The organism is Microcystis sp. M44BS1 (assembly GCF_020244875.1).
GTDB lineage: Bacteria > Cyanobacteriota > Cyanobacteriia > Cyanobacteriales > Microcystaceae > Microcystis > Microcystis panniformis.
Genome location: NZ_JADBVM010000126.1, coordinates 1 through 57671, shown reverse-complemented (window position 1 = coordinate 57671; position 57671 = coordinate 1). Strand labels below are relative to the sequence as shown.

General features: G+C 40.3%; 50 protein-coding genes and 2 pseudogenes (1 of these 52 running past the window's edge). 36 read left to right on the top strand and 16 right to left on the bottom strand.

Annotated elements, in window-relative coordinates; translation table 11 throughout:
* On the bottom strand, positions 1 to 215 hold the 5' portion of the coding sequence (locus tag IM515_RS10050; protein WP_287628747.1) for a globin family protein. 142 nt of this gene lie to the left of the window's left edge; only the first 215 of its 357 coding nucleotides appear in the window; the start codon lies at positions 213 to 215; its stop codon lies off the left edge, out of view.
* A gap of 299 nt (positions 216 to 514) precedes the next feature.
* On the opposite strand from IM515_RS10050, the gene rseP reads away from it, so the two are divergent.
* The 3 genes from rseP (at position 515) to IM515_RS10035 (ending at position 3081) form a co-directional block, all read left to right on the top strand.
* Entirely contained in the window at positions 515 to 1606 is a 1092-nt protein-coding gene (rseP, locus tag IM515_RS10045) for an RIP metalloprotease RseP (RefSeq protein WP_287628745.1), read from the top strand.
* Positions 1606 to 2262: an endonuclease III gene (nth, locus tag IM515_RS10040; RefSeq protein ID WP_287628743.1), complete on the top strand. Its 657-nt coding sequence runs from the start codon at positions 1606 to 1608 to the stop codon at positions 2260 to 2262. Before rseP ends, nth begins: the two co-directional genes overlap by 1 nt.
* 210 nt (positions 2263 to 2472) lie before the next feature.
* Positions 2473 to 3081 (top strand): rhomboid family intramembrane serine protease, encoded by a 609-nt coding sequence (locus tag IM515_RS10035; protein WP_043996908.1) that lies wholly within the window; start codon positions 2473 to 2475, stop codon positions 3079 to 3081.
* Here IM515_RS10035 and IM515_RS10030 read toward each other — a convergent pair.
* Complete coding sequence (locus IM515_RS10030; protein ID WP_147069971.1) at positions 3078 to 3404, bottom strand: antibiotic biosynthesis monooxygenase family protein; 327 nt, start codon at positions 3402 to 3404, stop codon at positions 3078 to 3080. The two genes, IM515_RS10035 and IM515_RS10030, sit on opposite strands and share 4 nt — an antisense overlap.
* 160 nt (positions 3405 to 3564) lie before the next feature.
* Between IM515_RS10030 and IM515_RS10025 the strand changes: the two genes are divergently transcribed.
* Complete coding sequence (locus IM515_RS10025; protein WP_190719432.1) at positions 3565 to 4107, top strand: NADPH-dependent FMN reductase; 543 nt, start codon at positions 3565 to 3567, stop codon at positions 4105 to 4107.
* Here IM515_RS10025 and folB read toward each other — a convergent pair.
* Both folB and IM515_RS10015 read right to left on the bottom strand, forming a co-directional pair.
* Positions 4094 to 4450, bottom strand: a complete 357-nt coding sequence (folB, locus tag IM515_RS10020; RefSeq protein ID WP_190719429.1) for a dihydroneopterin aldolase — start codon at positions 4448 to 4450, stop codon at positions 4094 to 4096. The two genes, IM515_RS10025 and folB, sit on opposite strands and share 14 nt — an antisense overlap.
* A gap of 131 nt (positions 4451 to 4581) precedes the next feature.
* Positions 4582 to 5565, bottom strand: coding sequence for a glycosyltransferase family 2 protein (locus IM515_RS10015; protein WP_287628739.1), 984 nt, complete (start codon positions 5563 to 5565; stop codon positions 4582 to 4584).
* Between the two features lie 272 nt (positions 5566 to 5837).
* On the opposite strand from IM515_RS10015, the gene IM515_RS10010 reads away from it, so the two are divergent.
* From IM515_RS10010 to IM515_RS09975, 8 genes are all read left to right on the top strand, one after another.
* Positions 5838 to 6758 carry a glycosyltransferase family 2 protein gene (locus tag IM515_RS10010; RefSeq protein ID WP_287628738.1) on the top strand — a complete coding sequence of 307 codons (921 nt, stop codon included), beginning with the start codon at positions 5838 to 5840 and terminating at the stop codon, positions 6756 to 6758.
* Between the two features lie 14 nt (positions 6759 to 6772).
* Positions 6773 to 7732: a GDP-mannose 4,6-dehydratase gene (locus IM515_RS10005; RefSeq protein WP_190719422.1), complete on the top strand. Its 960-nt coding sequence runs from the start codon at positions 6773 to 6775 to the stop codon at positions 7730 to 7732.
* 2 nt (positions 7733 to 7734) lie between these two features.
* Entirely contained in the window at positions 7735 to 8952 is a 1218-nt protein-coding gene (locus tag IM515_RS10000; RefSeq protein WP_287628737.1) for a glycosyltransferase family 4 protein, read from the top strand.
* Between the two features lie 29 nt (positions 8953 to 8981).
* Positions 8982 to 9959: a glycosyltransferase family 2 protein gene (locus IM515_RS09995; RefSeq protein ID WP_287628735.1), complete on the top strand. Its 978-nt coding sequence runs from the start codon at positions 8982 to 8984 to the stop codon at positions 9957 to 9959.
* A gap of 32 nt (positions 9960 to 9991) precedes the next feature.
* The gene (locus IM515_RS09990; protein ID WP_002770598.1) at positions 9992 to 10546 is read left to right on the top strand and encodes a phycobiliprotein lyase; all 555 of its coding nucleotides are present in this window, start codon (positions 9992 to 9994) and stop codon (positions 10544 to 10546) included.
* A gap of 84 nt (positions 10547 to 10630) precedes the next feature.
* A complete protein-coding gene (locus IM515_RS09985) occupies positions 10631 to 11023 on the top strand; it encodes a MerR family transcriptional regulator (protein WP_002797683.1) in 393 nt (130 codons plus the stop codon).
* A gap of 5 nt (positions 11024 to 11028) precedes the next feature.
* Positions 11029 to 12249, top strand: a complete 1221-nt coding sequence (locus tag IM515_RS09980) for a hypothetical protein (RefSeq protein ID WP_287628734.1) — start codon at positions 11029 to 11031, stop codon at positions 12247 to 12249.
* A complete protein-coding gene (locus tag IM515_RS09975) occupies positions 12246 to 13028 on the top strand; it encodes a hypothetical protein (RefSeq protein WP_287628733.1) in 783 nt (260 codons plus the stop codon). Before IM515_RS09980 ends, IM515_RS09975 begins: the two co-directional genes overlap by 4 nt.
* A 230-nt stretch (positions 13029 to 13258) precedes the next feature.
* On the opposite strand, the gene IM515_RS09970 is transcribed toward IM515_RS09975, so the two are convergent.
* Together IM515_RS09970 and IM515_RS09965 are read right to left on the bottom strand one after the other, a co-directional pair.
* Positions 13259 to 14674, bottom strand: a complete 1416-nt coding sequence (locus IM515_RS09970; RefSeq protein WP_287628732.1) for a mechanosensitive ion channel domain-containing protein — start codon at positions 14672 to 14674, stop codon at positions 13259 to 13261.
* Positions 14675 to 14683: 9 nt separating this feature from the next.
* The gene (locus tag IM515_RS09965; protein ID WP_287628731.1) at positions 14684 to 15334 is read right to left on the bottom strand and encodes a nitroreductase family protein; all 651 of its coding nucleotides are present in this window, start codon (positions 15332 to 15334) and stop codon (positions 14684 to 14686) included.
* Between the two features lie 461 nt (positions 15335 to 15795).
* On the opposite strand from IM515_RS09965, the gene IM515_RS09960 reads away from it, so the two are divergent.
* A complete protein-coding gene (locus tag IM515_RS09960) occupies positions 15796 to 17220 on the top strand; it encodes a PP2C family protein-serine/threonine phosphatase (protein WP_002770587.1) in 1425 nt (474 codons plus the stop codon).
* A 28-nt stretch (positions 17221 to 17248) separates the two neighbouring features.
* Here the strand turns inward: IM515_RS09960 and IM515_RS09955 are convergent, their stop codons facing one another.
* Positions 17249 to 18490 (bottom strand): AmpG family muropeptide MFS transporter, encoded by a 1242-nt coding sequence (locus IM515_RS09955; RefSeq protein ID WP_287628730.1) that lies wholly within the window; start codon positions 18488 to 18490, stop codon positions 17249 to 17251.
* A 307-nt stretch (positions 18491 to 18797) separates the two neighbouring features.
* Between IM515_RS09955 and IM515_RS09950 the strand changes: the two genes are divergently transcribed.
* On the top strand, positions 18798 to 19418 hold the full coding sequence (locus tag IM515_RS09950) for a GNAT family N-acetyltransferase (RefSeq protein WP_287628729.1): 621 nt from the start codon (positions 18798 to 18800) through the stop codon (positions 19416 to 19418).
* Here the strand turns inward: IM515_RS09950 and IM515_RS09945 are convergent.
* Positions 19389 to 19577: a hypothetical protein gene (locus IM515_RS09945; protein WP_287633172.1), complete on the bottom strand. Its 189-nt coding sequence runs from the start codon at positions 19575 to 19577 to the stop codon at positions 19389 to 19391. The two genes, IM515_RS09950 and IM515_RS09945, sit on opposite strands and share 30 nt — an antisense overlap.
* Positions 19510 to 19689 carry a hypothetical protein gene (locus IM515_RS09940; RefSeq protein WP_287628728.1) on the bottom strand — a complete coding sequence of 60 codons (180 nt, stop codon included), beginning with the start codon at positions 19687 to 19689 and terminating at the stop codon, positions 19510 to 19512. Before IM515_RS09940 ends, IM515_RS09945 begins: the two co-directional genes overlap by 68 nt.
* Positions 19690 to 19778: 89 nt before the next feature.
* On the opposite strand from IM515_RS09940, the gene IM515_RS09935 reads away from it, so the two are divergent.
* On the top strand, positions 19779 to 21191 hold the full coding sequence (locus IM515_RS09935) for an LCP family protein (RefSeq protein ID WP_287628727.1): 1413 nt from the start codon (positions 19779 to 19781) through the stop codon (positions 21189 to 21191).
* A 94-nt stretch (positions 21192 to 21285) separates the two neighbouring features.
* On the opposite strand, the gene IM515_RS09930 is transcribed toward IM515_RS09935, so the two are convergent.
* Positions 21286 to 21969 carry a Uma2 family endonuclease gene (locus IM515_RS09930; protein WP_287628726.1) on the bottom strand — a complete coding sequence of 228 codons (684 nt, stop codon included), beginning with the start codon at positions 21967 to 21969 and terminating at the stop codon, positions 21286 to 21288.
* A 155-nt stretch (positions 21970 to 22124) separates the two neighbouring features.
* Between IM515_RS09930 and IM515_RS09925 the strand changes: the two genes are divergently transcribed.
* Together IM515_RS09925 and IM515_RS09920 are read left to right on the top strand one after the other, a co-directional pair.
* Entirely contained in the window at positions 22125 to 22766 is a 642-nt protein-coding gene (locus tag IM515_RS09925; RefSeq protein ID WP_052275494.1) for a Uma2 family endonuclease, read from the top strand.
* A 138-nt stretch (positions 22767 to 22904) separates the two neighbouring features.
* Positions 22905 to 23408 carry a hydrogenase maturation protease gene (locus tag IM515_RS09920; protein WP_287628725.1) on the top strand — a complete coding sequence of 168 codons (504 nt, stop codon included), beginning with the start codon at positions 22905 to 22907 and terminating at the stop codon, positions 23406 to 23408.
* Here IM515_RS09920 and IM515_RS09915 read toward each other — a convergent pair.
* The 3 genes from IM515_RS09915 to IM515_RS09905 all read right to left on the bottom strand — a co-directional run bounded on the left by IM515_RS09915 (position 23335) and on the right by IM515_RS09905 (position 27647).
* Positions 23335 to 25017, bottom strand: coding sequence for a mechanosensitive ion channel family protein (locus tag IM515_RS09915; protein WP_287628724.1), 1683 nt, complete (start codon positions 25015 to 25017; stop codon positions 23335 to 23337). The genes IM515_RS09920 and IM515_RS09915 overlap by 74 nt on opposite strands.
* A gap of 3 nt (positions 25018 to 25020) precedes the next feature.
* Positions 25021 to 26118, bottom strand: coding sequence for a saccharopine dehydrogenase family protein (locus tag IM515_RS09910; protein ID WP_287628723.1), 1098 nt, complete (start codon positions 26116 to 26118; stop codon positions 25021 to 25023).
* Between the two features lie 89 nt (positions 26119 to 26207).
* Entirely contained in the window at positions 26208 to 27647 is a 1440-nt protein-coding gene (locus IM515_RS09905) for a sensor histidine kinase (RefSeq protein WP_287628722.1), read from the bottom strand.
* 735 nt (positions 27648 to 28382) lie between these two features.
* Between IM515_RS09905 and IM515_RS09900 the strand changes: the two genes are divergently transcribed.
* From IM515_RS09900 to IM515_RS09820, 17 genes and pseudogenes are all read left to right on the top strand, one after another.
* A complete protein-coding gene (locus IM515_RS09900) occupies positions 28383 to 29729 on the top strand; it encodes a glycoside hydrolase family 10-like protein (protein WP_287628721.1) in 1347 nt (448 codons plus the stop codon).
* A 403-nt stretch (positions 29730 to 30132) separates the two neighbouring features.
* Positions 30133 to 30891: an N-acetylmuramoyl-L-alanine amidase gene (locus tag IM515_RS09895; protein WP_287628720.1), complete on the top strand. Its 759-nt coding sequence runs from the start codon at positions 30133 to 30135 to the stop codon at positions 30889 to 30891.
* An 85-nt stretch (positions 30892 to 30976) separates the two neighbouring features.
* Positions 30977 to 32527 (top strand): glucosaminidase domain-containing protein, encoded by a 1551-nt coding sequence (locus IM515_RS09890; protein WP_287628719.1) that lies wholly within the window; start codon positions 30977 to 30979, stop codon positions 32525 to 32527.
* A gap of 49 nt (positions 32528 to 32576) precedes the next feature.
* On the top strand, positions 32577 to 33479 hold the full coding sequence (locus IM515_RS09885; protein ID WP_287628718.1) for an N-acetylmuramoyl-L-alanine amidase: 903 nt from the start codon (positions 32577 to 32579) through the stop codon (positions 33477 to 33479).
* A gap of 27 nt (positions 33480 to 33506) precedes the next feature.
* Positions 33507 to 34322, top strand: coding sequence for a LysM peptidoglycan-binding domain-containing protein (locus IM515_RS09880; RefSeq protein WP_287628717.1), 816 nt, complete (start codon positions 33507 to 33509; stop codon positions 34320 to 34322).
* A gap of 243 nt (positions 34323 to 34565) precedes the next feature.
* Entirely contained in the window at positions 34566 to 35372 is an 807-nt protein-coding gene (locus IM515_RS09875; protein WP_287697973.1) for a hypothetical protein, read from the top strand.
* Between the two features lie 9 nt (positions 35373 to 35381).
* Positions 35382 to 36539: a glycoside hydrolase family 75 protein gene (locus IM515_RS09870; RefSeq protein WP_193958656.1), complete on the top strand. Its 1158-nt coding sequence runs from the start codon at positions 35382 to 35384 to the stop codon at positions 36537 to 36539.
* Positions 36540 to 36651: 112 nt separating this feature from the next.
* Complete coding sequence (locus tag IM515_RS09865; protein ID WP_193958655.1) at positions 36652 to 37638, top strand: DUF3616 domain-containing protein; 987 nt, start codon at positions 36652 to 36654, stop codon at positions 37636 to 37638.
* 86 nt (positions 37639 to 37724) lie between these two features.
* Complete coding sequence (locus IM515_RS09860) at positions 37725 to 39212, top strand: hypothetical protein (protein ID WP_287628714.1); 1488 nt, start codon at positions 37725 to 37727, stop codon at positions 39210 to 39212.
* A 58-nt stretch (positions 39213 to 39270) separates the two neighbouring features.
* Complete coding sequence (locus IM515_RS09855; RefSeq protein ID WP_193958653.1) at positions 39271 to 40269, top strand: hypothetical protein; 999 nt, start codon at positions 39271 to 39273, stop codon at positions 40267 to 40269.
* A gap of 149 nt (positions 40270 to 40418) precedes the next feature.
* Positions 40419 to 41399 carry a DUF3616 domain-containing protein gene (locus IM515_RS09850; protein WP_287628713.1) on the top strand — a complete coding sequence of 327 codons (981 nt, stop codon included), beginning with the start codon at positions 40419 to 40421 and terminating at the stop codon, positions 41397 to 41399.
* A 402-nt stretch (positions 41400 to 41801) separates the two neighbouring features.
* The gene (locus tag IM515_RS09845) at positions 41802 to 44924 is read left to right on the top strand and encodes a DEAD/DEAH box helicase (RefSeq protein WP_287628712.1); all 3123 of its coding nucleotides are present in this window, start codon (positions 41802 to 41804) and stop codon (positions 44922 to 44924) included.
* Between the two features lie 13 nt (positions 44925 to 44937).
* Positions 44938 to 45777, top strand: a complete 840-nt coding sequence (locus IM515_RS09840; RefSeq protein WP_287628710.1) for an SWIM zinc finger family protein — start codon at positions 44938 to 44940, stop codon at positions 45775 to 45777.
* 225 nt (positions 45778 to 46002) lie between these two features.
* Entirely contained in the window at positions 46003 to 47274 is a 1272-nt protein-coding gene (locus IM515_RS09835; RefSeq protein WP_287628709.1) for an AAA family ATPase, read from the top strand.
* Entirely contained in the window at positions 47274 to 47699 is a 426-nt protein-coding gene (locus IM515_RS09830) for a hypothetical protein (protein WP_287628707.1), read from the top strand. The genes IM515_RS09835 and IM515_RS09830 overlap by 1 nt, the downstream gene beginning before the upstream one ends.
* A 24-nt stretch (positions 47700 to 47723) precedes the next feature.
* Positions 47724 to 47810: pseudogene (locus IM515_RS09825) on the top strand (SWIM zinc finger family protein); the annotation flags it as partial.
* Between the two features lie 174 nt (positions 47811 to 47984).
* Positions 47985 to 50009, top strand: coding sequence for a potassium channel family protein (locus IM515_RS09820; RefSeq protein ID WP_287628706.1), 2025 nt, complete (start codon positions 47985 to 47987; stop codon positions 50007 to 50009).
* A gap of 300 nt (positions 50010 to 50309) precedes the next feature.
* Here the strand turns inward: IM515_RS09820 and IM515_RS09815 are convergent, their stop codons facing one another.
* The gene (locus IM515_RS09815; RefSeq protein ID WP_287628705.1) at positions 50310 to 52094 is read right to left on the bottom strand and encodes a hypothetical protein; all 1785 of its coding nucleotides are present in this window, start codon (positions 52092 to 52094) and stop codon (positions 50310 to 50312) included.
* A gap of 550 nt (positions 52095 to 52644) precedes the next feature.
* On the opposite strand from IM515_RS09815, the gene groL reads away from it, so the two are divergent.
* Together groL and IM515_RS09805 are read left to right on the top strand one after the other, a co-directional pair.
* Positions 52645 to 54318 (top strand): chaperonin GroEL, encoded by a 1674-nt coding sequence (groL, locus tag IM515_RS09810; protein ID WP_287628704.1) that lies wholly within the window; start codon positions 52645 to 52647, stop codon positions 54316 to 54318.
* Positions 54319 to 54508: 190 nt separating this feature from the next.
* Positions 54509 to 56398, top strand: a complete 1890-nt coding sequence (locus IM515_RS09805; protein ID WP_287628703.1) for an ABC-F family ATP-binding cassette domain-containing protein — start codon at positions 54509 to 54511, stop codon at positions 56396 to 56398.
* 29 nt (positions 56399 to 56427) lie between these two features.
* On the opposite strand, the gene IM515_RS09800 is transcribed toward IM515_RS09805, so the two are convergent.
* Positions 56428 to 56898 (bottom strand): hypothetical protein, encoded by a 471-nt coding sequence (locus IM515_RS09800; RefSeq protein ID WP_287628702.1) that lies wholly within the window; start codon positions 56896 to 56898, stop codon positions 56428 to 56430.
* A gap of 267 nt (positions 56899 to 57165) precedes the next feature.
* A pseudogene (locus IM515_RS09795) lies at positions 57166 to 57671 on the bottom strand (hypothetical protein); the annotation flags it as partial.

The window sequence follows — 57671 nt, the reverse complement described above, 5'->3', positions numbered from 1 at the left end:
GTAGCATTATCCCGCAGTTTTCGAGCTTGTTGACTAGAAACAAGTAAATCAGGCTCTAAATTGACGATAGTATCTAAATCGCTATCACTGAGATAGCAAGTTTGCTCATCCGCTTGTTGCCAAATAGCGATCGCTGCTTGCTGATAGGGCCAATCAGCGAAACTGATGATTTTTGCTTTTGGGATTAATTGCTGGGCGCGCTCACTCAAAGGCATCGATCGCTCTCCTTCGGGTCAGATTAGGCAGTTAAGATCACTTTTAGCATAAGTAGCTGGTTATAATTAAATTAAAAATGGATTTTAGGTTCGATCCCCCCTGCCCCCCTTGATAAGGGGGGTGCCGATCCCCCCTTAGTCCCCCCTTAATCCCCCCTTAATAAGGGGGGCATCTGATAATTTTTAACGCCTACCTACTTAAATAATCGAAAAATTAGCGATAACTCAAGATTTTTTGCAATCTGTTGGGGAGGATCGCTTACAATAAACAAAAGCTAAGTCATTATATTTTGATCATCATGTCAGTTTTAATAGCGATCGGTGTACTTGCCCTATTAATTGTCGTTCACGAATTAGGTCATTTTGCCGCTGCTCGTTGGCAATCTATCCATGTTAATCGCTTCTCCATCGGTTTTGGTCCAGCTTTAGCTAAATATCAAGGCAAAGAAACAGAATACGCCCTCCGCGCCATTCCTTTAGGGGGTTACGTTGGTTTTCCTGATGACGATCCCGATAGTCAAATTCCCAATAACGATCCTGATTTATTACGCAATCGTCCTGTTTTTGATCGAGCTATCGTCATTAGTGCGGGAGTAATTGCTAATTTAATTTTTGCCTATTTTTTGCTTGTTACCCAAGTCGCTACGGTGGGTTTTTCCCAAATTAACTATCAAGAAGGGGTAATTATTCCTGAGGTTTTCACGGCTGAAAATTCTGTCGCTAAACAAGCGGGAATACAAGCAGGGGATATCGTTCTCGCTATCAATGATCAGCCCCTTGGTGCTTCTCAAAATGCCATTATTGACTTCCGTGACATTATTCAATCTTCCCCCGATCAACCCCTAAAATTAACCATCAAACGCCCGACAGAAACTCTCAATTTAATCGTTACTCCTGAATTGGGAAGTGATGGTCAGGGTAAAATTGGGGTTAGATTGGCTCCTAACGGTGAAGAAACTCGCCTGAAAGCCGATAATTTTGGGCAAGCTTTTAGCTTGGGTACGGGTGAATTTCAACGATTAACCCTATTAACCGTTCAAGGTTTTGGGCAGTTAGTTAGTAACTTTAAAGACAGTGTTCAACAGGTAGCAGGACCGGTTAAAATTGTCGAATACGGAGCAGCGATCGCTCGTAATGATGCGGGGAATCTTTTTCAATTTGCCGCCCTAATTAGTATTAACTTAGCGGTGATTAATATTCTGCCTTTACCTGCTCTTGATGGTGGTCAATTAGTATTTTTATTAATCGAGGCTTTGGTAGGTAAACCTCTCCCAACTAAACTGCAAGATAACATCATGCAAACAGGTCTAGTTTTACTCTTAGGATTGGGAGTTTTCTTAATCGTGCGCGACACGGCTAACCTAGCAGTTTTTCAGGATTTATTCCAGTGATGGCCTCTCGAAAAAAAACTGAAGTTCAACTGCGCGCCCTAGAGATTTTAAGCAACTTAAAGCAATTATATCCAGAGGCAACCTGTAGCTTAAATTATCAAACTCCCGTGCAGTTATTGGTGGCAGTTATTCTCTCGGCACAATGCACTGATGAGCGGGTAAATAAGGTGACTCCTGCTTTATTCGCTCGTTTTCCCGATGCCAAATCCTTAGCTTTTGCCGAGCGAGAGGAGTTAGAAACTTTCATTCGTTCCACGGGATTCTATCGCAATAAAGCTAAAAATATTCAGGGTGCTTGTCAAAAAATCCTCAAGGATTTTCAGGGGGAAGTACCCAAGACAATGGAGGAATTATTAACTTTACCCGGGGTAGCTAGAAAAACGGCTAATGTGGTACTCGCTCACGCTTACGGGATTATTGAGGGGGTGACAGTAGATACCCACGTTAAGCGCTTAAGTAATCGTTTGGGTTTAACTACTAATAACGATCCAGTGAAAATTGAACGGGATTTAATGGCTTTACTACCTCAACCAGATTGGGAAACTTTTTCTATTAGTATTATTTACCACGGCCGGGCGGTTTGTAAAGCGAGAAATCCCGCTTGTTTTTCCTGCCAATTAGCCTCTCTTTGTCCCACAGCAAACAGTAAACAGTAAACTGATAACTCACACCTGATAAGTAGGGAGGCACAATTATTTGTAGGATGGGTTAGCGGTAGCGTAACCCATGCAGGCGTTGGGTTTCATGCTTCAACCCAACCTACGTTTATCTTATATTTAATTCCACCCACCTACTTAACTGGTAACTGAATCACTGATAACTGATAACTGATAACTGATAACTGATAACTGATGTGGGGGGCTATAATGGGAAAAAATAGCTCATCCACCAATCTTATGAGTCAAGGATCACGGCAAGAAATAAAAACCCAAGCAATAATCCTCGCTACCTTTGTGGCGATTTTTTGGCTGTTAGAGATTTTAGATCAATTTGTTTTTCGGGGCAGTTTAGACTATTTCGGGATTATTCCCCATCAAGTCATCGGATTGCGGGGTATTCTGTTCGCACCTTTCCTACACGGGGACTTTCCCCATCTTATCGCTAATACGGTTCCTTTCCTGATTCTTGGTTGGTTGGTGATGTTACAGGAAACCAGTGACTTTTTTATTGTGACTGGGTTAACTATGCTGGTGGGGGGGTTAGGAGTCTGGTTATTTGCTACTCCCGGATCCATCCATATCGGGGCAAGTATCTTGATTTTTGGCTATTTAGGTTTTTTATTACTGCGGGGCTATTTCCAAAGAAATATTCCTTCTATACTCTTGTCAATTTTAGTCTTTTTACTCTACGGTGGCACAATTTGGGGCGTTTTGCCTTCCCGTCCGGGGATTTCTTGGCAAGGACATTTATTTGGTTTCCTAGGCGGGGTTTTAGCCGCCAAATTAATCGCCACCGAAAAGAAACATTATCCCTAAACGGGGGAACCTTCTATCTCGCTACATACTTCATAAAAATCGGTGACAGGCGGTTTCGCAAACAGAGGAGCCATGGATTTCAGCAATAATTCGTGGGCTTCGCTTTTATTTGCCTCCATATCATCGATTTTATCCCAGATGATCACGGCAATTCCTTCGTCGGTTCCGGGTTTTTGCAGCAGAAAGGCCCCCTGGAATCCCGTGGAATAGGTGGAAACGGCCTTTTCGTAGAGTTTTTGGGCTTCGGAAAAACACCCCGGTTTGAATTCACCAATAGCCACATAGGCGTATTTATGTTTGAGAAAATCGAGAAATTCTGGCATGGCAATCAGGGGAAATGGAATAAATCTTTCTTTCTACTCCCATTAAAACTTAGATCGATCGCCCCCTCCGCCCCATCGACATATTTTTTTAACTAAGCTTCCCCAATTGTCTCTTTTTTTGTTAGCTTATATGTAGTCGTTATGAGTTTGTATAAGTTCTATGATCAAAATTGTTGGTATTAATGGCAGTTTACGCCCCGGATCCTATAGTGCGATGGCGTTAGAAGTTGCTATCAGTCGAGTACAGGCGTTAGGAGTAGAAACAGAGATAATTGACCTGAGAAAACTCTCTTTACCCTTCTGTAACGGGGGAGATGACTATTCTGACTATCCCGATGTGGCCAAAATGCAGCAAACGGTTAAATCGGCAGCGGGATTAATTTTGGCGACACCGGAGTATCATGGCAGTGTCAGTGGTGTGATGAAGAATGCCCTAGATTTAATGAGTTTTGAGGAGTTATCGGGAAAGGTTGCTGGATTAATCAGTGTTTTAGGCGGCCAATCCAATAGTAACGCCCTAAATGACTTAAGAATCATTCTCCGTTGGGTTCACGCTTGGGTAATTCCGGAACAAATTGGTTTAGGACAAGCGTGGAAAGTCTTCAACGAAGAAGGAGAAATCCTTGACGAGAAGCTTTCCCAACGTTTTGACGCTTTTGCGCGAAGTTTAGTCGATCATACCCGTAAACTCAACGAGATCTAGTAATATCGATGGTGATTTTACCGGTGAAATGGGGAATTGGGGCGGCAGGTTTCGATAATTGTACTCTTACCTGTCGCACTCGATCGAGTTGTAGGATATCCTCAGCGATAACCGTGGCCAATTTTTCCACTAGGGCAAATTTGCTGGTTTCAATCTGGTGTTTGACAATTTCGATCGCCTGTCGATAATCTAGGGTATCTTCAATCGCGTCACTTTTGCCAGCAATGCTGATATCAAGTTCTAGGGATAAATCTACCTCAAACCATTGACCTAAAACCTGTTCTTCGGCCAGATATCCTGTGTAACCGTAGGCACGAATTCCTGTAACGTGAATAGTATCCATAGATAGTTAAATTTAAAAACTGGTGGCTTTTGCCACAAAGATGAAGTGTAACCTAATTTGGTATCGACGACCGACTTGCCAAAATGAAAACTTCCTACCCGACCATTAGGATAACTGCTATAAATTATAGTTTAGACGGCTCTTACCTGTTCGGCGTAATCTTTGGAGCGTAGTTGACGGAAACCTTGAAAAGCCAGTTGTCTCAAATTTAGAGGTAAATAGGAAAGCAGTAAACCCAGTCTAGCTCGTCGGGATTTTCCTAACAATTGCGAGGCTTTTTCTATTAAAACTCGCCCAGCTTCGGTTTCTCCCTTTTCAATTAATTTTATTCCCAAAGATTCCTGTAAAAAAGCCGCTTTTTTTACTCTTTCTTCTTCTAATTTTAGATCATTAAAGTGATAACTTTCTGTACAAAACAGTTTTGCTTGCAAAAAGTGAACCGCTTGTTTTAAGCTAGTTTGACCGCCATGGAAACGATATTCCATTAATAATTCTGGCAGAAAATAAGCTTGTTTTCCCGCTAAAGCTAAACGCACTAATAAATCAAAATCTTCACAACCATCCGCTGGAGAGCGCATATAATCCACATCGGCTAAAGATTGATAACGAAAAAGAGTCGAACCCACCTGTAAACTTTGATAGTAAAAAGTTTGTCTCTCTAAATCAGTAATAATCCCTTGTTGTAATCTGTCTTTGCCCCATTTTGCTGAATTTTCCTGGGTTGCTGAGGCAACTTTTTGTCCAAATTTATCAATAATCCAGTGATCGGTACAGACAAAATCAACCTTTTTTTCTTGATCTAAAATAGGGACAGTTTTCGCTAAAAATTCAGGAGTTAGTCCATCATCATCATCGAATTTAATAAAATATTCTCCCCGAGCAGCCGTAAAACCCGATCGCATATTTAAACTTCTGCCAATATTTTGCGGATGACGCCGATAAATTATTCTCGAATCCTGAAATGCTGCCACCACTTCTGGGGTATGATCAGAAGAACCATCATCACAAACAATTAACTCAAAATCTTCATAAGTCTGCCCCAAGACACTATTAATCGAATAGCTGAGATAATCGGCGCGGTTATAGGTGGGAATACAAACAGTTACTTTCGGCATAATATTTTCAGTGATCAGTTATCAGTAATCAGTTATCAGTGGAGAGTGTTATAGCAGTTATCTTCATGGTGAGATAGGAAGTTTTCCTTTTGGGGAGTCGGTCGTCGGTCGTCAATACCAAATTAGGTTATACTTCATCTTTACGAGAAACGCTATAAGTAAAAAGCAATCTCCTGTCTCCTGTCTCGGAGTATCCTGTCTCCTCAAGTATTTTTACATTTTTGCAAAGGAATGTTAAGTTTTAGGGTATTGAATGAGTAACCTTGATAGCCATGGCTCCTAAAATAGCAGGGATTATCTGTACCCACAACCGCGATCACTACCTAGCAGCAGCGATCGATAGTCTTTTAGCGCAAACCTGCCCAGATTGCGAGATTTTAGTGGTTGATAACGCATCTACCGATAAAACCCGTCAAGTGGCCGAGTCTCGTCTGGGAGATGGGCGGCTAAAATACGTTTACGAACCTATTTTAGGGCTATCTACCGCCAGAAATCGCGGGGCGAAGGAAACTAGAGCGCCGATTTTAGCCTATTTGGATGACGATGCGATCGCTAGTCCTCAATGGTTGCAAATTCTGTTAAATGCCTACGAAAATAACCAAAAACTGGCAGTAGCTGGGGGAAAAGTCACCTTAATTTGGCCGCAAGGCTACAGTCAACCCAATTGGTTATCCGATCAGTTAGCAGGGGGTTTAGGGGCTTTCGATTTGGGCGACAATGTGGTATATATCAGCCAAGCGGATTTAACTCCGCGAGGGGTTAATTACTCAATCCGGCGAGATTTCTTGGAGAAGATTGGCGGTTTTGACCCTAATTTGGGAAGAATTGGTAAAAAACTTCTTTCTAACGAGGAATTATACACTACAGAACTAGCACTCGCCCAGGGATGGCAAGTAGGCTATTTTCCCGCAGCATTGGTGGAACACAATGTTGCCCCGGAAAGAATCAATCGTCAATGGTTTATGCGTCGTAGTTGGTGGCAAGGCATCAGCGAACACTACCGGGAAGAAGTGGCAGGAAGGACGGGATTGGCTCAATTTAGGCGAGGAGGTGAGCGTTTGGTGAGAGGATTGGTTAAATATGTCAAATTTATCAATGATCCCGCTAAAAGCTTTGATAATCTTCTCTATGCCTACGGACAAATCGGTTATTTAAGCGAGGCCGCCAAGGCGATGTTAAACCCGCAAAAGTAAATTATTGTAAATAAATGAGTAAAAAAGCGTTAATTTGTGGTATATCGGGGCAGGATGGAGCCTACCTAGCCGAATTACTGTTAAAAGCCGGCTATACAGTTTGTGGCACCTCCCGGGATGCCCAAATGTCCTCTTTTAGTAACCTGAAACGTTTGGGAATCAAGGAACAGGTAAAACTAGAATCAATGGCACTGAATGACTTTCGCAGTGTCCTACAGATGTTAATTAAAATTCAGCCCGATGAGGTCTATAATTTGGCTGGACAAAGTTCTGTGGGTTTATCCTTCGAGCAGCCAGTGGAAACCTTAGAAAGTATTGCCACGGGAACCTTAAATCTCTTAGAAGCAATTCGATTTACCAGAGCAAAAATTAAATTATATAATGCCGGATCGAGTGAATGTTTCGGGGATATCGGCGATAATTCTGCCGACGAAAATACCCCTTTTCGTCCTCGCAGTCCCTACGCTGTGGCCAAATCGGCGGCTTTTTGGGAAGTGGCTAATTATCGAGAAGCCTACGGAATTTTTGCCTGTTCAGGCATACTTTTCAATCATGAATCTCCCCTGCGTCCCGAGCGCTTTGTTACCCAAAAAATTATTGCTGCCGTGGCTAGAATTGCCCAAGGAAGTCCCGAGACTTTACACTTAGGAAATATGGATATTCAAAGGGATTGGGGTTGGGCGCCGGAGTACGTTGAAGCGATGTATTTAATGCTGCAACAGGAGCAACCCGATGATTACGTCATTGCCACGGGAGAAAGTTCAAAACTGGAGGATTTTGTGGCCACAGCTTTTGCTACTGTGGGCTTAAATTGGCAAGATCATGTAATTTCCGATCGAAGTTTATTAAGACCAACAGATTTAGCCATTAGTCGCGGCAATCCCAACAAAGCTAAGGAAAAATTAGGTTGGCAAGCACAATACAAAATGACTGATATTGTCCGCATGATGGTAGAAAATCGTTTAGAGAAATAGCCATGAATATCTTAATGATTAGTTCCACCTTTCCCTATCCACCCAGCAAAGGAGGAACTCAGGGCAGAACTTTTAATTTACTCAAATATCTCAGCAAAAATCATGATATTACTCTCATCGTTCAGCGTACTGCTGATGTCAGCGATGAGGAGGTAGAAAAGTTAGGTAACTTTGTTAGTGAATTGGTAGTTTTTCCCCGTCCTCAAGATGCCAAAACTGGAATAATTGCTAAACTGCAAAGATTAGCTCAATTCCTGAAAACGGGAACCCCTCCCAATGTACTTTTTGGCTATTCTCAAGAGATGCAGAACTGGATAGATAGGGCAGTTAAGAGTCAAAAATTCTCAGTCATTACCAGTGAACATAGCGTTAATGAAATTTATATTCGTTCCGAATGGCAAAGGCAAATTAGGACAGTAATTGATGTGCATAGTTCCCTCTATCAAACCTGCAAAAGTCAATTAGAAATTGGGGTTTCTAGTCAAGAATTACGGGATCGTCTCTACCTTCCTCTCATGCGTCGATACGAACAAAAAACTGTGCAGAAATTCTCAAAAATTGTCGTCACCACCGATGATGATCAAAAACAAATGGAAGAATTTGCCCCCAATCGAGAGATTTATTTAATTCCTAATGCAGTAGATTTAGATTTGTTTCCCTATCGTTCCCAGGATGCTGCTGGACATAATTTAGTGTTTATCGGTGGGTTAGATTATTGGGTTAATATCGATGCGGCCTGTTTTTTAGCCAGGGAAATTTTACCTCGTATTCAAACTACTTACCCCGATACTAATTTAACTCTAGTCGGTGCTAATCCATCCCTAGAAGTGCAAGAATTAACTAAGTTAAAAGGAGTGATTGTGACGGGACGCGTACCATCAATGACCACCTATCTTCATCAGGCAACTGTGGCAGTTATTCCCCTAAGAACGGGTTTTGGAATGAAGTTCAAAACCCTAGAATCCATGGCAGCGGGGGTGCCAGTGGTGGCCAGCGATCGAGGTTTAGAAGGGTTAACAGTGGAGGGAAATAATGTTCCTTTAGCAGCGTTAAGGGCTAATAATATTGAGGAATATTGTACGGCGATTAGTCGTCTTTTTGAATCGGCAGAATTGCGAGAAAAATTATCTAGAAATGCTCGCAAATTAATCGAAGATAATTATACTTGGCAACAAGCAGCAGGTAAGTACGAACAAGTTTTAATTGCTGACATTGGTTAGGAAATTTCTCTAGTTTTTTGTCAATTAATATGCTATCAAATCAAATACCAGTGAAAATATCTGTTGTTGTTCCTCTGTATAACGAAGAAGAAAATATCCATGCTCTCTTTCGGCGACTTTTAGCAGTTTTAGAGGCACTAAATACCAGTTATGAGATTGTTTGCGTTAATGATGGGAGTCGTGACAATACTCTCAAAAATCTCCTGGAATATCATCAACTTTACCCACAAATTAAAGTGGTTAATTTATCCCGTAATTTTGGTAAAGATATTGCCATGTCAGCAGGAATTGATTACAGTCAAGGGATGGCAGTAATTCCTATTGATGCTGATTTACAAGATCCCCCCGAATTAATTGCCGAAATGATCGAAAAATGGCAGCAGGGTTATGATGTGGTTTATGCGTCCCGTCGGGTTAGAATTGGTGAAAGTTGGTTGAAACGTTTTACAGCAGAAGGTTTCTATCAAGTCATTAATAAATTAAGTCGCGTTCCTATTCCCCCTAATACGGGAGATTTTCGCTTGATTGATCGCCGAGTGGTAGAATCAATTAAAAAAATGCCCGAACGTCAAAGATTTATGAAAGGAATATTTGCTTGGGTGGGATATAAACAGACATCAATTTTATTCGATCGAGAACCCCGGTATCAAGGACAAACTAAATGGAATTACTGGAAATTATGGAATTTTGCCCTTGATGGTATTACCTCTTTTAGTTTTTTACCTCTGAAAGTCTGGACCTATGTAGGATTTATCATTGCATTTATTAGTCTTGTTTATGCTAGTTTTTTAATGCTCAGGACTATTATTTTAGGAATCGATGTACCTGGATACGCTTCTCTGATGGTTGCTGTCCTATTTTTAGGAGGAATTCAATTACTGACTCTTGGTATTATTGGCGAATATATTGGCAGGGTTTATGAGGAAGTCAAGGGTAGGCCACTTTATCTGGTTCGAGATTGTTATGGTTTTGAAAATAGGGAACAAGTTACTGATAAAATAACTTAAAATTAAGATATGACATGAGGAGAGTTAAATTTATGAATACCGAAGTTTTTCAGCAATTTTTTGCCTATTGTGTCGGTAGTTGGCAAACGGAAAGAACCTATCATTATCTAGCTGATCAAGAAGTGGAACGTTCCCGTACTGAATTCCTCATTCAACCCCTGACTAGGGAGATTAAACAGAAAGTCCTGACAGATAATAACTATGCTGATATTGCTGATTTAGAAACTATCCCCGGGTTTAATTTAGGTTTCTATACCATCTCGGAAAAAGGGGAAGAAGTACGACAAAATCTTAATCTTTTATTTGTGGTTAAAGCAGAAAATAATGGTTATTTAGAAGGGGATTATCTTCGTGATCGCGCCTACGAAGAAGCAAGACCAATTATCTCCGCTTTTCGCTTTGATTCTACCACCAGAGAGTTATTAATGACCACCAATTACACTCGCAGTGTTTCCGTGGATTCAATTACTTTAATCAATCCAGACCTGCGAATTCGCAAAATTATTAACTATCAACGTCCCCAGGAGGGGGAACCGTTAGAAAAAGTTCTCTTGGTCGGTTTTGGGGTTGAGTGTAAAGTCAATTAAAAAAAATATTTCTTTCCCCCCTTGATTCTCCAGTCAAGGGGAGATTTTATCATGGGGGAACGATAGGATTAAGGAGCAAAAATAATGCTCAGAATCGGTCAACTTTCCCTAGAAAGTGGTGTTTCGATTAAAACGATTCGTTATTACGAGGAATTAGGACTAATTCAGTCCCCTGAGAGGACAGAGGGACAATTTCGCCTATTTACTCCCGATACTGTCCATCGCTTGCTATTTGTCAAGAGATTACAATCTTTGGGTTTGAGTCTGCAAGAGATCCGCGAATGTTTAGTAATTCATGACCATGGAGAATTACCCTGTGGAGATATTCAGGAAAAATTAATTAAACATATTGCTGAGATCGATCAACAAGTGGAACAATTGCTTTTATTGCGTCAACAATTAACCGAAACCCTGCAAGAATGGACGGATACACCTGTAAAAGACGATCAATTTATTTGCCCTAATCTCAAGGTTTAACTATCATGAAAAAGTTAATTTTATTGGTAACTGTAGCAATGATTTCTACTCCTGTCATTGCTCAACATTTACATCTTGATTCACCTCAAACTCAGACTTTACAAGCAATTCCTGACAATATACCAGCTTGGATATATAATAAGCAACGTAATCATATTTATCCCCAAAGAGGGGTTTATAACAATGCAATTTATAATGTCAGAGATTTAGCTTTAGACTTAAATGCGATCGCTGTCGGTCATGCCTTTGCTTACGAAGATATCGTAACAGGAAAAGCGAAAGATTTAGAAACTAAGACATACCAAAAAATTAATTGGGTTTTAAAAAATCCGCCTAAATTTATGCCCGACGAGGGCAATATTTCCCCAACTTTTGGTAGAAAATACGGTGTTTTAGAACAGGTTTTCGAGTGGGCGCATATTTTCCATGCTCAAACCGTTGATGTTTTAGCCAGCAGCAAATTAACCAACAAGGAAAAAGAGGCGGAAATTGAAAAGTTATATCAATTTTACTTGACAAAAGTTCCCTATGCTATTACGGGATTACCCATGAATATGGGTTATCTGGATTCCCAGCCCTATTCTAAAGCTTTTCGGCAGAAATATCCGAAAGTTAATGGCTTATTTTGGGGCTACCATTGGTTACAAGGAACCATGTATGACTTGCTTTATGAGAAAACTTTAGATGAACAAAAACAGGCTTATAAACAGGTGGGTAAACAATACCATACTAAGGAATTATATCGCACTGATCGAGCTTTTATGCCGATGTTTGCCGGACTTAGTCCCAAGTTTGCCCGACGTTTTCCCGAAATATCTAACACCTTCGATAACCTGCATATGTTGCACGATATGGTTAATGATATTCTGGCATCAGATTGGCTAACTCCCCAACAAAAAGACGAACAAATTACCCGCGCTATTTGGTTAGTAATGGCTGCTAATCATCAAGGAATGGCAGCAGGAAAAAATCATGGTGGTGAAGGACTACACGATCATCGTTTTCAGTCAGGAATTCCGGGTATGGGATTAATGCCAGCAGATATCTCTCACGAAGGTCATAATCACGACAATCCTGATAATTCCGAGAAAAAACCTGATGATTCTCAAGGACATGAGGGAGAAGATCACCAACACCATAACCACGAAAATCACTCTCCAGAAAACCCTCCTAATACGGAGAAAAAACCTGACCATAGCAATGCTCAAGAGGAACCGAGAAAATGAGAAGATTTTTATTAATTGCTGTGAGTTCAGTCGTTAGTTTAACTAATCCAGTTTTTGCCAACGATCATAATAATCTGGATTCTGGTCGTCCCCTTTCTTTTGATGATGCTGAAAGTCTCGGTTTTGGAGAACAATCTATAGAATTTGGTACTGGGTTAGTCTTTCCTGAAAACAGCAATGTCGGTGGTGAATTTGAGCTTGAATACCTCAATGGTATTATTCGTAATGGTCATATTATTATCGGTATTGATCCACAAGTGGGAGGACGAGTTAATAGTGATGACACGGATTTTGATGTGGGGAATTTATCCGTAGGTTTTTTCTATAATTTCAATCGCGAATACGATAATGTTCCTGCTTTTGCTATTCGTACCGATGTGGGATTACCGACGGGAAATAATGCTAGTGGATTAGATTTTCGTCTGCGGGGAATTGCCAGTAAAACTGTCGGTCAATTTGATCGCTTGCATCTTAATCTCGATTTAAACATAAAAACTGACCCCGATAACGGCGATCGATCTTTTTTACCCGCTGCCATTCTCGGTTATTCGCGACCGATTGGTTATCCGAAACGTTTTGATCGCACTTTTTTAGCAGAATTGGGCGTAATTACCAGCGATAATAGTCATGGTGGGGTTTTAATTCGCACTGGTATGGGAATTCGTCAGCAAATTAATCGCCAAGGTGTGATCGATTGGGGTATCGAGGGATATATTGCCACTAATGGCCATGATCAAAGTCAATTAAAGTTAAAAATCGGTTATTCTTTCGGATTTTAGGATTTTTCCCTAGCCTGCTATTAAAAGCTAAAATGGATGAAGTATTGGCTTAAATTTTGGTTTGACTGGGAGTACGAGGGGGTTTGGACGTCCACATCTTCTCATCCCTGAAAACAACAGGGATATCTTATCAGTTGTCCGCAGGTAGCGACTCCCTATTCTCAGCTTCGTACCTCATCATTAAGATAACTGCTAGAGAAAAAAGGCTGTAAATCTGTTGTCATTCCCTTTTAAGTCGCAAAAAAGCTCTTTAACCGTTGTCGCAGCCAAGAGACGGGATTTTTCAGGTCTTCCGAGTCTAAAAGCCCCATTTCTCCCAATTTCTGCTGACATTCGCGCAATTCCTCTTGACGTTGGGTGAGTGCCTGAGTGAATTCCTCCGCTAGAGCCGGATAAGTAGTGATAAGATGCTGAAACCCCTGACGATCGAGCAAAAATAACAAGGTTTCCCCCACTGCTTGCATAGTGGTGGGATAGGGAACCTCTAATATTAACGGTAATTCCCCAAAATATTGACCTTTATTAAAAGTAAAAATTTTACGACTGATTTTATCGTTTTCATAAAAAGCATCCACTTGTCCCTGCAAAACAATACAGAAATAATTAGTTCTTTCTCCCTGTCTAATTAAAATATCCCCGTCCTGGAGATGTTTACGACAACCCATTTCAATTAATACACGCAATTGCAGATCGTTAAAATGTTTAAAGTAACTCACCTCCAATAACATTTCTTTTAACGATAGCGGTTTTGCAGGTTTAACTATCTCCTGATCCTGTTCCTTAACTGCCTCAAAACTGTCGGTATTATGCAACCATAACTCTCGCTGGGGAAAAGGAATCGTTATGCCCCGATGACGCAGATTATGCTCGATAATGAAGTGTAGGGAACTTCTCAGAAAAGCGGACCGTTCGACTTTTTCCACCCATACCCACAACTCGAAATTTAAAGCACTATCACCAAAACCGTTAAAAATCACCTTGGGAAGCGGATTAAAGGCAATTTCTCCCGACATATAGGCTGATTGCAGCAGAATTTCCGTTACTATCAAAGGATCCGTACCGTAGGCAACTCCCACCGGTATAATGACTCGAATGCGCGAGTCGGGATAATGCCAATTCTGGACGCGATTGCTAGTTAGGATTGTGTTAGGAACGATTAACTCTGCACCATCAACAGTGCGAATGGTGGTGGAACGAATCGATATTTCCCGGATATAACCCTTTGTTTGCTCAAATTCGATAAAATCGCCCACTTTTAACTTGCGTTCCACCAACAAAGTTAAACCACTGGTGAGATTTTTGGTTAACTCCTGCAAACCGAAACCGATACCCACCCCCAAACCACCGGCTAAAACAGCGATCGAAGCGAGATTGAATCCAGTCAATTGTAGGGCGATAATATAACCAAAAGCCCCAAAAGCAAAACTAGCCAGAGTTGCGATCGCTTCTCGATTACCCTCATCAAAACCGATACTTTTCAGCAGACGATTTTTTAGTAAACTTTTAAAAGCGATCGTCAGACAGGTGACAAGAATAAATAGTACAAGAGTGCCAATAATCCAACCGAGAGTGATGGACACACCCCCAGCGCGCCAAAGGGGAGTGTAAAAAAAGGGCGTTAACCAAGCTGAGGGAGAGAAAGTCATCGCTAAAGTTTAGATTTGATAGGGATTACCCAAGCGATCCACAAAAACATTGTAATCTAAAGGTAAACGCCCCGGATTAAGCCGCGGTTCCGCCGCGTAACCGATGGGAACGACAACAGCGATCGCCAGATGGGGATGATCGGCAGCACCGATCACCGCTTTTACCTTGTCCTCGATCCAACCGTTGAGAAAACAACTAGATAAACCGAGACTTTCGGCAGCTAAAACCAGATGAGTAGCGGCGATCATCGCATCTTTAATCGCGTATTCCCGGGTTTTTTCGCCCAAATCCTTTTGAAATCCCGGGATTGCCTGTTTAAAATATTTTACCGTGCCTTCGCTCCAAGCACCTGTACTGAGGGCCTGTTCATAGATGGGGGTTAGCTCTCCTCCTCCTGCGGCAGCATCGGCAGCGAAAACAAAAGTAACCGGCGCTTGGATAATTTGCTTTTGTCCCCAAGCGGCCTCGGCTAAAGCGGCCTTTTGTGCCTCATCCTGTACTAAGATAATTCGCCAATCTTGGATGTTGAAACTACTAGGTGCGGCAACGGTTAATTCTACTAGGGTTTTCAGCAGTTCCGGGGCGATCGGATCGGTGGTAAAAGTTTTAATGGAACGACGTTGATTAATCGCCGTGGGAACATCGAGAGACAAGGTCATAAAGTCAATGGATTGAGTTACATATTCCTAACTATTATAAGGTCAAGCTATCAGCCTCAGACTTCGGTGTGACAAAACAGAAATGGGGTGCATCTCACATTTGCAGAAATACCGACAATCAGCAATTATCAGTGACTTTTAAATGATGACAAATGTATCAACATCTGTCTGTAAGCATCCCACCGAAAAACTAATGCGCTCCAGGGTTTGGGGGGTAGAACCCCCCAAAAGCTGGGATTGAGTGATAAAATCGAAAGTAATGCCCAATTTTAAAAGAGAGTTTCCCCTGAAAAATCCCAACTTAGTAGATTGACAAAAATGAGATGCACCCACAGAAATAATAAAACATCAGGGTTAAATTGTGGCAGTCAGGAAAAGATCCACTATACTGTTAGACTTAAACAGGTCATAACCCAATGACCATCTAGCTATAATCATGTCACCGCCACAAAAATCATTTTATGCTTTCTGAGCCGGAACCGAGCGACACTCTCACCACTGCCACCGTCAATATGGGCGATCAAAATACCGATATCAAGCCAATTTTAGCTTTAAAAGAGTTGGTAGCCAGTTTATATCGTGAACAAAACAAAGTTCAAAATCTTTTAAGTTCCCTCGGTTTTGCCCTGCGGAGTTTCAATAATTTAAACCAATTCCTCGATCTTACCCCCTTGATGGCCGCACGAGTGGCAGATGCAGAAGGAGGGGCGTTGATTTTGAGCAAAAATAACGGTCAAGTGGCGCTCGATCAACTCCACTGCCAAGATAATCAAATTAATGGGGAACTACGCCGACAATTAGAGGCAATTATCCGACAATTAAACCAAGAAGCGGCACTTGAGAATAAAAATAATCGATCGCTTCTCGATAGTCTCGACCATAAAATCCGGCAAACTCTCGGACAGGGTACGCAGGTTTATAGTACACCTGTTTTGGTAAAAAATAGTGAGCGGGGACGTTTATACGTTTTCAGTCGCGATCCCGATTATGGTTGGACCCCCACCCGTCGTAAACTGTTGCAGCTAGTGGCCGATCAAACGGCGGTAGCTATAGCTAATAATGAATTAACGATCGAATTACGGGCCAAGGAACGTCAGGATCGAGAGTTAGAAATCGCTTCCGAAATCCAAAATCGTCTTTTACCCCGGCAATGTCCGAAAATTCAGGGGGTAGAATTGGCAGCCCACTGCAAAACGGCTAATCGCGTTGGTGGCGACTATTATGATTTTATCCCCTGCAACTACGATCAATTTAAACCGGCAACGGAGGCGGAAAGGGAAGCCAGTACCGCTCCTTGGAGTATAGTGATCGGTGATGTCATGGGTAAAGGTGTCCCGGCAGGATTATTGATGACCATGACCCGGGGAATGTTGCGAGCGGAAGTGTTAAATCGTCACTCCCCGGCCCAGATTTTGCGTCATCTCAATCGGGTTATGTATGCCGATCTCGATAATTCTCATCGTTTCGTGACATTATTTTATTCCGAGTATGATCCCCTGACGCGCCGTCTTGGCTACAGTAATGCTGCCCATTATCCCACCCTCTGGTGGCGGGCTAAAACGGGAGAGTTAGAGCCTCTCGACACGGAAGGGACATTAGTTGGTTTAGAGGCCGATTCTATCTATGATGATGCCCAAGTGCAATTAGAAGCGGGAGATACGCTGATTTATTATACCGATGGCTTTACCGATGCAGTTAACTCGCAAGGGGAAAGATTTGATCAGAAAAATTGGCTATCGGCAGTTAAAGAAGCCTGTCAACAGTACACCGATCCCGAACAGATTCTAGAATATTTATTTGGAAAAGTGGCCGCTTTTACCGGGTTGGGAAATGACAGTAGCGACGATATGACTTTAGTAGTTATGCGAGTGAAATCGGAGGAATAAATTATCATTACCTAGCTCATAAATTAGCCTAATTCGGCTCTTGCCAAGGAGCAAATAAAGGCAATAAAGCTAACCCGGGTAAAGCGGCAATTACCGTGATTAAAAAGAACCACTGCCAACCGATTGCCTCGGCTAAAACTCCGGAGGGAGCCACCAAAATATCGCGACTAAAGGCCATTAAACTCGATAAAAGGGCGAACTGAGTAGCGGTAAAACGAGCATTGCAAAGACTCATTAAAAAAGCCACAAAAGCGGCAGTGCCTAAGCCGCCGCAGAAGTTTTCAATATTAATAGCTAAGACCATAAAAGGATAATTTTGCCCTAAATTTGCTAAAATAAAATAGGCTAAATTACTAATAGCTTGCAAGCCGCCAAAAATCCAGAGTGATCGATTAATTCCCCAACGACTTAACAGGGAACCACCTAATAAAACTCCCACCATAGTTGCTATCATGCCCAAGCCCCCTTGGATCGCTCCGATATCGGTTTGACTGAAACCAGTTTTTAAGAGAAAAGGAGTCACCATATTATTAACTAAAGCATCCCCTAAACGATAGAGAACAATAAAGGCGAGAATGCCGATTCCTTGACCGAATCGATAGCGTTGAAAAAACTCTTGGAAAGGCAACCAAACCGCCTCTAAAAGAGTTTGGGGAGTATCATCTCTAGGGGGAGTAGCCGGGGCGAAAAAAGACCAAATAATCGTTAAAGCCATCAGTGCAGCTAGGAAAAGATAGACGAGGGGCCAGGGAAAGTGATCGGCTAAAATTAAAGCGATCGAACCAGTTAAAATTAAAGCCAAACGATAACCTAAAACCCCGATCGCTACCCCAGCACCCATCTCCCATTTTTCTAAAATATCTGTGCGATAGGCATCGTAGGCAATATCTTGAGTGGCACTAAAAAAAGCGATCAGTAGAGCATTAATTGCCAATAATTCCAAAGATTGTTTTGGTTGTTGAAAAGCCATGAAACCAATCGCTAAAGTTAAACAAATTTGAGCGATTAAAATCCAACCGCGACGACGACCAAGAAAAGGAGGAACATAGCGATCGAGTAAGGGAGACCAAAGAAATTTGAGAGAGTAGGGGAGAGCGACTAAACTAAATAAACCGATCGATTTCAGATCAACTCCTTCGGTGGTCATCCAAGCTTGCAGGGTGCGACTGGTGAGAAATAAGGGTAATCCAGAAGCGAAACCTAAGAATAACAAAGCCGCCATTTTTTGACTGCGGAACACTTGCAAATAAGCGGAAATTTCTTTGATCATAGAGGGGGATAGGAGGATAGATTAGATTAAAGAATATAGTTAATTGACCCAAAAAGAAAGAAATTAGTTCTGACTGGCATCGTCCCATCTTAACCATGGCCCAGCGATCAAAAAAAATTCCCGAAAAATAGCGGTCTTTCCCCCAACTGGGGCTATAGGCAGTAGAATGGATGAGATTTTGATTCAGTAGTCTTGAAAAATTGCGGTCTTCTCCCTAAGATAGATGCTTGATTCTCCCAACTAGCTCCCACCCCTATTTACCTTTCCCGGATAAGGACTGCCATCCCCACCTTCCCTGCCGACTCCTGTGATTAAAGTGGACTCCTGTTTTATCTCATACCTATTGTCTAATCCCTCCGACTCGGAAGCGACCGGTGACACTGCCGCCATTACCATCGAGGTGCGTTTGGCCCAAAGCCAAGATCTCAAAAGCTTGGCGGAAATTCTCACCGATAGTTTTTTCCCCACGGCCAATTATTGGTCTTTTCTGCGTCCTATCTTTAAATTGGGCATTTACGAGGACTTACGGGGACGATTGCGCGCCGATACCCCCTACTATCACTGTCTGGTAGTCAGTCAAACCAGCGTCACCGCCACGGGTCCTCAGGAAGTTATTGTCGCTACCGCGGAAATCTGCTTAAAATCCAGTTCTTTTTTAGCCGTTCCCATTCCTTATATTTCTAATTTAGCCGTTAGTCCCGATCGCCGGCGTGCCGGTCTGGCCCGGAGATTGCTGCTCAAGTGTGAACAGATCGCTAGAGAATGGGGTTTTGAGGAACTTTCCCTCCATGTTCTCGATAATAATCTAGCGGCCCAGTCACTCTACTTAAGTAGCGGTTATCGTCTGCAAAAAACCGACGGTTGGTTGAGCAATTGGTTATTTAATCGACCACAAAAGTTATTTCTGCACAAGAAAATCAGCCAATGAGGAGATAGGAGATAGGAGATAGGAGACTCCGAGACAGGTTTTAGGTGTTGGGGGTTGGAGTTTTGGGGTTTTGGGGTTTTGGGGTTTTAGTTCAATTTCCCCACTTCCCCACTTCCCCACTTCCCCACTTCCCCACTTCCCCACTTCCCCATTCCCCACTTCCCCACCAGCAAACCCTAGATATTTCGACAAAATTGCGATGCAGAACAATTATAAGGAAAAATTCTGCTATATTATCTGCTAACTCTCTAGAAAACCCGATTAGTTTCATAATCTTTTCCGGGTATCTGAGAAAAAAAATAGTTCATCTCTTTAAAATATGGTTTTAGGGAGATATTTAGTGACCGTGTGAGGCAATTTGTGGTTAATAAGACAAAATCAAGGCTTAAAAGCGGAAAATCAAGCAAATTAGCGGCTAAACCTGTTAAAAAGCGGCGATTGTCCGGTAAATGGTTCCTGACAGCCCTAGGCTTAACCGGCTGCGCCCTAGTTTCCGCTACGGCGGGCGCTATGTTGGCTGTGTCTCTCTCCTCCACACCTTTGCGACAAGCTGCTCTTAGTCCCGAAGAAGCCGCCGCTTTTAACAATCAGCAGGCCATATCCTATCAAAATCTGCAACTTCCCGCCCTCAACCGTCCCGTTAATATTCTGGTAGTTGGGGCTAAAGTGTTGACATCCGATGTCAAGGAGGCACAAACCCCAGATTTGGGTTATCATGCCCCGGTTAATTCCTTAGATGGTTTAACCGATACCATGCTGTTACTGCGTTTTGACCCCCAAAGACAGAAGTTAACCATGCTTTCCATCCCCCGGGATACCCGCACCGATATCGAGGGTTATGGGGAGAAAAAAATCAATGAAGCTAACGCCCTCGGTGGACCTGCTTTAACGGCGGAAACGGTTAGTCATCTTTTGGACGGAGTCGCTATCGATCGCTATATTCGCATTAATGTGCAGGGTGTGGAAAAATTAATTGATGCTTTGGGGGGGGTGACGGTATATGTTCCCAAAGACATGAAGTATAAAGATTTTAGTCAACACCTCTACATTGACCTGAAAAAAGGGGAACAACACCTCAACGGCGAGAAATTCCTCCAGTTTGCCCGTTTTCGTTACGATGCTAACGGCGATATCGGTCGTATCCAACGACAACAGCAATTAATGCGGTCTTTAGTGGAACAAACCCTAAAACCAGCAACTTTATTGAAAATTCCCGATATTATTAAGGTTATCCGCACTCATATCGATACTAATCTCAGTTTAGAGGAGTTACTCGCCCTAGCCGGTTTTGCCTCCAAAACTCAGCGCGCTGATGTGCAAATGCTACTGCTACCCGGAGACTTTAATGGTGATGGTCGGCAAGGGATCAGTTATTGGCTACCCAATCAAAGTAAAATTCAAGAGCTAGTGGCTCAACATTTTAACCACGGCTCTTTTATGGCTGACATCGAAGAAACCACGCAACCGACTCGCATAGCTGTGGAAGATAGCACCGATAATCCAGAAGCGGTGCAAACTCTAGTCAGATATCTGCGCTCATTGGGTTATGAAAATGTTTTTGTCTCTAAGTCTTCATCGCCAATTCTAGAAACTACCAAAATTATTGCTCAAAAAGGGGATAATTCCCTCGCTGCTGCCCTGCATAATAGCCTTGGTGTCGGGGAAGTTTTGGTGGAAAGTACGGGTAATCTCGCTTCTGATGTGACGATTAAAATCGGTCAAGATTGGCAAGAAAAATCAGCTAATCTTTCTGAGCCATCTCTGGGCAACTAAGAAAAAAATCAAGTTTATCTGGGTTATTTATTAGCGTTGGGTTTCCTGCTGCAACCCAACCTACGTTCTCAGAGAAAAATCAAGTTTATCTGGGTTATTTATTAGCCAAAGTTTGACAAAAATCTTGGTGTTCTTGACTAACTATTCCTTGCTGTAACATTGCCAAAACTTCGGCTAAATTACCCGATAATAAAGCATTTTTATCTAGCCATAATCCAGGGAAGACTTGGGAGCAAAAGATGTTATTTTGATTAGATTCTAGGGGCAAATATTCCCCATCAGTTAAGCGAAACCAATCCAATTGAACATCATAAACTCGCCAGATAATATACTCTTGCACTCCATGGCGACGATAAACTTTGAGTTTTTCGTGTAAATCGTAGGAAGCAGTAGAAGCGGCAATTTCTACGATTAATTCCGGCGCGCCTTCTACATAATCATCTTCACTAATGCTTGATTGTCCACCGGTTTCTATTCTTAATAAAGCATCTGGTTGTGGTTGATTATCCCCATCCAGTCGCACAGTAGTATTATCCAGTGTTTCTACTCCCGGTGTCGCCACTTCGTAGGCAGTTAACCAACCGATAATATTAGCGTGGGGTTTACCGTGGTTTTTGGCTCTCACTGCGGCTGCCATATAAACAACTCCTGCGATTAATTCAGCTTTTTTTAGCTGTGTCATTGCTTGATAACGGCGCTCGAATTCGGGACGGGTTAATCTATCGCCATTTTCGAGAGGGGGAATAATATGGGGGGAAACTGTGTTAGTCGATAGCATAATTTTTGGCTCATCAAGAAACTACTATCAAGGCTTAAGTTTTCTTACCAGACTCAGTTAATTTATCGATTAGGTTCAGCTGGGTATCGAGAACATCGAAGATATCCTATACTTATTTTACAGCGTTTCTCATCATTTACCTGGAACCTTGCGCCATGTTTGCCTTAGTTTCACTAGATAAAATCGAGCTACCGGCGGGGTCCTTAGTGAGATTACCTGCCACCTGGCTAGATTATCAAACTTTGTCTCGGCAAAGGGGCGACAATTCTCAGCCTAAAATCAAATATCACAATGGAGAAGTCTTGCTTATGTCTCCACTTCCTAAGCATGGACGTGATGCCCATTTAATTGCTAATATTATCATCACCTTATTGGATTATCTGGGGCGTGAGTACGAGGCTTTTACTCCCGTAACCATGGCATTACCAGAAACAAGTGGTATTGAACCAGATTATAGTTTTTATATTGACCATTGGCCGGCTATAGCAGGGAAAGCCAGAATTGACTGGGTAAATGATCCTCCCCCCGATTTAGTATTAGAAATTGATGTCACCAGTTACTCGAATGTGGATGATTATCTGCCTTATCAAGTGCCTGAAATTTGGTTGTATCGTCAGAAAAATCTCTATATTTATTGGCTAGATAATCAAGAGTATATCCCTCGCCATCAAAGTCAATATTTTCCTAACTTTAACCTACAAAATCTAGTTTCTTTCTGTGGAGAAATTGCCGACAATCGCAATAGTAGTATGGCAATTCGTCAACTAAAACAACATCTCGAAGATTTTTATAAGTAGGGAGGCACAATTATTTGTAGGATGGGTTAGCGGTAGCGTAACATGAGCGAGCGTTGGGTTTCATGCTTCAACCCAACCTACGTTCATCTTATATTTAATTCCACTTTGTACCTCATCATTAAGATAACTGCTATAACCATGAATAATTTTAAAATACTGCTCATCGGCTACGGTAATACTTTAAGAAATGATGACGGAGTGGGAGTGAGAATAGCCGAAATTATTGCCGGGGAGAATTGGACTAATGTGCAAGTCATCGCTACCCATCAATTGACTCCGGAATTAGCAGCCGATATAGCTGATGCTTCCCTAGTTATTTTTGTTGATGCAGTATTATCTAGTCAAACCGATATCCGGATAGAAAAATTAGCGGCAGTTACCGAATGGAATAATTTCGGTCATGCAGAAAGTCCCGCTTCTTTATTAGCATTAACTCAAGCAATTTATCAACAAACTCCCAGGGCCTGGGGAATATTTATTCCTGCTATTAACTGTGAATTTGGTGAAGAATTATCAACAATAACTCAAAAGGGCTTGACAAATGCGATTAAAGCTATTAGGAAAATTATTACTTCTGAGGATTTGACTGAATACCAAAAGCAGGACTTTGATAATCTTCCGGCAGATAATTTTCAGGAATAGTGCTGTGATTGCCATCCCGGAGAGCCTTGTAGTGAGGAGACATAATTTCGATACCGACTTCGTTACATTTATCCTGAACATTTTGATGTAATTCAGAATAAATATACACCATTTTGTTAGGATGATCGGTGTAGGCATTTAGCTGATAGCTGACATAAAAATCGTCGAGACTGGTTTGCAAGACAAAAGGAGCAGGTTCTGAGACAATAAATTGGGTTGCTAAGGCTGCTTCTTTCAGGGTTGCGTGAACCTTACGCCAAGGTAAATCATAACCGAGAGTGACCGTGGTTTGCAAAATTAAAGGCTCTTTGAATTCCCTTTGAGAGACGCTAAAGTTAATCACATTGGTGTTTAACAGCGATGAATTAGGAATCGTGATAATTTTATTAGCCGGTGTGCGAATACGGGTGACTAATAATCCTTTTTCAATCACATCCCCAATAACATCACCAATAGAAATTTTATCTCCTAGTTGAAAAGAGCGGGTATAGATGAGGATAATTCCCCCCACCACGTTAGCAATAGCAGAGGTAGAACCCAAGGAAAATAGCACCCCTAAAAATACCGACACCCCCTGAAAAGCAGGAGAATTAAATCCGGGTAGATAGGGAAAAGCGATGACTATAGCTAAGGCAATTATCAGCAGTGACAGTAAATTATAGGTTGGTTTTGCCCAATCGGGATAGAAACCATGAATTACTAAATTTTCTCTTTCCAATGCCGTGAAAAATGGTCTAATTGCCCTCAACAGATAGTGAGTTATAAAAACAACTAGCAGTATGATAAAAATATTGGGTAAATATTTTGCTATCTCTTGGGAAAAAACTTCTAAAGCACTAAAAAAGTATTGTAGAAAACCATCACCAAATTTTCTAGTCCAGGGAAAAAGACGAAGGATAAAAGTTAAATAAAAATAGAGAATAGTTAAAATAATCAGAGTGCGGATAAATTGCAAAACTCTTAGGGAAAAAATTCCTATTGTCCTGGAACTAATAATCTCAAAATTTTGGAATCCAACTCCAGGAACTAGGGAGGTGATTAATCTCTGAATCTGGGGAAAAACCCGCGAAGATATAAAAATCATCGCCCAGAAAATTAAAACCGTGGACAAGGTAGCACTTACCGTCAAAGCTGCATCTTTTAAGAGTTTATCTGGTTGACGTTCTTGACGATAACGGACAATGGCTGCTTTAATCTTTGCTAAAGCTCGTTCAGCCAATACTTCTTGATTGACTGCGTGTAATTTAGCATCTCTAGAAGTAATAGTAGCAATAACCGTATCTCCCAAAATAATCGAAGGGTTTTTGTCTTCAGGATCGATTTTTATGGTTAAATCTTCAGGAGAAAGAGCATCGTCATCGGCAATTTTTTCAATTCTAGCTGTAATCGATTTCGCTCTTTCTTGCGCTGAAAAAGAACCTATTCCTTGCCGAATAGTAAAAAGTTCTTGATTATCAAGCATGACGGGAAAAACTTCTCCCAAAGTTTCCAGGGGTGTTTCCTGTCCTTGTTTAGCAGGATTATTCTGGGCTGCTATCCTCAAGATAGGGGATAAAGTCAGTAACAAAACTAAACAAAACAGTCCTAGGTAACGCCAGATTTTTTTCATCTTCTAAGCCACAATTGCACAGGAGCGATCGAGTTTAATACCTCTTTTTTTCATCGTAGCATGGAATAGTTCTGTGGATAACACCTGTTCCACGGGATAAATCCCGGCTTTTTGGAGTTTTGCCCCTAAGATTAATTCTGCCACGCTGCCAGTTCCCCAGCCAGCTGCTTGAGCAGTGTTCTCGTGAACCATAGTTGCTTGATAAACTGCTTTTTGCTGCCCTTGCCATCCGGCGACTTTTGCTAACATTGCTACCCCAATTCCCGAAAATTTATCGGTTACTTCTGTCATGCGATAACTAACTTGGGAAAAAAACTCGATTCCCCGAGAACTTTCTACCCAAGCATCGGGAAAAATATGGGCAGTAATCCAAGTTAAATGATTATAAAAATCGGGAATAGAACCAAATTTTGTGATCACATTTTGCACTGGAAAAGATTCAGCAAAAGTATAGGTTTCTGGCATATCAAACCAATAAACACCAGTTTTACCCAAAGGAGCGGGAAAGTCAATTACTTCTCTAGCAGTATAGGGTTTAATCTCTTGCCATTTTCCCTCAATCCAAGCTAAAAAAGGCTTTTTTAAACCGAGAAAAGTTGTCCGCATCACAGTTAATCCCGCACCTCCTGAACCGGCTACGGCATAATTTAAACGGATCGTTTCTACCCTATCTAACTGTTCGACTCCCTCTCGCACTATACTATTAGAAATACCGGGGAAAATTCCCGTATTAACCACGGCAGTTATTCCCGCTTTTATCGCTAATTCTCGATAGGGGATTAACTTTTGATAAAAAGAACGATGATCACTAACATCAATATAATTGACTTTTTCTTCGATGCAAATTTTTACTACCCTGCCATCGCGATAATGAAAGGGACCGGCACAATGAATAACTAAATCACTCTTTTTAATTGCTTGTCTAAGCTTGTCTATTTCTTCTAAATCTAAAGCCAAAAACTGCATTCTTGGCAGTAATTTAATCGCTTTTTCCTTGCGTCCTGTGATAATAATTTTAGCTGCAGTATGATTAATAATATCTAGGGCGACACTTTGACCAATGCGACCAGTGCCACCTAAAATTAAAACAGTTTTTTCCATGGCAACTATTAATAATGTTTGCCCTAGTATAGCATCCTCTTGGCAAGTTTCCCTATTTTCCAAGATGCAAATTTTAGAATAATCCCAACTTATTTAATGCGTCCGAGGGGCAAGAAAATGGTTAAAATCTCACCTTCTTCGGGTTTTTCACGCACAATAAATTTACCTCCCAAAGCTTGAAAAAGGTTTTTAGTTACCTTCATATTCAGACTTAAACTACCGGTTTCTGGTTGAAACATTAGGACTTTTCCCAAAGCTTTGAGGGTAAGATTAGGTGATTTTATTTGAGTTTGAAACTGCATTTTTAATTGATTTCCTGCCGTTGATATATGTACTTGCAACAGGCCACCACTAGCCATACTGCGAGTACATTTTTCCACGACTCCATTTAACATTTGATCCAATAAATTCGGATCACTAATTACCGAAGGCAATTTTTTCGGTACATTAACTTCTAAATTGACATTGCGCCTTTTAGCTTGTTTTTGCCACCGGGGAATACTATCTTGAAAGACTTTTTCTAGAGCAATTGGAATTAATTGAATCGGTTTATCCCCCAGAGGATTAATACCCAATTCTGCGGCTCGGAAAATTAATTCCATGCGCTGAATTTGTTCACTACATTCTAAATCGATTGTTTCTAAATATTTCTGCACATCTTCCGTTACTTTTGCCCGTTTTAACAATAATCTGGTAATGGTGCGAATGGTGGTTAAAGGGGTGCGAATTTCGTGGGTTAAAGCGCGCAATAATTCCAAATCACAACCCGATTCTAAATTAGAATTATCTTCCTTTGGCGGAGTGATTTCGCTATTGATAGACGACTTCGTTTTTTTCAGGTCTAAGTTAGACTGGTCGGGTAAATTTTGCAGTAATTGGCGACTAAATTGGCTAACTAGACGATAATCCGGCGAGGGACTGCCATTAGCCTCGATAATTGCCTCTAAAGTCTCGATTTGCGGATAACGCAGATTAACTAATCGTTGCCGCAACTGCTGCCAAGCTTGCTGAGTGAGGACGGGATCAAAGGAAAATTGAAAAGAGGACAAACCCCACTGATCCTCGCCTAAAACCAGCAAAAGAGAGAAACTTTCGCTAAAAACCAGACAAAATCTTTCATTAGCAATCGGATCCGTTGGCAAGAGAGGCAATTCATGAATCTCTGTCGGGGAAATATCGGCGGCGGATTTTTCCTGAGAAGGCAATTGCAAACCCAGCCATGGTAAATGTTTTAAAGCTTTAACGGTAAAAACACCAAATTTAAAACCCGTTAAAGCCTTGCTTTCTCTGACTAAGGCCGTCGGACCGGAGAGAATTAAACCCCGACTGGCAGCATTATTTGGGTTTTGTAATAAGATATTTTCTAAAGATGCGATCGCTGCGAACCATTCACTTTCCGCTTTCAGTTGCGATCGCTTGAGCCATTCTGATAAATTAGGATAAAAAGCATTGGGGGTGAAAGTTTCCCGGTCCTGATGGTCAGTTGGCGGGAAAATATCGCTTAATTTCGGTAAAGACCCCTCTAACATCGTCTTCATCACTGACTAGATACAAATTCCTTACCTAAAATAGTACCCCCGTCAATGCTCATCCCATAACGGTAAAACCGAACTCTATTGGCAGTGATATCCGCGTTTTGATAGCAGTTATCTTAATAGTGAGGTACAAAGTTTTGCTTTTGGGGAGTCGGTCGTCGATAGCAAATTAGGTTACACTTCATCGAGGATGATGAGAAAGGCTGTCAGTCGGCTTAATGATTTGTAATATAGGTTAGTCCAGTTGATTACCTATGCTGGTTGTGGGTTTAGTAGCTCAATTCAACCTCGATAAATCTGATATTTAATTACACCTCCCGACTTATGTGTTTTTTTGTTACATTTAAGTATTTTTTTTGTTTATCTATGGTTATCATAGGGCAAGTTAAATTGTTCCCAAATTATTTCCCTAACTAACCAATCTTTGATCCCAAACCCTTTTGCCTTGACATTACGTCAATGGGAGGAACCATCGGCTCTTGGTTTGCCTGTTTAAGTGTTGCTTTCAAGCTAGGTAAACAGTTGAGTGGTGGTAACTTTCGAGCAATAGTTGGGGTCGGTTATTGACTATATTTTGCCGTGAGCAAATTCTGAGAATTAATCAGAACTAAGTGCGCTTGAGGACGTGGAGTTATTCCCTGTTCCTGCTGCCCTTTGTCTGTCTTCCGAAACCCTCAGTGCTGCGGATTTCAGGTTCATTTATCTTTTGTCTGAGAGAGAGTAAAAAATATGCTGCACATTCATATTCTTCAGGATACGTTTTTCAAGTCTTCCACAGCTTTTTCCGAAACCCTCAATAGTGGGCAAAAATCCTTAATCAAAGCAGGAACTAAACTGCCAATTAAGTCCTATTCTCGCCAAAATAATCATTATTCTGTCAAGTTAGCCGCAGAACAAGGTTCAGTGGGAAAAGCGGGATTTTTCTTTGATGATCATGTACAAGTAGAAGAAATACGGGGCGTTTGGCTCACCAATGTTGACAGTGATATTCTCAAGTCTAAAGATAACCTAAAAGCTGGGTTGGAAAAACTTAAAAATTTAGGTTTTAATACTCTTTATCTAGTAGTTTGGAACAAAGGCTATGTGTTTTTTCAATCACAAATTGCTGATAATGTCTTCACTGCCGATAAGGAAAAACTCAAAAAAGTCAACCTTGAAAAAGAGTTAGTCGGTAGAGATCTACTAGCAGAAATCATTGAGATTAATCAGACAGAAAAGTATAACTTTCGGATTATTGCTTGGTTTGAATATGGTTTAATGGTTCCTCCAGCTGCTCCCTTATTTGCCCAAAAACCAGATTGGTTTATGCTTACTCATCAACAGAAAAATACAGTTGATGGTGATGGGAATTGCCGATTAAATCCCGCTCATCCTGAGGTTAAAGATTTTTGGGTTAGTCTTATTCGTGAAGTGGTTAAAAACTATGAAATTGATGGTATTCAATTAGATGATCACTTCGCTATTCATCACGCAAAACTCTTGCCTAATGGTACTAAAATTTTTGATTTTAGCATGGGGTTTGAATCCTTTACTATCAAACTTTTTCAAAAGGAAACTGGTTCAGTTAGTCCCTTAAGCAATCCCCAATTAGCGAAATTTAAAGATTGGCGTAAGGAGAAGTTAACTCAATTAGTGCGATTGATTTTTAAAACCATTAAAGCGGAAAAAGACGATTGTATTCTCTCCATTTCTCCCAATCCTTTACGATTTTCTGTTGATCATGCTTTAGCTGATTGGGAAGCATGGGAAAAGGAAGGATTAATTGAAGAACTAGCATTACAAGTTTATCGTCCAACTGTCCCTATTTTTGAAGGCGAAATCGATAAATCAGAGGTAAAAGCAGCGCGGGAGCATATTCCCACCGTCATCGGTATTCTCACTGGTTTAAGACCCAGTGATAGACGAGTAAATTTCCAATTAATTCAAGCACAAACTCAGGAGACTCGTGAGCGAGATTTTGCTGGTTTTGCCTATTTTTTCTATAGCAGTTTATTAGACCATATTCCCACCACAGAAACCGTGGCTGACAGGGAGAAGAAATTGGCTCAAATTCTTGCTACCGATCAATTTGTTTAATTTATTCTTTGAGATTCAAAATTATCCATAAAAGGAGCTAAATTCATGACTCAATCTTCTCTTTCAAAAACTGAAAAGTTGGACGAATGATCCTTGAAATGCAGTTTTGTCAGCCTTGGGTATTGCCACAGGAACTAAGCTATTTCATGGCTTGCCCGCTTTAGTCTCTGATCCCCTAAAAGCTACAAGGGTCAAGTTAATGGTTAAGAAAAATAATTGATTGTAATGCTATTCTAAAGCTTAATTTAGAATAGCATTATTGATGCCAAACTTTCTAGTAAAAATTACCATAAAACAATAGTAAACTTTTGTAAAAATATGATTTTTATTAGTTTAATTAAGGTAGAGTATATCCAGAGGAATTAACCAATCAATAAATATTGAATAAACTGGAGCTATACAGATGAAATTTGGGATTGATATGGGTCATAATTGCCCACCTCATGACGTTGGCGCATCGGGAGTTAGACAGGAAGATGTTGTTATTAAAGAGGTGGGTACTCGCCTAATTGCTAAATTAGCCGCAGCGGGTCATTCAGTAATTAACTGTACCCCGACCAGTGCCGTTAGTGTTAATGATTCTTTGCGAAAAAGAGCCAATAAAGCTAATAGTAACAACGTTGATATTTTTGTTTCTATTCACTTTAATGCCTTTAAACCCACCACAAACGCAATGGGAGCGGAGGTTTATGGTATTAGTAAAACTTCTCAAGCGATCGCTAAATCAGTTTTGACGGAAATTGTCAAGCTAGGATTTAAAAATAGAGGGGTAAAAAATACCCGTTTTTCTGTGTTAGTAAATACTTCAATGCCAGCGATTTTAATTGAATGTTGCTTTGTGGATTCCCAAGCAGACATGGCTCTTTTTGATGCAGAAAAGATGGCAGAAGCGATTAAAGTTGGTTTAATTGGGGACGCTGATGACAACTCCACACCGGAACCAGCTACCTTAAGAATTACTCAAAAAACTGTTCTTAAACCCTCCACAAATCAAGCCTCTGAATTAGAGGCAAGTACCTTAGTTGAGATTGAACCGGGAGATTATGCCGTGTTGGATGTGCGCTTAGAAGAAAGACATTTTTGGGTGAAATGGCCTGATAAAAGTCAGGCTAATCGAGATGAACATTTCATTTTTGAGGAATTTGCCAAAATCCTTCAATAGACAAAAATTTCTCGATATATTTCCCAAAATAAAGGGAAATATATCAGGAAAATAATTGATTCTCTACCGCTCACAGGAGACAGCAATGGCTTTACTAGATGACTTAGTTCAACGATATGCTCAAACTGATTTGTCCATAATTTTTCGAGAAGTTGACGCTACCGATAATCGGCAAGTGAACTTAACTGCAATTCCTGCCGATCATTTTAGTCATTTAAAAGAAGTTTCTCTGGCTCAATGGCTATTAGAGTCCGCCAGAGCCACCAGTAAACTAGCCAAGGAACAGAAAAACTTCGCTGGTTTAAAATGGCGCAACGAAATGACTCCCTTTGCTACTCCTAAATCGATTCAAGTACCTTCTGAATCGGAAGCGGTGGACTTTTGCTTATTCACGGATATTGACAAATTTCTGCGAGGTTATTGGAAATTTTTAACCCGTGAACCCTATAAAAGATTAGAAGAAAATACTCAAACTCCTGAAAACTTTATCGGTTTTATTCAAAGTAAAGGCTTTGCTGCCGATATAAGTTATATCAGCAAAGTGTTAAAACTTGTTCCCGAAGCGAGGACTTTACTAGCAAAAGCCAACGGAATTGTTATTCCACCACCCCCCGATACCTTACAAGTAACCAGTTTTCCCAAGGAAGTGGAGGTGGGACAAAGTTTTCGGATTGAAGGAACCGCAGCTGCTGCCGATAAGGGCAAAAAACTAACCGTTTTAATTGATAATAAATTCCCCCTAGATGATATTGAAATAGGAGAAGGAGGGGAATGGAAAGCCGAATTTGTCTTCTTACAAGCTGGCGATCGCATTGTTAAAATAGCCATTAATAATCAAAGTGTAGAAATCAAAATCAAGGCTTCTCCACCCCAGACAACAGGTGCAGTTAACCTGAATTTAACAGGAAGTGTCGGATTAGGAGGAATCAACCGAACAGCCGATAAGATTGCGGTTAAACAGCGATTACATTCCCTCGGCTATACTTTTGTCGGTGATCCTAATAGTGCAGCCTTGAATACAGGTTTTACTAATGCCATTAAACTATTTCAGTCGATTATTGCCGGTGCAGAAGTAATCAGAGGCGATGGTCGGGTGGATGTGGACGGAATCACCCATCGCTGGTTAGAAGCGGCCAATGCAGCCCGTTGGCAAACCATGCCAGATAGCAATGATTCTATCAGTCTCCGGAATCATGAAAAAGCCCAAACTAATGATGATCATGATTTTGGAACAAGTTGGTTAGCAGAAGTGATCTTAGAAATTGCTGTCAGTTACCATAATAATTTCCGCGCTTCTCATCCTAATGCCGCACCTTTTAGTATTAACGATGTCAGTCGGCCGCAAGGGGGTGATACTCAGGAACACGCAGGACATGAAACTGGCTTGATGTGTGATGTCCAATTGCCGAGAAAAGATGGTGGATTAGGGGGAATTGTTTGGTCAGATAATAGTTTTGATCGAGAAGCTACCAGAGAAATAATTAAAGCCATGCGACGACAAAAACTGGTTAGTCAAGTGTTTTTTAATGACACAACCCTGAGAGGTGAAACTTTTTTGGGACAAAAACTATGCAATTTTGCTCCTGGTCATGATAACCACATTCACTTTGCTATTCGCCCTCCCGTGAGAGCTTAGTTTAATTGATTAAATAACCAGATAATTCAATAATTGAGAGGTAAAAACTATGGGAATTGTACCGACAGCATGGATGCCTAACTGTTCGATGAAAAGAATCATTATTCACTGGACGGCAGGGGGACATAAAGCATCTAGCAACGATAAATCTCATTATCATATTTTAATCGAGGATGATGGTAAGTTAGTGCGAGGAACTCACTCAATTAAAGATAATGTTTCCACCGCAGATAATGTTTATGCGGCTCATACGGCACTGTTTGGTACGGGTTCAATCGGAGTTAGCGTCTGTTGTATGAGTGGTGCAGTGGAAAACCCATTTAAAGCAGGAAGTTTTCCGATGACGCAAACCCAATGGGGAACCATGGCGCAGGTAGTAGCAGAACTCTGTGATTTTTACGATATTGAAGTAACAGCTAAAACCGTTTTAGGTCATGGAGAAGTAGAACGTGAGTTTCCTAATAAACCCCAACGCGGAAAATGGGATCCGATGGTTTTACCCTGGGATACATCTTTAAGTAAAAGACAGGTGGGAGATCAATTTAGAACCCTAGTCAAAACGAAATTAACGGGCGTTTCTGGTTTAGTGGAAACTCCGGCTAGTATCACAGCAGTTGTTCAAGGAAAACCCTTCCGAGAAGCGCAGATATTTAATGAAAAAAGTATCGTCAAGATTCGTCCTTTGCTAGATACTTTTAATTGGAAAATTATGACTGCCAATGATCAAGAAGTGATGGAATTAAAATTTGCTGATGGAGAAGAAGCAAAATCCTTAAAATTTTTGCTGATTGAACACAGCAATAAACCGATGGATATTCCCGATGGAACTAGCCAACAAGAAATCATCAAGAAAATTGAACAATTCGGCTTTGTGAAAATAGTAGATTTGGCACAAGCACTGAATCTTTCTGTAACTTGGGATGGCACAACTCGGACAGTAACAATTGAGTAAAGATCGACAACATCAGGAGATGATTTTATGCAAACCTACACGATTAAATCTGGAGATACCCTCAGAGGAATTGCTTTAAAATTTTATGGTGATGCTTCAAAGTTTGTGGTAATTCAAGAAGCCAACGATATTGCCAATCCTAATCAAATTTCCGTGGGACAAGTTTTAGAAATTCCCGATCTTGCCGATGACAATGACAATAATCCCCTAGAAGATTTTCATCGGGCTTTTCCTAATAGTGTACGCTGGCGATTGGCAGAAGATGGAGTGGAAATTGAAGGTAGCGGCATTGAGCGAACCAGTGGTCAACCAGCGACTACTACTAAAATTTGGAATAATTTTTCTGATGAAATTAATCAATGGTCAAAACATTTTAATGTGCCGGCAGTAATTATTATTGCCACCATCGCCACCGAATCGAATGGAAAAGCAGACGCTATCCGCAAAGAACCGGGTTATGGATCTGATTCTATCACCCCTCATTTGATCAGTGTTGGCTTAATGCAAACATTAATTTCTACGGCCAGAGGTACATTACATGATTCAACCATCGATCGAGATGACTTAAAAAATGCCAGTATTTCTATTAAAGCAGGAACGTCATTTATTGCTGATCAACGCTTGAAAACTTTGTTAGATCCCCCCAAAGTTGCCTGTGCTTATAATGCTGGTTCTCTATTTGAAAACAAAAACCCCAATAATCGTTGGCGAATGCGTCAATTTCCCATTGGTACTTCCGCACACTGCGATCGCTTTATTAAATTCTTTAACGATGCAGTCTTTGTTTTGCAAGGAACCACAACAACTGTTAGCGTCGGCTATCAACAATTTTATCTAGCTTGATTTCCTCAGCTTTCTTGGGGTTCTGATCATCAATTCAGTTTGCAGCTCTCAAGCATCAATTTTAGTCAGTCATGTCCAGTTATCTAGTTAGAAAAAATTTGTCTTTCTCTTTATTTCAAGATTTCAAGGAGTGGTAAAGCTGTGTTATTCAAGCTTTTTCAGCGATTCATGATCTTTGGATTTACTTTAGTAATAATCTTAATTTTTTTAAAACCTGTGTATGCAGCAGAGCCTTGTCAAATAGTGCCGACTTCTCAGATTTCTTCTATCGATCAGGCTAAATGTTTATTGCGTCAACCCAAGATTTTTGGGAATGTAGGACCAACTTTAACCAGTTTACCTGCTCCGTTCGATCAACTCTTAACTAGACCCACCATCGATATCAGTAAAGAGCAATTAAGACGATATCTACAAGCTCAAGGAATTAACGAAGCAAACATTGGCGGTTCATTAGATAACCCTGTCTCACGAACCAATAATAATAATCCCAGTGCAGAATTGGCTCGTTATTTTATTATTCATGATACCAGTACCCCTAATTTTGTCAATGATCCCTTTCCTAATAATATTAATGAAGCTAGTTGGAAGTTTAACAACTTCAATCAATATGGTAGTGGCGACAATTCTCCCGCCCATATCATTATTAATCGAGTAGGAGATTCCGTCACTCGTAAGGATTTTAATACCCCTTGGCGTTCTACAAAACGAGAATCAGATCAATTTTGTGGGGTGAATAAATGTAAGGGTTTATTCTTAGCAGTTGAATTAGTTCAACCTAGAAGATGTCAACCAAACCCTGGTCAAACACAGTGTTCTCCACCCAGAAAAAATGATGCTAAATCGCCCGATCCCGGCTTTACCAAAGCTCAATTAGATCGCCTAGCAGTTGTTTATATTGCGGCCAGTGTACGGCGCCGAAAATGGTTAATTCCTGCTTTTCATGTTGTTCTTGATCAAATCGTACCGGGTGGACATGATGATCCTCAGAATTTTAACCTAGATCAATGGTCAAAACAACTCAATGACATTTTAACTGAAATTCGTTCTTAGGAGCTAATTATGAACAAATATTTGAGACAGGTACTGTTAACAATTGCAGGAATTTACCTCATTCTAATGAGCAGTTTTCTCTCTCCTGCCTTCGCACAAGTTAGCTATACTCCCCCTACTCAATCGGCGAGTGTTCTACAAGATATTCCATTTAATCAAGCTGTTCCGGTTGATGAAGCTTATCGTAAAGAATTTGAAAATTGTGATAAGCGAGACACTTTTAGAGGATTTTCTCTACCAAATATTAGAAAATGTAAGGATGATCCTAATAATGTTAAAGCCTTACTGAAATTCCCCGACGGAACAATTTTTATCGAATCAAAATTGAGTTTAGATATTGATGGTTCATGGTTAGCGTGTAAAGGACAAGGAGCGCCAACTTCTCAATGTCCAACTTCCTTTAATTGGCCAACAGAAACCCAAGAACCTAATAAATTTGTTGATCCCGATAACTTTGCTTATATTGTTAATCCTACATTTAATTTTCAAAGTTCTGATACGGGAGGAAATAAATTATTTGAAAAGAAAACAGGAGTTAAATTAGGTGATTTAGGCGTAGTTGTTTACAAAGATAAGGTTGTTCCAGTTTTCATCGCTGATAGCGGCCCTTATAATAAATTAGGCGAGGGTTCATCTTTACTTCATCAATTAATTGGAGAAGATAAATGTAAAGCAGGTAAACGGAGAACTGATGGTAAAACCCGTCCTGATAAGCGATGGATCAGTGATGTTTATTGTACTGACTACAAAAATGTTAGCGTTACTGATAAAGTTCTCTTTTTTATCTTTCCTAACTCTAAAATCCCGAATTTGAGTCCAAGTAACGCGGTTGCAAAAATCAACGCTGAAGCTTTGAAACGCTTTGAAAAACTCAAAGATAATCGTGGTGCGGTTATTCAACTGAATCAACCCACATCTGGACAAAGTTTTCCTGCTAACACTAACGTAAACTTTTCAGGTACAGCTAATCCAGAAGTAACCAGAATTAAAGTTAGTATTAGTCCGGGAGGTTCTTTTGAAATTGCCGATTTAAAAGGGGTTAAAGATAATTGGAATTTTACCAAAAGTTTCAATACTAAAGGTATCAACAGACCTGTTATTATTCAACCTTTTGATGCTGCTGATCAACCGTTAAAACCCCTCACTTTTTCTCTAACCATTAACTAATAATCTGAGTTTGAGTCGTCCTTCAACTGTTGTGACTATTCAAGACTGCAATTGTTATAATGTTTCACGATTCCTTCACCAAAACTTTCTGATTAACTTAGGAGAAATCCCCATGGCTAACTTAAATTTTGTCATCATCCAAGAACTAAAGCATCAAGAAATTTGTGATGCGTCTGCTTCAATTCCTTTAGGACAAGATCAGTTTATTGTTGGCAATGATGAGGATAACATTTTGCGGTTTTATTCGTCTCAACAATCAGGAGAGCAGATTATTCCTCATCTAGATATTAACGATTATTTTCCCAATAACCCTAAACGAAAAGAAGTCGATATTGAGGGAGTCACAGAAGTTGATGGAGTTATTTATTGGATAACATCTCATGGTCGTAATAAAGATGCTGAAAGAAAGCCGCTACGTCATCAATTCTTCGCCAATAAAATCACAAACGCTAACCCTCCTACTCTTGAACAAGTGGGAAAATCTTATACTCAACTACTCCTACGGGATATGATAGAAGACCCTAAACTAGCTTTCTTGGATCTTCAAACCGCAGAAACAATTGCACCCGAAAAAGAAGGAGGATTGAATATTGAAGGTTTAACCGCAACACCTCAAGGAGAATTACTGATCGGATTTCGTAATCCTGTTCGAGACGGAAAAGCTATTTTAATTCCGTTCAAGAATCCCCAGGATGTGATTCAAGAAAATCAAGACATTAAAGCAGAATTTGGTGATCCTATTCTGTTGGATTTAGGAGGATTAGGAATTCGTAGTATCGAATATTGGTCAGCAATTGATGCTTATTTAATTATTGGAGGTGATTCTGGTACAGGAAGTCAATTTACCCTCTATACTTGGTCTGGTAAGATAGCAGATAAACCTAATCCAATTTCTCTCGAATTTCCCCCAGATTTTCGTCCTGAATCTATTCTGATTTACCCTCATTTGAATGATCAATTTCAGATTTTAAGTGATGATGGAGGAGTCATTAGAGTTGATGGACAAGAATGTAAAAAAATTCCTTCTGACAATCCAGATAAATTCTTTAGAAGTGTTTGGGTTAAAATTAATAAACTTTCTGCGGAAGTCAAAGAATAGGGAACGCTCAGAGAAATTAATAATTAACTTACTGACTTTTTCTCTAATTGATTCACTTCTACTCTGTAAAATTCAAGGACAAAATTATGGCTATCTTAAAAGACATTATCAACGATAATAAAACCCTAAGCCGTTCTCAACTAAAAGCGGATCAAGGATTAGTAAGAGAAATTCAAACCAAACTAGCTAACTTAGGGTTATACCCCGGTGGACAATGGATTGATGGTGATTTAGGCACTGGAGATACTTTTACTTGGCGAGGACTCAAAGAATTTTGTCAAGCCTTGGATTTATCTGGACTTCCTTCTGACACAGTGGCAATTAATCTCAGTATTGCTACTAATTTACTTGACACAAAACAGCTACCTTTTATCTTAGATCAAGCCAAAGATACTCAATTTATACTTAACAAATTAACCACCATCCAAGATAATTCAATCGCACCGGTCAATATTGGGGTAACTCAGTCATTCGTCGCTAGAACCCTGCGGAATTCGCCTTTTGCGATGGAAGTGGACGACTATCCTGAACACTTAAAACAGAAACCAGACGGGACTAATTTAGTTTCCTACGGAACTAATTTTACTCTCGTAGGATCAGGGAAAACTATTACTTTTAGAGATTATCCCCAACGGGGAAACTTACCCAATATTGACACAAATGGCTTAAATTTTCTGGCCAGTAACATCTCTCATGCCTGTGTATGTGTGGGAAGTTTTGGCGATGGCAGCAGTCCAATCAAAACCCATTGGTTAGGGAAAGATGCCTTTAATCCAGAACAATTACTCAGTGCCACTAAATTCATTGGAGTTCTTAACGCAATTGAACAAATTAATGGGAAATTCCCTACAGTTGATGTTGATAATTGTGTGATTGAACCAGCTAATTCTCCCAAACCTAAATTTTTTGATCTGGTGGTTGATATGGTTTCCTATAGAAAAGATGCTGATGGTTCTCTGGGACGCTCGAATCAAATTGGAGCCTTATTTAAACGCTTTACTAAACGAGCGGATTTGGAAGCTTGGCTAAAAGCTCAAACGGGAAATACCAGTTGTAAATTTACTGGGGGATATTTTAATCCTTCTCTGATTAAAGATCCAATTATCAAAGATTTAAGTAGCAGTGCCACCGTCTTAAGATCACCAGTAGATAATACCACGGGAATAAATGATGTATCGACTTATGATTTAGTGCGTTTAATTACGATGTTAGGGTGGCATCTACATTTAACTACTAATACTCGTTTTATCGGCAGTCAATGGAATAGTTTAGAAACCGTTGTTCGTGCTATGGGAACCGATGCAGCACGATATATTGATGTTGCTTTAGAAACTTTAGGTGTGATAAATGTGATTAGTCAACCTGTGGTAATTTCTAAAGTTGGCTTCGGTCCTAGTTCCTTTGCTTATGTAGCTTTCGTCAAATTTGTTGATAATCGTGTGCAACCAGCTAAACTGAGAACTTTCTCCTTAGCTCTTCGTACTCCCAACGGTTCCGACAGGGAAAGAGATACCAATTTAGCCGCCGCTGTCACCGAAATTGTCCGCCGCATTTTAACCGAAGAATTGGCTTAATTTGCTTTGGTCATAACTAAAAATAAAAACTTGTAAAATCAATAGTGAGGTCTTAAAAATGAACCTAGGAACCCTTCTCGAAATTATTGTTGCTCTAATTTTTATCTACTTAGCTTCCAGCCTTATTATCTCCGAATTACAGGAACAATTGGCCGCTTTGTTAGAATTTCGTGCTAGAAATTTAAAAAAAGCTCTGGAAATATTCTTGGGAAAAAAGACGGTGGAATCTTTGTACAATAATGGATCATTATTATCAAGTTTAAATCAATACACTAATTTTGGGAAGTCAGTTGGTCCTTCCTATGTTGAACCAAAGGTTTTGGCAGAGTCCCTAATTAGTCTAGTTAATAGTCAACTTTCAGATAATGAAAAATTATTAAAAGCAGATTTTTTAGGAAAAAATCTTGTTGGAGAAAAAACAGGAATCTTTAAGAAATTAGCTAGTATTTCTGATTCTTCTAAAATAGACAAAACGGCTATTGACAGATTGATACAAATAGGTTACAGCACCAAACTCAAATATGACAATCCAACTCTGGAGAATTTTGTTGATGAAATAGCCAACACTTTTACTCAAATTATGGAGCGAACATCGGGGGTATATAAAAGAAATGCCAAGGGAGTATCTTTTGCTTTTGGTTTTTTAGCAGCTGCTTTGCTCAATATTGATAGTTTTTATGTCATTGAGCAACTATCCAAAAATTCCAATTTAAGACAGGGGATTAATCAGGTAGCGACAGAAGTTTTTCAGACTAATGAATCTTGTTTTAAAGACGCTAAAGATGATCCTAACAAAGTCGCTGAATGTACAGAAAAATTACAAGCTAGTGTCAAGGACTTAGAAAAAATTAATCAACCTTTGCCGCTTGGTTGGAATGAAAAAGGATGGTTTAATGGTGAACAAATAAAAGAACAAAATGGCTGGCAAGCTATCTTTGGCTGGCTAATGACAGGAGTAGCCGTGGCGATGGGCGCACCTTTTTGGTTTGATATTTTAGGGAAGTTGATCAATGTGCGTAATACGGGTAAACCCATATTACCTAATACTCAGAAATAACTAATTAGGTACACCATCTTACCATGTTTTAGCCGATTCTAAAACAAGTTATTTCTTACTTTTCTTCTAGTAATTTCTTGTCTTTTTGTCTTTTATTGCCTATAATTTTCTTAGTCCTCACTTTTCCAGTTAACAAGGAGAATACAATCATGCAATCTCTCAAATTTTCTATTATCCAAGAAATCAAACATCAAGGAATTTGTGATGCTTCTGCAGCTATTGCTTTAGGAGAAAATAAATTTGTTGTTGGTAATGATGAGACGGATTCAGAATTAGGTAATTTTCTCTGGATTTATTCCTCTCAAGAGTCGGGAAAAGCGCTGGAAACCATTGACATTAATGGTTGGCTAAAAAACAATCCTAAAAATAGAGAAATTGACTTAGAAGGGGTAACTGTGCTCAATGACATAATCTATTGGATTACTTCCCATGGTCGCAATAAAAATGCTGAACAAAAACTCCCTCGTCATCAATTTTTTGCTAGTAAAATTACCGATGACGGCTCTAGTATAGTTCAAGTGGGTGAGTCTTATACTCAGTTAGTCTTGCGCGATATTATCGAAGACTCTCAATTGGCTAAAATATTTGATTTCAAAACAGCAGAAACCAAAGCTCCTAAAGCTGAAGGAGGATTAAATATTGAAGGTTTAACGGCAACTCCAGACGGAAATATCTTGATCGGTTTTCGTAATCCTCTACCAAACGATAAAGCTATTTTATTAACTCTAAAAAATCCTGAAAGTTTAGTTATTAATTCCAGCAATGCTCGGGCTGAATTTGGTGATACTATCTTGTTAGATTTGGGAGGATTAGGAATTCGTAGCATCGAATTTTGGCCAGCTTTAGAAGTATATTTAATTATTGCCGGAGAATTTCATGGAGGCGATCAATTTGTTGTCTATACTTGGTCAGGAAAAAAAGAAGATGCACCGGAAAAGATAGAATCACTGCAATTCCCTGAAGGTTTTCGTCCAGAAGCTTTGTTGTTTGATCCCCATTTCCCAGATCGCTTTCAGATTTTAAGCGATGATGGTACAATCGAGCGAGTTGGTAATACTCCCTGTAAAGATATTATCGATAAAAATAATTCCGAAAAATATTTCCGCAGTATTTTGGTAAAAGTTAATTAATACCAATTCTCACCCATAAAAACTACCGATCGAATTATCGAATTTAAGTTCCCCTTTTTAAGGGAGATGCCGAAGGTAGGGGGATCGAACTCCTGTAGCCGGATTTTGGGGAATTGCTATAATTAGCCATCCTTCTTAGTGGAACCTCAACAAAACCTACAACAAAAATAGCTTTAAACCCATGTAGAGATAAGCTTTAAGCTCAAAAAAACCGCCGATCACGTCTTCTCAATGGTTTTTTGTCCTAGAAACGCTATTAACCTTTTTCTCTTATCCAGAGAACTTTTGGGTTCCCAAAGGGATAAAAATAAGAAAGTGTCGAGAATCCTCCCATAATCGCTACAATTTTTCTAGAGGCTAAATGTTGCCCTCATTTAAGTTCTTTTGTACTAATTAAAAACCATGAAAATTCTTCACGGTACTTGGATTCCTCAATCAACGGACGAATTTATTCAGAAGGGTAGCTTTTATCTTTGGGGAGAAACTAGCAACCCGAAAAAGAGTCGCACCACTGCTGATAATTATCATCCTTTTCAGTTAAGCAAAGAGGAATTAACTAGCTTTCTCACCGGAGAATTAGGAATAGTTCAATCGAATTATAATCCTCTTAGTCGGCAATTTGTCCCCCGCTACTTTCTTTTACCTAGCCAGGATAATCAACCTTTACCCTCCTTAGAATTACTGCGTTATCTAGAAAAAGAACCCCCAGAAAATAGCCAATGGCAATCTTGGCAAATTGATTGTTATCCCCTTAATCCTCTACTTAAACTGCTTAATGATCTGCACTTTATCTGTCTTTACAACTCCTCAGAGATTCAGTTAGGTGCAGATTTACTTTTTTGGTATCACTACAGTCAAGCTTTTAAAGAAATAATTCTCAAAGATAACTATATTCCTGCCTTTAAATATCGAGAATTAGCCAAAAATAACCAGAAAACCGCTAACTTTGCCATCTACCCTCTTTGGGAAATTATATCAGCAACCTACGAAACCAATCTCGATCGCTATCTCGAATATCTTCCCCGCATTTGTCTTGCTGGTGCTGAAAATCCCCATGCTTCACCACAATTATACGATCCCAAAACCCTACTCCGGCACTTCTCCGAATGTCTCCTCAATGAAATTGTCACTAATACGGCAATTCCTGCCAGTTTTGATAAACAAATTAGCGAGACAATTATAGGTGATTGCTTCTCTGTGACTAAGGCTGCCGGATTTCTGCAAACCGCTGCCGCTTTAGAAAAATATCAACAGTGGCAAACTTGGAGACAGCAGTTACTAGGAGACCAAAATATATGTAGTTTTAGCCTTGGTTTTAAACTAACCGAGGCCCCAGAAAATAATATTGAACAGTGGCAAATTACTTTTATCCTCATCTCTAAACAAGACCCCTCCCTGCGATTAGAATTAGACGAATATTGGTATGCAGTACCCGAAACTAGAACAAGCATACGAGCGCATTTTGGTCAAGATTTAGACAAAAATATTTTACTAAGTTTGGGTTATGCTGCCCGTATTTATCCCCCCATTTGGCAAGGATTAGAAACGGATAAACCGACGGGATTTTCTCTCAACCTTACAGAAGCTTTTACTTTCTTAAAAGAAACTGCTTGGATTTTAGAAGATGCGGGATATAAGGTAATTATTCCCGCTTGGTGGACTCCCGAAGGTCGTCAACGCGCTAAAGTTCGGCTAAAAACTACGTCTAAATCAGGCAAATCTACCCCCGTTAGTAAAGGGATTTTTAGCATCGAAAACATCATTGAATATCAATATGAATTAGCCATCGGTGAAGAAACTATTAGTCAAGAGGAATGGCAACAATTAATTAACACCAAAACACCCTTAGTTAAATTTCGAGGTCAATGGGTAGAATTAGAACAAAATAAAATGCAGCAAATGCTGGATTTTTGGCAGAAATATCAGCAGGAAAATCCTGAGATGAATCTGATTGAATTAATGAAAAAAGCTGCCGAATACCCAGAAGAAATTATTGTTGAAACCGATGATTTTTTGGGTTCTATGCTAGAGAAATTACAAAATCCTAGTCAACTAGAACCGATCGAAAATCCTCCCCAATTACAAGGAACGCTGCGGGAGTACCAAAAGCGCGGAGTTGCCTGGATTCAATACCTAGAACAATTGGGGTTAAATGGTTGTCTTGCTGACGATATGGGACTGGGAAAAACCCTACAAGTAATTGCTAGATTGATTGGGGAAAGAGAGGGAGATAATAATGTTTTACCAACTCTGCTAGTTGCACCCACTTCCGTGGTGGGAAATTGGGCAAAAGAAATTGAAAAATTTGCCCCCCATCTTCAGGTTTTAATTCACCATGGTAGTAAGCGCTATCAAGATGAGAACGAATTTCAGACAGTAGCTAGTCACAAGGATATCGTCATTACTTCTTTTACCTTAGTTCGCAAGGACTTGAAATTATTTAACTCGCAATCTTGGCAACGTTTAGTAATTGATGAAGCACAAAATATCAAAAATCCTAAAGCGGCACAAACTAAAGCAATCTTGAGTTTATCTGCACAACATCGTCTCGCATTAACGGGAACTCCAGTAGAAAATAGACTGCTTGATTTATGGTCAATTTTTAACTTCCTTAACCCTGGTTATTTAGGTAAAGAAACTCAATTTCGTAAAGCTTTTGAAGTGCCAATCCAAAAACAAAATGATCGTCTCCAGTCCACGGTTCTCAAAAAATTAGTGGAACCTTTTATTCTGCGTCGGGTAAAAACCGATAAGCAGATAATTAAAGATTTGCCTGATAAAGTGGAAAACAAACAGTATTGTAATTTAACTAAAGAACAAGCTTCTCTCTACGAAGTTGTCATCAAAGAAGTGGAAAAACAATTAGAAGAAGCGGAGGGAATAAAACGCAAAGGATTAATTTTATCTACCCTGATGCGCTTGAAACAAATTTGTAATCACCCCCGTCAATTTTTACAGGATAACAGCGCTTTTACCCCTGAGCGATCGCATAAGTTAGAGCGTTTGGGAGAAATGCTAGAAGAAGTAATTTTAGAGGGAGATAGTCTGCTAATTTTCACTCAATTTACTGAAATCGGTGACTCCTTACAAAAGTACCTCAAACAAACTTTTCGCTATAATACTTATTATCTTCACGGGGGGACTTCTCAACCAAAACGAGAACAAATGATCGAAGAATTTCAACATCCCGAAACAGAACCTTCCGTATTTATTTTATCCCTAAAAGCTGGGGGAGTGGGGATTACTTTAACCAAAGCAAATCATGTTTTTCACTTTGATCGTTGGTGGAATCCTGCGGTGGAAAATCAAGCCACCGATCGCGCTTTTAGAATTGGTCAACAGAAAAATGTTTTCGTGCATAAATTTGTCACTTTGGGAACCTTAGAGGAAAGAATTGATGAAATGATCGAGGAAAAGAAAAAGGTAGCTAATGCTATTGTTAGTAATGATGAATCCTGGTTAACGGAATTAGATAACGAAAGTTTTCGTCAGTTAATCGCATTGAATAAACAGACAATTATTTAATCGAGGTAAACCTATGAATAAATTTAGTAAAACTTGGTGGGGACAACGCTTTATAGAAGCATTAGAGGAATTTACCGACTCAGCGCGTTTGAGTCGAGGACGTTCCTACGCTAAAAATGATAAAGTCAAGAATTACGAAATTGACGGTAATTTAATTACTGCTCAGGTGCGAGGTTCCATTAATCCCTACTTTGGGGTTTACAAAGAACCTTTGTATAGCGTGAGTATCGAGATTAAACCAATTACTAAAGCAGAGTGGTCACAAGCTTTATATAATCTTGGTTCAAGAGCGAGTATGATCTCTAAACTGCTGCTCAAAGAAGTTCCCGATAATATTGATGAAGCATTTAGCGATCTGAATCTGCACTTATTACCCCACAGTCAAAAGGATTTTATCACCAATTGTTCCTGTCCCGATTGGGAAAATCCCTGTAAACATATTGCTGGAGTTTATTACCTCGTTGCTTCCCAATTAGATCAGGATCCTTTCCTCTTATTTGAATTACGGGGTATCTCTCGTCAAAAATTACTGCAAGAGTTAGCAAAAACTCCCCTCGGTAAGCTGCTTTCCTCCTCTATCCAAGAGGAAAAAATTCCTCTTAACCCTGTCACTTCCTATCACACTAAACCCGAAACTATACCAGCATCAGAAATAATTGATCTCAAAGAATTTTGGCACTCCCATCACCGTTTACCAGAAAATCCTCAGTTAGTTAAATCCGCAACTATTCCCGCAATTGTCATTAAAAAAGCTGGTGATTATCCGGCATTTTGGGATAAGGATACTTCCTTTATCGAGGTAATGGAAGAAATGTATCAACGGGTACGCAATAAAAATGCAGGGATACTTTAAAAAAATATAAGTTTTCCTTTTGGGGAGTCAGGAGTCAGTCCCGATGTCAAATTAGGTTACACTTTATCTTGATCAGAAACGCTGTAGCTAAATTGCTGACTTTTTGACTTAGGTATCTATCCATAGGAGGGTAGATTAGAATAAACAGGTCAACAACTGACAGTAATTGAAAATCTACCCCTAACCTGTTAGTATTGTTATGAGACTGGGGATAAGAGAGATACAATGGAATCCTTAACTATTGAAAATTTTCTGATTATTAAGTATGCGGAAATAGAGATTAAAAAAATTAATGTTATCATCGGTGAACAGTCCACTGGTAAAAGTATTATTGCTAAATTAGTTTTTTTATTTCAGAGATTTTTGTTTTATCAAGTTAAATTATTAGTCACTAATCTTCAAGATCAGCAAGGACTCAAAAGGCACCTACAGAAGCGATTTGAGGAATTATTTCCTAAATACGCATGGAAAGAGCAAGTATTTAAAATAGTTTATCGTTTGGATGACATGAACTTTTTGATTGAAAGATATAAGGACAAATCTGGCTATTTTAAACTACAATTTACCTATTCAGATAATTTTAAAAAGTTTTACAATACAACAATTAGACAAGTGAGTAAAATTGCCAAAAGCAATAACAAAGTCACTCAAGATATTTATTCAGATATGAATGATTGTGTGGCCAAAAATATTGCTGATTTTTTTCAAGGCAATGAAAAAATTTTTTCTACAAAGATTTTATTTGTCCCAGCTAGTCGCACTCTGTTTGTTAAATACTTTACCAATAATATTTTTGCCTTTTTGTCCAATAATTTTGATCTTGATCCTCTGATTATCAACTTTGGCTCTAATTATGAAAATGCTCAACGCCTATACAGAATAATTAATGAATCAGAAAGTTTATTCCAAGATAAAAAAGATGATAAAAAACTTTATAATCAAATTAAATTAATTAGCGAAAAGATTCTATCAGGCAGCTATGCGCGCGAGAAAGATCAAGATTGGCTTTATCATGCCGATGGGAGAAAGATTAACTTAATTGATGCTTCAAGCGGACAGCAAGAAGCTTTACCAATGTTATTAATTCTCTTAGTTTTCTCGTTTTTTCCTGATTCCGAATCCAACCAATTTTTTATTGAGGAACCCGAAACCCATCTTTTTCCCTCCGCTCAAAGAGATATGGTAGAACTATTTACCCTACTTTATGCTAATAAAAATTGTCGTTTTTTTCTTACTACCCATAGTCCCTACATTCTCACAGCTTTGAATAATAAAATCATGGCGGCTAACGTTGAGCCTGTCAAAGCGGAAAAATCTTTAGGTTATAAAAATACTATTCAATTCCAAGATGTGTCAGCCTACACAATTAGCAACGGACAAACTCAAAGTATCTTAGATACAGAGGTGAACTTGATTGGTATCAATAACCTCGATGCTGTCTCCGATGAACTTAGTCAAGAGTTTGAAGAAATCTTAGAAAGAAAGGCTCAACAATAATGGATATTAGTCACTGTTCTGAATGCAATAAGAATAAAATAGTCAAAGTTAAGGAAAATGGGAAAGAATTCATCGTCAATAATAATAGTCAGAAATTAATTACTAAGATAAAAATAGATAATTGTTTAATTATCGAGGGAAAAAGATGCGACTGGCTTTTAGAAATTGATTATCCCTGTAGCTTGGCTCTTTATATTGAACTCAAGGGTAAAAATATTGAACAAGCTTATGATCAATTATTGTCAACTCTAAATCATTCTTACTTACAAGAAAGACATAAAAAATCTAAAAAAGAATGCTATATTGTCGCTTCTAGAGTACCAAAAGCTGGAACCAATGTTCAGGTTTATCAAGCGAGATTCAAGCAATCTCATCCCGAAGTTAGTTTAAAAGTCAAGTCGATGAAAGCTGAAATCACTATTTAGGGTTTTCCCTCAGAAAAAAGCTGAACCAATTGTTCTTGTCCCGATTGGGAAAATCCCTGTAAACATATTGCTGGAGTTTATTACTTCGTTGCTTCCCAATTAAATATGGAAGAAATGTATCAACGGGTACGCAATAAAAACGCTGGTATGTTATAATGAGGTAGGTGTTAAAAATTGTCTAATACCCCCCTTAGTTAAAAGAAAATTAAGGGTAGATTAAAGGGGGATTAAGGGGGGGATCAGAAGTTTGAAAAAGCATTCTATTTTTTAAGACAAGCAGAATCTATGAACCAAGAATCTCTCAGCTTTGTCCATGGGAATGTCAAGTTAGCCGATCGCTTTTTAGTCTGTGGATTGGGTAGTCTCGGACAACACTGCGTCAAGTCTTTAAAAGAGTTTGGGGTTAGCGTTGTCGGTATCGAACTAATACAGCCTCCCAGTTGGGAAATTAACGATTTTCCCGATTTATTAGAGGAAATAATTATCGGTGATTGTCGTCAAAAAAACATTTTAGCAAGAGCGGGAATCGATCGCTGTCGGGCTGCTTTAATTGTCACCAGTGATGAGCGAATTAATGCCACCACTGCCCTAATTATTCGGCAATTAAATCCCTTTACCCGCTTAGTGGTGCGTTCTTCTAAAGATAATCTCAATCAGCTACTTAAGGAACGTTTAGGCAATTTTATCGCCTATGAACCCACCCAACTACCCGCCAATGCCTTTGCTTTAGCCACATTAGGCACAGAAACCCTCGGTTTTTTGCATCTCGACGGTCAGAAATTGCGGATTATCCAGAGACAAATTAGCCCCGAAGATGGTTTACTCGATCGCTTTTTAGGTGATTTAAATACTCCCACCCGTCGTCTGTTAGCACACACAGCCCCCGATGAACCTTTAAGGGCCGGATTTTATCAATGGTCTCCCAGCACCACTATCCGGGCCGGTGATACAATTACCACCATCGAAACTACCTATCAAAATATCGATGCTACCCGCCAGAAACCGTCAAATTCTCGCCAGAAGTTGCGGCATTTTTGGCAAAAATTAGGCAAAGAAACCCAACAATTCTGGCAATTGAGTTTTCAGCAGCAAATTCACCGGGTGGCTTTCCTGTCAGTATTTATCATTATCCTGCTGGTAATGATCGGGACTTTTCTTTTCCATCTCTACGCCCCGAGAGCTTCCTTTATTTCCGCTCTTTCAGGAACGGCGATTCTTTTATTAGGTGGTTACGGTGATGTTTTCGGTGCCTCTAACCCCGAAGATTTAAATGCAGTTCCCTGGTGGATGCAGCTATTTAGTCTCTTTTTAACCTTAGCTGGAACCGCTTTTATCGGGGTTCTCTATGCCATTTTGACAGAAACTTTATTATCATCAAGATTTCAATTTATCCCTAACCGTCCCCCAGTTCCCCAACAGAATCATATCGTTATTGTGGGCTTAGGTCGAGTCGGCAAAGAAGTGGCTAATTTATTACTAGAAATGCAACAGGCGATTGTCGGGGTCAGCTTAAATAGGGATTTTGATGGGACTATCCTGCCAAAAATGCCCCTGATGACGGGAAATATCGAAGAATCTTTAAAAAATGTCAATTTGGATAGGGCTAAAAGTATAGCGATCGTTACCGATGACGAAATCCTCAATTTAGAAGTGGCCCTAACCACCCGCAAACTCAACCCCCAAAGCTACTTAGTCATCCGCACCACCGACGACAACCTTAGTCAACAATTAAGTCAAATTCTGCCCCGCTCTCACATTTTAGGAACCAACACCGTAGCGGCAGAAGCCTTTACGGGAGCGGCTTTCGGAGAAAATATCATCTATCTGTTCCGTTGGGCGCAAAAAACGATTCTGGTGACGGAATACGAGATCGAAGCCGGAGATACTCTCAATGGTAGCTCGCTCGGGGATATTGCCTACGGTTATCGAGTTGTGCCGATCCTACACCAACGAGAACGGCAAGCCCCGAAATTAATGCCCGAAGATTATCTCAACTTACGCATCGGCGATCGCATTGTGGTGCTGGCCACCATCAACGGACTGCGACGGGTGGAACAGGGTCGTCGCACTCCCAAAACTTGGCGCGTGCGGGTGGAAAAAGCCTTTAATCGCAATATTGCCGCGGAAGCGCCCACCGTAATCAGTCGTTTTTCTAATTGTCCCCTGAAAACCGCCAGCGATCTCATGGAAAATTTGCCAGCAACCCTGGGCGCCCCCCTCTACGAACAGCAGGCGATTCGATTAGTTTCCGAGTTAAAAAAAATTCAAGTTCAAGCGCTGGCTATTCCCATTAACCCGAAATCGAGTTAATCGGAGTTAAGTAAGTAGTTATAATTAAATTGAAGATAGATTTTGCCTCTGCCCCCCCTTATTAAGGGGGGTGCCGATAGGCGGGGGGATCCCCCCTGCCCTACTTAATAAGGGGGGTGTCTGACAACTTTTAACACCTACCTACTTATCCTTTTTTATCAAACTAGAAGGCTCTCTTGGTCTTTTTTTATACCATTTTTCTTTATTCGTGGCAGACATTCTACTCCTTTCTCCCAAAAAGGGAGAAGGGTTGGGGGTGAGGGAATTAACCATCTCTGCCATTACTTTAGAAAAATGGTATTATGCAGTTAAAGTGACCGTAGCCTTGGCAGTTTGTCCAGAATCAGAAGTAGCAGTAATAGTAATTTTATCCCCATTATTTCCTTGTGCAGGTGCAGTGTAGGTAAATTTGGCATCAGTGGTATTTTTATCAATTTTACCGCTGTCTGGCGGTGAGATTGTGATGGTGTAGTTACCAACGGGGTTAATGCTAAATTCCTGGATTCCATTTAATTCTAAATTTTGGCGAGGCGGAGCGATCAAAATCGCTGGAGGTAGTCCCTGTCCAGTGGAACTAGCCTCTACAGTTACTTTTTTCTCCACTTGATTAATTAAATCGGGAATAAGACGTTCGCTAAATCCAGCCACAAAAGCCATTGTTAAAAGTCCATATAAATAGATGCCATTCCGATTATCTTCAGTGCCACCCCGAATTTCTAAGGGAGAAATATTAGAGTTAAGAATTAGCAGAATAAAGAAAGCAAAACTTCCCCCTAAAATCGGCTTAGTTAGACCAATTATAAATGGCAAGAGGTCATCGTCATATTTTTGGTTTTTGGGATTATCAAAATCTTGCAAACGAGTTAAAAGACTAACTGCTCCCCCTAAAGTGCCTGTCATCAATATCAATATCAAGAGTCTAAAATTTCCGTCTTTGTCTTCAGTATTTTGGTTACTTTTACCCTCAGTATTGATTGGAGGTAAAGACATAAGCAAATCTTTCACTGGAAGGGAGTTCATAATACCCCAATTCAAAGGGAGAGCTAACACTAATCCAATTAAAACTTTTGTAGGTATTTTGAAAGAATGGAACAGATTATCTCTGAATTCGGCTAGACGAGTCCAAAAACCTGTCTGGGTTTTTCTTAATCCCGTTCTGGCGGCATAGCGTAATTTTTGTGCCAGAATAATATTAGGTTTACCTATTAAAGATTTAATCGCAATTTCTCCGGCATCTACCACCGACTTTACTTGCATGATATCACCAGGTTTGGAAATGTTCTTGAGTTCCACCTGTGCCATCCCTAGTATTTTAATTAATTTGGCTAATTCTCCCTGTACTTCCCGGTCTAATTCTTGAGGGAATCCCGCTACTTGTTCTTGGGTTTTTTCCAGCAAAATATCAATTCTTTTATTTAGTTTGATTCCCTCATCTCTAGCTTTAATTTCATTGATTAAATCGTCTAAAGTTTGAAATAAAACACTTTCTTCTTGTACTTGTAGTTGTGCAAAATTATCTTTAAATTCCTTGACTAACTTTTCAAAGGGTTCATCTACTTCAGGAATTGAACTATATTTGTCTAAGTTATCCTTCAGTTCAGCAATCAAAGACTCATTTTTCTGTTGTAATTCCACAGTGGTGGAAAATTTAACCAAAGTATCTTTAACTTTTGTTTGCCAAGCGATTAGTTCTTGCTTAAGTCCTGGCAAGTTTGCATCGTTAGCATTAGCATCGAATAGAATCGTAATTGTGGCCACTAAACTATCAGTTTCTTTGCTTAAAGTATCAAGAGGAGTTTCTGAAATTTTGCCCGTAGATAAAAGGTTGATTGTCTCCACAAGCTGATCTGTATGAGCTAGTATTTGTTTTTCTAATTCTTCTCTGCTAGGTAAAGGGTCTGAAAAAGTTAATTCACCTAGTTTTTGAATAAATTCATCTCTTAAATTATTAGTCTCTTGAGTGATTGTTTTGGCTTCTGTTTGGTAACTAGCAAGGGTAGCTGATTTATCCTGACTAAATTTATTTTGGGTTTCCAGAATAAATTGATCAATTTTTTGTTCGATAGCAGGATTTAGATTAATCATGATTGTCTTCTCCTAAAAAAAGGCGAAAATGGGCTAAAATTTGGTTAGCTTCCAGATGCTACAATAGTTATCATTGATTTTCTGCAATTATTAATAAATCTTGATAAATTTTTATTTTTTTAACTCAATTCAGTCTGCCGTAGGGACATAACACCGGGTGCATCCCACATTTGCAGAAATACCGACAATCAGCAATTATCAGTGACTCTTAAATTAGTACAAAAATATGAACAATCGCGTGTAAGCATCTCACAGTTAACCTAATGCGCGGGGGGTTTGGGGGCGGCGCCACGCCCCCAACGGGGGGTTTGGGGGGTTCTACCCCCCAAAAGCTTGGATTGAGTGATAAAACCGAAAGTAACACCCAATTTTAGGAGAAAGTTTCCCCTGAAAAATCCCAAATTAGTAGATTTACAAAAATGAGATGCACCCCATAACACCCTGATCTCCTCAACATCGTTATCTCCTCAATGACCGCAGCCGCATCTTAGCACTCAAGCCCTAAGAGTGCTAAATTAACTATAAGGAGTCCTATCACAACAGCGATACCATGTCCAAAATCATTGCCTTCAAAGATGAATCCCGTCGCGCCCTAGAAAAAGGTGTCAACGCCTTGGCCGATGCGGTAAAAATCACCCTCGGTCCGAAAGGACGCAATGTCTTGTTAGAAAAGAAATACGGCGCCCCCCAGATCGTTAATGACGGCATCACCGTGGCCAAAGAAATCGAATTGTCCGATCCCCTCGAAAACACCGGGGCGAGATTAATTCAGGAAGTAGCGTCAAAAACCAAAGATTTAGCGGGCGATGGCACCACTACCGCCACCATCATCGCCCAGGCTTTAATTAAAGAAGGTCTGAAAAACGTTACCGCCGGGGCCAATCCCGTCGCCTTAAGACGCGGACTAGACAAAACCATCGCCTATCTAGTCGAAGAAATCGCCGCCGTCGCTAAACCGATCGCTGGAGATGCGATCGCTCAAGTGGCCACCGTTTCTTCCGGCAACGACGAAGAAGTGGGACAAATGATCGCCACCGCCATGGAAAAAGTCACTACCGATGGCGTAATCACCGTCGAAGAATCGAAATCCCTAACCACCGAATTAGAAGTAGTGGAAGGGATGCAGATCGATCGCGGTTATATCTCCCCCTATTTCATCACCGATCAGGAAAGACAGATCGTCGAGTACGACAACCCCCTGATCCTGATTACCGATAAAAAAATCAGTGCGATCGCTGAATTAGTCCCCGTCCTCGAAGCCGTTGCTCGTCAAGGTCGTCCCCTATTAATTATCGCCGAAGATGTGGACGGCGAAGCCTTAGCCACTCTAGTGGTCAACAAGGCCCGGGGTGTCCTAAATGTCGTCGCTATCAAAGCCCCCAGTTTTGGGGAACGTCGCAAGGCGGTTTTACAAGATATCGCCATCCTCACCGGCGGTCGTCTGATTTCCGAAGAAGTAGGCTTAAGTCTTGACACGGTTAGCCTCGATCTGCTGGGGCAAGCGGCAAAAATCACCCTAGAAAAAGACAATACAATTATTGTCGCCTCCGGAGACAGCCGCAATAAGGCCGATGTGCAGAAACGTCTCGCCCAACTGAAAAAACAGTTAGAAGAAACCGATTCCGAATTCGATCAGGAAAAATTACAGGAACGCATCGCTAAATTAGCCGGCGGTGTGGCCGTGATTAAAGTCGGGGCGGCCACAGAAACCGAACTCAAGGATCGCAAACTCCGCATCGAAGATGCCCTCAATGCCACCAAAGCTGCCGTGGAAGAAGGTATCGTCCCGGGCGGTGGTACAACCTTGATTCATCTGGCTTCTAAGGTGAAGGCTTTCAAAGCTTCTTTGACTAACGATGAGGAAAAAGTCGCCGCCGATATCGTCGCTAAAGCCCTAGAAGCACCCCTGCGTCAGTTGGCTAATAACGCCGGTGTGGAAGGGGATGTGATCGTGGAAGGTGTGCGCGATACCGCTTTTAGCGTTGGTTACAATGTCCTTACCGGCAAGTACGAAGACTTAATCGCCGCTGGAATTATCGATCCGGCTAAAGTGGTACGGTCAGCCGTTCAAAACGCCGCTTCTATCGCCGGTATGGTCTTAACTACGGAAGCCCTCGTGGTCGAAAAACCCGTTAAAGAAGCCGCAGCCCCCGATATGGGCGGCATGGGCGGCATGGGTGGCATGGGCGGCATGGGTGGCATGGGCGGCATGGGCATGATGTAATTTCTGATGCCGTCTGGCCCCTGAAAATAATCTCATGCAATTGAGCCAATCTGTCCCTTTTCTGGTTATCATCGGCATTAGGGACAGGTTTTTTTTCCTCGGGAAAAACTTTTTCAGCAGAACCTGCTTAATCTATCCTTTGCATTAGTCCAGACACTACACTAGAAAAGAAGGATTATTCCCAGAAATCATGACACTGCTGACGGTTCGATCGCTCAAAAAAGACTTCGGTATCAAGGAAATTCTCAAAGATGCCAGTTTTAGCCTCGATGATCGCGATAAAGTCGGCCTGATCGGTACGAATGGATCGGGAAAATCGACCCTATTGAAAATGATCGCCGGTTTAGAATCGATCGATGGTGGCGAAATTCAAATCAATTCGGGGATGAAAATCGTCTATTTACCCCAGCAACCCGATCTAGACGACGATAAAACGGTTTTAGAGCAGGTTTTCGCCGATAGTGGCGAGAGCATGACTTTAATTAAGGAATACGAGGAATTGTCCGATCGCCTTGTCCATGAGCCAGAAAATCTGGATACTATTATGGAAAGTTTGTCAAGGGTTTCGCAACAAATTGATAAACTTGCCGCCTGGGATTTAGAAACTAATGCTAAAGTTATTTTAAGTAAACTGGGCATCGATAATTTTAATGCTCGTGTGGGAGATTTATCGGGGGGATATCGCAAAAGAATCGCCATCGCTACCGCACTTTTAGCCGATCCTGACTGTTTATTGATGGATGAACCCACCAACCATCTAGACGCGCTTTCCGTGGAGTGGTTACAGAGTTATTTGTCCCGTTTTCGGGGAGGATTATTATTAATTACTCACGATCGCTATTTTCTCGATCGAGTGACTAATCGCATCATTGAAATCGATCGGGGAGACTTATCTACTTATTCCGGTAATTATGCCTATTATCTAGAAAAAAAAGCTTTAGCGGAAGAATCGATCGCCAGTAGTCAACGCAAACACGCGGGAGTTTTACGACGGGAATTAGAATGGTTATCCCGGGGACCAAAAGCACGCAGCACCAAACAAAAAGCGCGGATTGATCGCATTCAGGCAATGGGTAATAAGGAATTTAAACAGGTGGAGGGAAAAGTCGATATTGCCACCGCAGGAAGACGCATCGGCAAAAAAGTTATCGAAGTAGAAAAGATATCGAAAGCTTACGGAGATCGCACTTTAATTAAAGATTTTACCTATATTTTTACCCCTGAAGATCGCATCGGTATTATTGGCAGTAACGGGGTAGGAAAATCTACTCTCATGGATATTATTACCCGGAAAACTCTCCCCGATTCAGGCACGGTTGACATCGGTTCCACTATTCATATTGGTTACTTCGATCAACAATCCGATGATCTCAATATCAACGAAAATCAAAGAGTGATCGAATATCTGAAAAGTGTGGCCGAATTAGTCAAAACCCTAGACGGCAGCGTGATTACCGCTTCCCAGATGTTAGAAAAATTTCTCTTTCCTCCCGATCAACAGTATGCACCAATTTATAAACTTTCTGGAGGAGAAAGAAGACGCTTATTTTTACTACGAGTTTTGATGAGTGCGCCTAATGTTTTAATCTTAGATGAACCCACCAATGATCTCGATGTGCAGACTTTAGCAATTTTAGAAGAATATTTAGAGGACTTTAACGGTTGTGTGATTGTTGTTTCCCATGATCGCTATTTTCTCGATCGAGTAGTTGATACTATTTTTGCCTTTGAAACCGGGGGTAATATCCGTCAATATCCGGGTAATTATTCCCTTTATCTCGATCAGAAAAAAGAGGAGGAGGAACCAAAAGAAAAAAAAGTCACCCCAAAAACTGTTAAAGCTTCTCCCTCACCCGTCAATAAGAAAATCTCTTTTAAAGAGAAAAAAGAATACGAAGATATCGAAAAACAAATACCAATTTTAGAAGCAAAAAAAGCCGAAATTGAAAAGGTACTTTATGGAGAACCCCTAGAAGATTTTACTAAAATAACCGCTCTGACCGAAGAATTAGCTCAATTAAGTCAAAAAATTGATAATTTAACCGATCGCTGGTTAGAATTAGCGGAAAAATTAGGCTAGGATGATCCCTATTTTCCCGATCAATTTAGTTAAAACTGAGTGATAATTTCTGGTGAATCATCCTCATCCATGACCAGATCTACCGACTCCACCCGCAAGAGTGCCAAATTATCGTTAACCACCCCTTGAAGATAGATTTCCCCCATCCCTTCACCCCCCAGATCGATCGAGCCGAAAACTTGACCGGTTTTGGTATTAAAATTAAACTGAAAATAATTAGCCGAGGAAATTCCCTGGCTGACATTATCGTATTTAGCGATCTCTTGACCAATGTTATCATAAAAAGATACCTGAAAATTTTCTAAAACTTGCGTTTTTCCCGAACCTTTTTCCGAAAAGATAGTCGGGGCCGTTTTTTCATCATAACTAAAAGAACCTTTAGCTGTATAACCCTGATTTCCCAACCATTGAAAATCGATCGTCACTGCTAAAACCCCCTGGGTATTCAGGTTAGCAACTAAAAGCCAAGCTAATAGTAAAATCAATATTATCTTTTTCATGAGTCGGTTATTTCGGTTACAGCAGTTATCCTAATGGTGAGGTACGAACAAAATCGGTAAAACCCTACACCCCACACCCTGCCACCAGGAAAAACCTTTTCAGCAGACCCTAAGTAGCCTATTATACTCAACGGATTTAGTATAATTACTTGTCCTCGTTTTCATGTGCCATCACGATTATAGCAAAGGGGATTACTGCTTGCTTCTAGTTCTGACCATTTTTCCTCTGTTTAGTTGATTTAATCGAGAAAATTACTGAGACTATTGTTATAAAAGTTGATGCAACTCATCAAAAGAATTAACGGTTAATGCCAATTTCAGTAACTCGTCTAAAATCGATAATACAGAAATTTTATCCACAGCTTGCTCAATGTCTATTGGAATGTCACCCAATCGCGTTTTCAGCACCGTTTTAATATAGTTACGAGCATTTTCTAACGCTCCAATTTCCTTACCAATTTCCTTACCAATTTCCTTACCAATTTCCTTACCGCGTTCGATTCCTCGTAACTCCATATTACTCATTAAAGGCATGGTTCTTTCCTCCTCAAATTGTTTAATTTTACTCTCTAAACTTGACTGCAATTCAGTTGATAAAGTCATCATATTGTCGATGATTCCAAACAGTTTAATTATCTGTTCTCTCTCGAACTCTTTTTCATATAATCCCCTGATTAACCTCCACTTCCACTGTTCCCGTTCTGGCAGCTTCCCAGTAGTCGCTTTTGTTTTCAGGTGTGCCATGACTATTATAGCAAAGGGATTGCTACTTG

What these genes read in the sequence shown, in the direction of transcription:
- rseP (WP_287628745.1), top strand. Translation starts at nt 515, where the DNA reads ATGTCAGTTTTAATAGCGATCGGTGTACTTGCCCTATTAATTGTCGTT.
- nth (WP_287628743.1), top strand. Translation starts at nt 1,606, where the DNA reads ATGGCCTCTCGAAAAAAAACTGAAGTTCAACTGCGCGCCCTAGAGATT.
- IM515_RS10035 (WP_043996908.1), top strand. Translation starts at nt 2,473, where the DNA reads ATGGGAAAAAATAGCTCATCCACCAATCTTATGAGTCAAGGATCACGG.
- IM515_RS10030 (WP_147069971.1), bottom strand. Translation starts at nt 3,404, where the DNA reads ATGCCAGAATTTCTCGATTTTCTCAAACATAAATACGCCTATGTGGCT.
- IM515_RS10025 (WP_190719432.1), top strand. Translation starts at nt 3,565, where the DNA reads ATGATCAAAATTGTTGGTATTAATGGCAGTTTACGCCCCGGATCCTAT.
- folB (WP_190719429.1), bottom strand. Translation starts at nt 4,450, where the DNA reads ATGGATACTATTCACGTTACAGGAATTCGTGCCTACGGTTACACAGGA.
- IM515_RS10015 (WP_287628739.1), bottom strand. Translation starts at nt 5,565, where the DNA reads ATGCCGAAAGTAACTGTTTGTATTCCCACCTATAACCGCGCCGATTAT.
- IM515_RS10010 (WP_287628738.1), top strand. Translation starts at nt 5,838, where the DNA reads ATGGCTCCTAAAATAGCAGGGATTATCTGTACCCACAACCGCGATCAC.
- IM515_RS10005 (WP_190719422.1), top strand. Translation starts at nt 6,773, where the DNA reads ATGAGTAAAAAAGCGTTAATTTGTGGTATATCGGGGCAGGATGGAGCC.
- IM515_RS10000 (WP_287628737.1), top strand. Translation starts at nt 7,735, where the DNA reads ATGAATATCTTAATGATTAGTTCCACCTTTCCCTATCCACCCAGCAAA.
- IM515_RS09995 (WP_287628735.1), top strand. Translation starts at nt 8,982, where the DNA reads ATGCTATCAAATCAAATACCAGTGAAAATATCTGTTGTTGTTCCTCTG.
- IM515_RS09990 (WP_002770598.1), top strand. Translation starts at nt 9,992, where the DNA reads ATGAATACCGAAGTTTTTCAGCAATTTTTTGCCTATTGTGTCGGTAGT.
- IM515_RS09985 (WP_002797683.1), top strand. Translation starts at nt 10,631, where the DNA reads ATGCTCAGAATCGGTCAACTTTCCCTAGAAAGTGGTGTTTCGATTAAA.
- IM515_RS09980 (WP_287628734.1), top strand. Translation starts at nt 11,029, where the DNA reads ATGAAAAAGTTAATTTTATTGGTAACTGTAGCAATGATTTCTACTCCT.
- IM515_RS09975 (WP_287628733.1), top strand. Translation starts at nt 12,246, where the DNA reads ATGAGAAGATTTTTATTAATTGCTGTGAGTTCAGTCGTTAGTTTAACT.
- IM515_RS09970 (WP_287628732.1), bottom strand. Translation starts at nt 14,674, where the DNA reads ATGACTTTCTCTCCCTCAGCTTGGTTAACGCCCTTTTTTTACACTCCC.
- IM515_RS09965 (WP_287628731.1), bottom strand. Translation starts at nt 15,334, where the DNA reads ATGACCTTGTCTCTCGATGTTCCCACGGCGATTAATCAACGTCGTTCC.
- IM515_RS09960 (WP_002770587.1), top strand. Translation starts at nt 15,796, where the DNA reads ATGCTTTCTGAGCCGGAACCGAGCGACACTCTCACCACTGCCACCGTC.
- IM515_RS09955 (WP_287628730.1), bottom strand. Translation starts at nt 18,490, where the DNA reads ATGATCAAAGAAATTTCCGCTTATTTGCAAGTGTTCCGCAGTCAAAAA.
- IM515_RS09940 (WP_287628728.1), bottom strand. Translation starts at nt 19,689, where the DNA reads ATGAAACTAATCGGGTTTTCTAGAGAGTTAGCAGATAATATAGCAGAA.
- IM515_RS09930 (WP_287628726.1), bottom strand. Translation starts at nt 21,969, where the DNA reads ATGCTATCGACTAACACAGTTTCCCCCCATATTATTCCCCCTCTCGAA.
- IM515_RS09925 (WP_052275494.1), top strand. Translation starts at nt 22,125, where the DNA reads ATGTTTGCCTTAGTTTCACTAGATAAAATCGAGCTACCGGCGGGGTCC.
- IM515_RS09920 (WP_287628725.1), top strand. Translation starts at nt 22,905, where the DNA reads ATGAATAATTTTAAAATACTGCTCATCGGCTACGGTAATACTTTAAGA.
- IM515_RS09915 (WP_287628724.1), bottom strand. Translation starts at nt 25,017, where the DNA reads ATGAAAAAAATCTGGCGTTACCTAGGACTGTTTTGTTTAGTTTTGTTA.
- IM515_RS09910 (WP_287628723.1), bottom strand. Translation starts at nt 26,118, where the DNA reads ATGGAAAAAACTGTTTTAATTTTAGGTGGCACTGGTCGCATTGGTCAA.
- IM515_RS09905 (WP_287628722.1), bottom strand. Translation starts at nt 27,647, where the DNA reads ATGTTAGAGGGGTCTTTACCGAAATTAAGCGATATTTTCCCGCCAACT.
- IM515_RS09900 (WP_287628721.1), top strand. Translation starts at nt 28,383, where the DNA reads ATGCTGCACATTCATATTCTTCAGGATACGTTTTTCAAGTCTTCCACA.
- IM515_RS09895 (WP_287628720.1), top strand. Translation starts at nt 30,133, where the DNA reads ATGAAATTTGGGATTGATATGGGTCATAATTGCCCACCTCATGACGTT.
- IM515_RS09890 (WP_287628719.1), top strand. Translation starts at nt 30,977, where the DNA reads ATGGCTTTACTAGATGACTTAGTTCAACGATATGCTCAAACTGATTTG.
- IM515_RS09885 (WP_287628718.1), top strand. Translation starts at nt 32,577, where the DNA reads ATGGGAATTGTACCGACAGCATGGATGCCTAACTGTTCGATGAAAAGA.
- IM515_RS09880 (WP_287628717.1), top strand. Translation starts at nt 33,507, where the DNA reads ATGCAAACCTACACGATTAAATCTGGAGATACCCTCAGAGGAATTGCT.
- IM515_RS09870 (WP_193958656.1), top strand. Translation starts at nt 35,382, where the DNA reads ATGAACAAATATTTGAGACAGGTACTGTTAACAATTGCAGGAATTTAC.
- IM515_RS09865 (WP_193958655.1), top strand. Translation starts at nt 36,652, where the DNA reads ATGGCTAACTTAAATTTTGTCATCATCCAAGAACTAAAGCATCAAGAA.
- IM515_RS09860 (WP_287628714.1), top strand. Translation starts at nt 37,725, where the DNA reads ATGGCTATCTTAAAAGACATTATCAACGATAATAAAACCCTAAGCCGT.
- IM515_RS09855 (WP_193958653.1), top strand. Translation starts at nt 39,271, where the DNA reads ATGAACCTAGGAACCCTTCTCGAAATTATTGTTGCTCTAATTTTTATC.
- IM515_RS09850 (WP_287628713.1), top strand. Translation starts at nt 40,419, where the DNA reads ATGCAATCTCTCAAATTTTCTATTATCCAAGAAATCAAACATCAAGGA.
- IM515_RS09845 (WP_287628712.1), top strand. Translation starts at nt 41,802, where the DNA reads ATGAAAATTCTTCACGGTACTTGGATTCCTCAATCAACGGACGAATTT.
- IM515_RS09840 (WP_287628710.1), top strand. Translation starts at nt 44,938, where the DNA reads ATGAATAAATTTAGTAAAACTTGGTGGGGACAACGCTTTATAGAAGCA.
- IM515_RS09835 (WP_287628709.1), top strand. Translation starts at nt 46,003, where the DNA reads ATGGAATCCTTAACTATTGAAAATTTTCTGATTATTAAGTATGCGGAA.
- IM515_RS09830 (WP_287628707.1), top strand. Translation starts at nt 47,274, where the DNA reads ATGGATATTAGTCACTGTTCTGAATGCAATAAGAATAAAATAGTCAAA.
- IM515_RS09820 (WP_287628706.1), top strand. Translation starts at nt 47,985, where the DNA reads ATGAACCAAGAATCTCTCAGCTTTGTCCATGGGAATGTCAAGTTAGCC.
- IM515_RS09815 (WP_287628705.1), bottom strand. Translation starts at nt 52,094, where the DNA reads ATGATTAATCTAAATCCTGCTATCGAACAAAAAATTGATCAATTTATT.
- groL (WP_287628704.1), top strand. Translation starts at nt 52,645, where the DNA reads ATGTCCAAAATCATTGCCTTCAAAGATGAATCCCGTCGCGCCCTAGAA.
- IM515_RS09805 (WP_287628703.1), top strand. Translation starts at nt 54,509, where the DNA reads ATGACACTGCTGACGGTTCGATCGCTCAAAAAAGACTTCGGTATCAAG.
- IM515_RS09800 (WP_287628702.1), bottom strand. Translation starts at nt 56,898, where the DNA reads ATGAAAAAGATAATATTGATTTTACTATTAGCTTGGCTTTTAGTTGCT.